General features: G+C 63.8%; 49 protein-coding genes and 1 tRNA gene. 14 read left to right on the top strand and 36 right to left on the bottom strand.

The window, feature by feature from the left end:
• Positions 1 to 187 precede the first annotated feature (187 nt).
• The 4 genes from GXY47_15910 to GXY47_15925 form a co-directional block, all read right to left on the bottom strand.
• The gene (locus tag GXY47_15910; GenBank protein NLV32628.1) at positions 188 to 1036 is read right to left on the bottom strand and encodes a hypothetical protein; all 849 of its coding nucleotides are present in this window, start codon (positions 1034 to 1036) and stop codon (positions 188 to 190) included.
• Positions 1037 to 1313: 277 nt separating this feature from the next.
• Positions 1314 to 2120: an SDR family oxidoreductase gene (locus GXY47_15915; GenBank protein NLV32629.1), complete on the bottom strand. Its 807-nt coding sequence runs from the start codon at positions 2118 to 2120 to the stop codon at positions 1314 to 1316.
• A 51-nt stretch (positions 2121 to 2171) separates the two neighbouring features.
• The gene (locus tag GXY47_15920; GenBank protein NLV32630.1) at positions 2172 to 2933 is read right to left on the bottom strand and encodes a DUF169 domain-containing protein; all 762 of its coding nucleotides are present in this window, start codon (positions 2931 to 2933) and stop codon (positions 2172 to 2174) included.
• A gap of 111 nt (positions 2934 to 3044) precedes the next feature.
• The gene (locus tag GXY47_15925) at positions 3045 to 3932 is read right to left on the bottom strand and encodes a LysR family transcriptional regulator (protein NLV32631.1); all 888 of its coding nucleotides are present in this window, start codon (positions 3930 to 3932) and stop codon (positions 3045 to 3047) included.
• Between the two features lie 286 nt (positions 3933 to 4218).
• Between GXY47_15925 and GXY47_15930 the strand changes: the two genes are divergently transcribed.
• Genes GXY47_15930 through GXY47_15940 form a run of 3 tightly spaced genes read left to right on the top strand, consistent with a single transcriptional unit; the run spans position 4219 to position 6649 of the window.
• Positions 4219 to 5073: an ABC transporter substrate-binding protein gene (locus tag GXY47_15930; protein NLV32632.1), complete on the top strand. Its 855-nt coding sequence runs from the start codon at positions 4219 to 4221 to the stop codon at positions 5071 to 5073.
• Entirely contained in the window at positions 5066 to 5827 is a 762-nt protein-coding gene (locus tag GXY47_15935) for a 4Fe-4S binding protein (GenBank protein ID NLV32633.1), read from the top strand. The genes GXY47_15930 and GXY47_15935 overlap by 8 nt, the downstream gene beginning before the upstream one ends.
• Entirely contained in the window at positions 5828 to 6649 is an 822-nt protein-coding gene (locus GXY47_15940) for a radical SAM protein (protein ID NLV32634.1), read from the top strand.
• 50 nt (positions 6650 to 6699) lie between these two features.
• Here the strand turns inward: GXY47_15940 and GXY47_15945 are convergent, their stop codons facing one another.
• The 3 genes from GXY47_15945 to asd all read right to left on the bottom strand — a co-directional run bounded on the left by GXY47_15945 (position 6700) and on the right by asd (position 9682).
• Complete coding sequence (locus GXY47_15945; GenBank protein NLV32635.1) at positions 6700 to 7191, bottom strand: 3-isopropylmalate dehydratase small subunit; 492 nt, start codon at positions 7189 to 7191, stop codon at positions 6700 to 6702.
• On the bottom strand, positions 7188 to 8474 hold the full coding sequence (gene leuC / locus GXY47_15950) for a 3-isopropylmalate dehydratase large subunit (GenBank protein ID NLV32636.1): 1287 nt from the start codon (positions 8472 to 8474) through the stop codon (positions 7188 to 7190). The genes GXY47_15945 and leuC overlap by 4 nt, the downstream gene beginning before the upstream one ends.
• Positions 8475 to 8566: 92 nt before the next feature.
• Positions 8567 to 9682 (bottom strand): aspartate-semialdehyde dehydrogenase, encoded by a 1116-nt coding sequence (gene asd / locus GXY47_15955; GenBank protein NLV32637.1) that lies wholly within the window; start codon positions 9680 to 9682, stop codon positions 8567 to 8569.
• Between the two features lie 159 nt (positions 9683 to 9841).
• Between asd and GXY47_15960 the strand changes: the two genes are divergently transcribed.
• The gene (locus GXY47_15960; protein ID NLV32638.1) at positions 9842 to 10480 is read left to right on the top strand and encodes a PilZ domain-containing protein; all 639 of its coding nucleotides are present in this window, start codon (positions 9842 to 9844) and stop codon (positions 10478 to 10480) included.
• Here the strand turns inward: GXY47_15960 and GXY47_15965 are convergent.
• Positions 10455 to 10919, bottom strand: coding sequence for a metallophosphoesterase family protein (locus GXY47_15965; protein NLV32639.1), 465 nt, complete (start codon positions 10917 to 10919; stop codon positions 10455 to 10457). The genes GXY47_15960 and GXY47_15965 overlap by 26 nt on opposite strands.
• 138 nt (positions 10920 to 11057) lie before the next feature.
• Here GXY47_15965 and GXY47_15970 point away from each other — a divergent pair, with 138 nt between their 5' ends.
• The 3 genes from GXY47_15970 to GXY47_15980 all read left to right on the top strand — a co-directional run bounded on the left by GXY47_15970 (position 11058) and on the right by GXY47_15980 (position 15594).
• A complete protein-coding gene (locus GXY47_15970) occupies positions 11058 to 13154 on the top strand; it encodes an FAD-dependent oxidoreductase (protein ID NLV32640.1) in 2097 nt (698 codons plus the stop codon).
• Positions 13155 to 13222: 68 nt separating this feature from the next.
• The gene (locus GXY47_15975) at positions 13223 to 14041 is read left to right on the top strand and encodes a nucleotidyltransferase family protein (protein NLV32641.1); all 819 of its coding nucleotides are present in this window, start codon (positions 13223 to 13225) and stop codon (positions 14039 to 14041) included.
• An 80-nt stretch (positions 14042 to 14121) separates the two neighbouring features.
• Entirely contained in the window at positions 14122 to 15594 is a 1473-nt protein-coding gene (locus GXY47_15980) for a hypothetical protein (GenBank protein ID NLV32642.1), read from the top strand.
• Between the two features lie 42 nt (positions 15595 to 15636).
• On the opposite strand, the gene GXY47_15985 is transcribed toward GXY47_15980, so the two are convergent.
• From GXY47_15985 to ispH, 12 genes are all read right to left on the bottom strand, one after another.
• Entirely contained in the window at positions 15637 to 16152 is a 516-nt protein-coding gene (locus GXY47_15985) for a hypothetical protein (protein NLV32643.1), read from the bottom strand.
• Between the two features lie 114 nt (positions 16153 to 16266).
• The gene (gcvH, locus tag GXY47_15990) at positions 16267 to 16653 is read right to left on the bottom strand and encodes a glycine cleavage system protein GcvH (protein NLV32644.1); all 387 of its coding nucleotides are present in this window, start codon (positions 16651 to 16653) and stop codon (positions 16267 to 16269) included.
• Between the two features lie 139 nt (positions 16654 to 16792).
• The gene (gene cyoE, locus GXY47_15995) at positions 16793 to 17695 is read right to left on the bottom strand and encodes a protoheme IX farnesyltransferase (protein ID NLV32645.1); all 903 of its coding nucleotides are present in this window, start codon (positions 17693 to 17695) and stop codon (positions 16793 to 16795) included.
• A 38-nt stretch (positions 17696 to 17733) separates the two neighbouring features.
• The gene (locus tag GXY47_16000; GenBank protein NLV32646.1) at positions 17734 to 19035 is read right to left on the bottom strand and encodes a DUF1015 domain-containing protein; all 1302 of its coding nucleotides are present in this window, start codon (positions 19033 to 19035) and stop codon (positions 17734 to 17736) included.
• A 54-nt stretch (positions 19036 to 19089) separates the two neighbouring features.
• Positions 19090 to 19986, bottom strand: coding sequence for a 4-hydroxy-tetrahydrodipicolinate synthase (locus tag GXY47_16005; GenBank protein ID NLV32647.1), 897 nt, complete (start codon positions 19984 to 19986; stop codon positions 19090 to 19092).
• A 40-nt stretch (positions 19987 to 20026) separates the two neighbouring features.
• On the bottom strand, positions 20027 to 20731 hold the full coding sequence (locus tag GXY47_16010; protein NLV32648.1) for a dihydrodipicolinate reductase: 705 nt from the start codon (positions 20729 to 20731) through the stop codon (positions 20027 to 20029).
• 37 nt (positions 20732 to 20768) lie between these two features.
• Positions 20769 to 22142, bottom strand: coding sequence for a lysine-sensitive aspartokinase 3 (gene lysC / locus GXY47_16015; GenBank protein ID NLV32649.1), 1374 nt, complete (start codon positions 22140 to 22142; stop codon positions 20769 to 20771).
• 164 nt (positions 22143 to 22306) lie between these two features.
• The gene (gene hpnD, locus GXY47_16020) at positions 22307 to 23191 is read right to left on the bottom strand and encodes a presqualene diphosphate synthase HpnD (GenBank protein NLV32650.1); all 885 of its coding nucleotides are present in this window, start codon (positions 23189 to 23191) and stop codon (positions 22307 to 22309) included.
• Positions 23192 to 23231: 40 nt separating this feature from the next.
• Positions 23232 to 24260 (bottom strand): zinc-binding dehydrogenase, encoded by a 1029-nt coding sequence (locus GXY47_16025; protein NLV32651.1) that lies wholly within the window; start codon positions 24258 to 24260, stop codon positions 23232 to 23234.
• Positions 24261 to 24289: 29 nt separating this feature from the next.
• The gene (locus GXY47_16030; protein ID NLV32652.1) at positions 24290 to 25375 is read right to left on the bottom strand and encodes an alcohol dehydrogenase catalytic domain-containing protein; all 1086 of its coding nucleotides are present in this window, start codon (positions 25373 to 25375) and stop codon (positions 24290 to 24292) included.
• A gap of 53 nt (positions 25376 to 25428) precedes the next feature.
• Positions 25429 to 26469, bottom strand: a complete 1041-nt coding sequence (locus GXY47_16035) for an NAD-dependent epimerase/dehydratase family protein (GenBank protein NLV32653.1) — start codon at positions 26467 to 26469, stop codon at positions 25429 to 25431.
• Positions 26470 to 26624: 155 nt separating this feature from the next.
• Positions 26625 to 27602, bottom strand: a complete 978-nt coding sequence (gene ispH / locus GXY47_16040) for a 4-hydroxy-3-methylbut-2-enyl diphosphate reductase (GenBank protein NLV32654.1) — start codon at positions 27600 to 27602, stop codon at positions 26625 to 26627.
• 92 nt (positions 27603 to 27694) lie between these two features.
• Here ispH and GXY47_16045 point away from each other — a divergent pair.
• Positions 27695 to 27769: transfer RNA gene (locus GXY47_16045), tRNA-Glu, on the top strand.
• A 53-nt stretch (positions 27770 to 27822) separates the two neighbouring features.
• Here GXY47_16045 and GXY47_16050 read toward each other — a convergent pair.
• Positions 27823 to 29883, bottom strand: coding sequence for a SpoIIE family protein phosphatase (locus GXY47_16050; protein NLV32655.1), 2061 nt, complete (start codon positions 29881 to 29883; stop codon positions 27823 to 27825).
• Between the two features lie 285 nt (positions 29884 to 30168).
• Between GXY47_16050 and sucC the strand changes: the two genes are divergently transcribed.
• From sucC to GXY47_16070, 4 genes are all read left to right on the top strand, one after another.
• Entirely contained in the window at positions 30169 to 31341 is a 1173-nt protein-coding gene (sucC, locus tag GXY47_16055; GenBank protein NLV32656.1) for an ADP-forming succinate--CoA ligase subunit beta, read from the top strand.
• Entirely contained in the window at positions 31338 to 32213 is an 876-nt protein-coding gene (gene sucD, locus GXY47_16060) for a succinate--CoA ligase subunit alpha (protein NLV32657.1), read from the top strand. The genes sucC and sucD overlap by 4 nt, the downstream gene beginning before the upstream one ends.
• 62 nt (positions 32214 to 32275) lie before the next feature.
• Complete coding sequence (locus GXY47_16065) at positions 32276 to 33358, top strand: Mrp/NBP35 family ATP-binding protein (GenBank protein NLV32658.1); 1083 nt, start codon at positions 32276 to 32278, stop codon at positions 33356 to 33358.
• Positions 33358 to 34317, top strand: coding sequence for a glycosyltransferase family 9 protein (locus GXY47_16070; protein ID NLV32659.1), 960 nt, complete (start codon positions 33358 to 33360; stop codon positions 34315 to 34317). Before GXY47_16065 ends, GXY47_16070 begins: the two co-directional genes overlap by 1 nt.
• Here the strand turns inward: GXY47_16070 and GXY47_16075 are convergent.
• Positions 34278 to 35249 carry a calcium/sodium antiporter gene (locus GXY47_16075; protein ID NLV32660.1) on the bottom strand — a complete coding sequence of 324 codons (972 nt, stop codon included), beginning with the start codon at positions 35247 to 35249 and terminating at the stop codon, positions 34278 to 34280. The two genes, GXY47_16070 and GXY47_16075, sit on opposite strands and share 40 nt — an antisense overlap.
• A 200-nt stretch (positions 35250 to 35449) precedes the next feature.
• On the opposite strand from GXY47_16075, the gene GXY47_16080 reads away from it, so the two are divergent.
• Positions 35450 to 37924 carry a transporter substrate-binding domain-containing protein gene (locus GXY47_16080; GenBank protein ID NLV32661.1) on the top strand — a complete coding sequence of 825 codons (2475 nt, stop codon included), beginning with the start codon at positions 35450 to 35452 and terminating at the stop codon, positions 37922 to 37924.
• A gap of 494 nt (positions 37925 to 38418) precedes the next feature.
• On the opposite strand, the gene GXY47_16085 is transcribed toward GXY47_16080, so the two are convergent.
• The 14 genes from GXY47_16085 to GXY47_16150 all read right to left on the bottom strand — a co-directional run bounded on the left by GXY47_16085 (position 38419) and on the right by GXY47_16150 (position 52051).
• The gene (locus tag GXY47_16085; protein NLV32662.1) at positions 38419 to 40803 is read right to left on the bottom strand and encodes a DEAD/DEAH box helicase family protein; all 2385 of its coding nucleotides are present in this window, start codon (positions 40801 to 40803) and stop codon (positions 38419 to 38421) included.
• Positions 40804 to 40996: 193 nt separating this feature from the next.
• Entirely contained in the window at positions 40997 to 41662 is a 666-nt protein-coding gene (locus GXY47_16090) for an RNA ligase family protein (GenBank protein NLV32663.1), read from the bottom strand.
• 44 nt (positions 41663 to 41706) lie between these two features.
• Complete coding sequence (locus GXY47_16095) at positions 41707 to 42237, bottom strand: hypothetical protein (GenBank protein NLV32664.1); 531 nt, start codon at positions 42235 to 42237, stop codon at positions 41707 to 41709.
• The gene (locus GXY47_16100) at positions 42234 to 43637 is read right to left on the bottom strand and encodes a DUF3696 domain-containing protein (protein ID NLV32665.1); all 1404 of its coding nucleotides are present in this window, start codon (positions 43635 to 43637) and stop codon (positions 42234 to 42236) included. Before GXY47_16100 ends, GXY47_16095 begins: the two co-directional genes overlap by 4 nt.
• A gap of 256 nt (positions 43638 to 43893) precedes the next feature.
• Entirely contained in the window at positions 43894 to 44520 is a 627-nt protein-coding gene (locus GXY47_16105; protein NLV32666.1) for a PIN domain-containing protein, read from the bottom strand.
• On the bottom strand, positions 44520 to 44870 hold the full coding sequence (locus GXY47_16110) for an STAS-like domain-containing protein (protein NLV32667.1): 351 nt from the start codon (positions 44868 to 44870) through the stop codon (positions 44520 to 44522). Before GXY47_16110 ends, GXY47_16105 begins: the two co-directional genes overlap by 1 nt.
• 25 nt (positions 44871 to 44895) lie before the next feature.
• On the bottom strand, positions 44896 to 45795 hold the full coding sequence (locus GXY47_16115) for a HAMP domain-containing histidine kinase (protein NLV32668.1): 900 nt from the start codon (positions 45793 to 45795) through the stop codon (positions 44896 to 44898).
• Positions 45796 to 45910: 115 nt separating this feature from the next.
• The gene (locus tag GXY47_16120; GenBank protein NLV32669.1) at positions 45911 to 46993 is read right to left on the bottom strand and encodes a hypothetical protein; all 1083 of its coding nucleotides are present in this window, start codon (positions 46991 to 46993) and stop codon (positions 45911 to 45913) included.
• Positions 46990 to 48519 (bottom strand): SAM-dependent DNA methyltransferase, encoded by a 1530-nt coding sequence (locus tag GXY47_16125; protein ID NLV32670.1) that lies wholly within the window; start codon positions 48517 to 48519, stop codon positions 46990 to 46992. The genes GXY47_16120 and GXY47_16125 overlap by 4 nt, the downstream gene beginning before the upstream one ends.
• 18 nt (positions 48520 to 48537) lie before the next feature.
• Complete coding sequence (locus tag GXY47_16130) at positions 48538 to 50883, bottom strand: DEAD/DEAH box helicase family protein (GenBank protein ID NLV32671.1); 2346 nt, start codon at positions 50881 to 50883, stop codon at positions 48538 to 48540.
• On the bottom strand, positions 50880 to 51104 hold the full coding sequence (locus tag GXY47_16135) for a helix-turn-helix transcriptional regulator (GenBank protein NLV32672.1): 225 nt from the start codon (positions 51102 to 51104) through the stop codon (positions 50880 to 50882). The genes GXY47_16130 and GXY47_16135 overlap by 4 nt, the downstream gene beginning before the upstream one ends.
• Complete coding sequence (locus GXY47_16140; protein NLV32673.1) at positions 51101 to 51430, bottom strand: hypothetical protein; 330 nt, start codon at positions 51428 to 51430, stop codon at positions 51101 to 51103. Before GXY47_16140 ends, GXY47_16135 begins: the two co-directional genes overlap by 4 nt.
• Positions 51427 to 51609, bottom strand: a complete 183-nt coding sequence (locus tag GXY47_16145; GenBank protein ID NLV32674.1) for a hypothetical protein — start codon at positions 51607 to 51609, stop codon at positions 51427 to 51429. Before GXY47_16145 ends, GXY47_16140 begins: the two co-directional genes overlap by 4 nt.
• 199 nt (positions 51610 to 51808) lie before the next feature.
• On the bottom strand, positions 51809 to 52051 hold the full coding sequence (locus tag GXY47_16150) for a GIY-YIG nuclease family protein (GenBank protein ID NLV32675.1): 243 nt from the start codon (positions 52049 to 52051) through the stop codon (positions 51809 to 51811).
• 1794 nt (positions 52052 to 53845) lie between these two features.
• Here GXY47_16150 and GXY47_16155 point away from each other — a divergent pair.
• Positions 53846 to 55045 carry a TolC family protein gene (locus GXY47_16155; protein ID NLV32676.1) on the top strand — a complete coding sequence of 400 codons (1200 nt, stop codon included), beginning with the start codon at positions 53846 to 53848 and terminating at the stop codon, positions 55043 to 55045.
• Positions 55046 to 55164 lie beyond the last annotated feature (119 nt).

Below are 55164 nucleotides of genomic sequence, written 5' to 3' on the forward strand. Positions count from 1 at the left end.
CCGTCGCAAAAGCAGTCTCGACTGCCGCCTGCTCTGCTTCACCGGAAAGGCAAAAGCTCTATAGGGTTTAATGCCCATTACTTGACAGGTCGTTCCATATCAGGAGTGCGCCCTGCCGGGCGCACCGCAAAAAAAAGGGCGCGCCGGCGCCGGCGCGCCCTTTCGCTTGTGCGATTCGGAGCCGAGGCTAGAAGCTGATCACCACGCCGAAGGAGAGCTTGACGTTGTTGAACCGGCTGGACGGGGCCTTATGGCTGTAATATTCCATGTAGTCCCGGCTGTAGTCGCCGTCTTCCTCTTCGCGGCCGACGAAGGCGGCGTCATAGGTGAGCTTGTCCCAGGTCGGGAGGTAATCCACCTGGATCAGGCGGATGGCCGCATGCTTGCCCGCCTTGACGTCGAGGCCGCCGCCCAGCGCCATGGCGAAGGACGTATCCCCCTCGATCTTCCCGCTGACCTTTCCGGTATACTCGTACCAGTCGGTCACGGTCCCGTCGTACCCATACTCGTAGCTGTAGTCGTAAGCCACGTCCAGGTCGTCCGCTTTGACCTTGGTGAAGCCGAAAAGGGCATGGGCGAAGGGGCGGACCTTCGAGTTGCCGCGGTAGCTGAACTCGGGGCCGACCATGCCGGTGTACCTGCGGTAATCGGCCTTCCCGGCCCAGGACTCCTCGCGGTCCTGCTGGTAATTATTGTATTCGTTGTAGTCGTAGTCGTAGGCGTAGCCGTAGTTGGCCGCGTTCTCGAGGTCCACCTTGCCTATGTGGGTGCTGAAGTTCCCCTTGATCCCCAGCCAGGAGTTGAGGTTGCGCGTCAGGGACACGTCGAAGCCGTGGACCATGCCGCCGTTGGTCCCTTCGTTGAGGCGGGCGAAATCCACGTCATAGTAGTAGTAATTCATGTTCTGACCGCCGCCGTCCATGTCGGCGTTCAGCACGGAGTACCCGCCGAAGACGTCCCATTTCGGGAAATCCTGGGCTGGGGCGGCGCCGGCAACCGCCGCCATCATCACCGCTGCCAGTAAAAGTTTTTTCATCGTTAGCTGTTCCTTTCCAGGTTGAGTTGTGTCGCGAAGTTGAATAGTTGAGTCGCTTCAGAATTATGTTTCCGCCAGAGTCCGCTTTCCGCTGGGGACGCCCCTGCTCCCGCCGGGCGACCCTCAAGGTTTACTTTTCGGCAGACGTCCGCGGAACAGCAGAAAAATCCTCCGCGAACGCAAAAAAAGCAGCTCCTGAACGGGGTTTCCCGTTCAGGCTGGTGAGAATATACAGGTGCCGCGGGCGGGCGGCAAGGGGGGTGTCATTTTTTTCGCCCTAACCTACGAGCAGGATGCCGCCGTCGTGCACGATGACGGTGCCGGTGATCTGGTTCCCCGCCGGGGAGGAGAGGAAGACGCAGAGAGCGCCGATCTCGATCGGTTCGGCGAAACGGTGCATCGGCATGTGGTTTTCGAACTTTTCCAGGGCGTCCGGGGGGAGGTCCTTGTCCAGGTCGGAGTGGGTCGGGCCGGGGGCGACGGCGTTGACCCGGATGCCGTGGTCGCCGAAGTCGAGGGCCATGTTGCGCGTGAACATGTCGAGGGCCGCCTTGGAGGCGTGGTAGGGGGGCATCGGGTGGGTCTTGGCCCCGCCGAGGGCCTGCCCCCCCACCGAGGAGATGTTGATGATGCTCCCCCCCCGCCCCGCGCGGATCATGTGCGGCGCCACCTCGTAGATCACGTAGGCGGGGCCGTTGAGGTTGGTGTTGATGACGCGGCGCCATTCCTCCAGGTCCCTGTCCTCGAGGAAATCACCGACGGTGGAGACCCCGGCGTTGTTGACCAGCACGTCGACGGCGGGAAAGCGCCGGAAGACCTCGGCCACGGCCCCCTTCACGCCCGGGAGGTCGCCCACGTCGCAGGGGACGCAGAAGCAGTCGGTCCCGTATTGCCGGAGGTCCGCGGCGGCCCGGTCCCCGCTTTCGCGGCTGCGGCAGAGGAGGGCCACGTTGGCCCCGCTTTCGGCGTAGGCCCGGCTGATTCCCAGCCCGATGCCCCGGTTGCCGCCGGTGACGATGACGTTGAGGCCCTTTACCGAAAAGGCGTCCTTCATGCTCGCGATGGGGGTCGTTTTGATCACCATGGTATTTCCTTTCCTGGTTCTTCGAAGTCCGGCCCGGCGGGGCCGGACGGTTCAGGCCCCGCCCGCCCGGCGCGACAGGTTGGACAGGATGCCCCCGAACTCCTCCAGGTAGGCGTCCCTGCTCCGGTGCGAGGGGAGGTGCCACGTCATGCTGCCGAGGTTGGCGGTGACCGTCGGGAGCCACTGGTGGGGGATCGTCACCAGGACCGTATCCGCGGGAAACAGTTCGCGCCCCTTCATCCCGTGCACGAATTCGGGGAGGAAGTAATTCACCCTGCCGCGCTGGAACGGATAGATGAGGGCCCACGCGCACCCCATGACCGGGGTGACGCGGGAAGCGTAGGGCTCCCCGGTGGAGTAGGTCATGGCGCGCAAGAGGATTTCGGCCTGGGGGGGGTCCGCGGCGAAGACCGTGACGTCGGGTTCGAAACCGGCCCGGTCCAGGCGGGAGAAGACCACGTAACGGACGACGCCCCGGTCGAACCGCGGCACGTGCCGGTACAGGGCGTAATTGGCCCGCGCCTCCTCGAACACCCCGAGGTGCTCCCCGATCTGCCCGCTTTCTGCGAACGGCTCCATCGCCTGCATCCCCAGCAGGATCCTCCCCACGCACGTTTCCTCGTGCCCGGGGCCGAAATAGAACGGCTCCGGCGCCCGCCCGGCCTCCCGCACCATCTCGCACAGCGAGAGGGTTTTTTCGGGCGCCAGCGGACGCACGTTTTCCGGCTGGAAATGCTGGAACTTGACGGCCACCGGGGAATGTTCGAAACGAAACTTCCCGTAAATGGACAGGTCGGTCTGCAGCGGCTTCATCGCACCCCCTCCCGGGATGGCTCCTTTCTAACATATCCGCCGTCGGCGACGCAAATGGAGGTTGATCCCGGGGGGCGCGGGGTTTTCGCCCGCGATCGCAGGGGGCGGAATCTATCGGGCGCCCGCCCGCCCGGACACGAGAAAATCGGCGAAGGTCGCGCACAGGGGGGAGTGGTGCCGAAGGCGGTGGGTGATGATATGGAAGGAACGGGTGACGGGCGATCCGCTGAATTTGATCTCCTTCAGGGTCTTGCGCCTGATTTCCTCGGCGGCCGGGAGCCTGGAGATGAAGGCCAGTCCCATCCCCTCCCGGACCGCGCGGATGAGTGCCTGGGAGGAGCCCAACTCGGCCACGACACGCAGCTCGCCCAGGGGAATATTCCTCTTCTTCAGATGCTCCTCCACCGCCGCCCTGGACCCCGACCCCGTCTCGCGCATCAGGAGCGGGAGCGACCGGAGATCTTTCGTTCCCCGCGCCTCGTACCCCGGCGCCGCCACGAGCACGAGTTCGTCGTCGAGGAACCGGCGCGTGCGCAGGTTCCTGTCCTTTGTGGGGGAGCCGATGATTCCCAGGTCGCATTCCCCCTCGAGCACGCTCCGGTGGATCTCCCCGGAATCCCCGATCCTGAGGGAGGGAAAGACCTCCGGATAGATCGCGACGAAACGCGCGAGGTGCCCCGGCAGGAGGTATTCCCCGGGGATGGTGCTCGCCGCGACCAGGAGCTTGCCGCTGACCCCGGCGCGAAGCCGTTCCATGGCATCGCGGACGCCCTCTTTCAGGCTCAGGATTTCCCGGGCGTAGCGATAGAGAATCTCCCCCTCCCGGGTCGGCGTGATGGACCTGCCGAGACGGTCCAGCAGCCGGGTGGAGAATTCTTCCTCCAGGGCTTTGATATGAAAGCTGATCGTCGGCTGGGTGAGGTGCAGCCTCTCGGCCGCCCGCGAGAAGCTTTTCCGTTCGACGACGGCGCAGAAGATTTCCAGGTATCGCAGTTCCACCGGGCTCCGCCCCTCCTATTTGACGGCGATCATAGCATCAATTTGACATATAGAAAAATTCTATGATATATAAGAGGGGATATTCTCGAGGACCGCAGGATCCTTTATGACATGCAGTTTCGGTTTTACCTGACAGGGCGCATAACTGACCGGACGGGTCAGGTCGAGCCTCGTGTCGGAATCGAATCCCTTCCCGCGACGTCTGTTTTCCTCGATCCAGGACATCGATTCGACCCCATGCCATTCATGCATGCGACGGGATTGTGCCCCAATGAAGAAAGACGATATGACTCATCAGCCCCTCCTGGGGCGCAGGAAGTTCCTGGCGGCCGCCGCCGGGGCGGCCGCGGGCGCCGCCGTGCCGCCCATAACGGCCGCCGGGGAGCGCTTTCGCCGGAGCACGCTCCAGGTCTGGTCCTGCGGCGGGCTGGCGGAGGCTTTCATCCCGGCCCACGCCCGGTACAAGGGGCTCACGGGAGTGGAGGCGGCCTATACCGGGGCTTTCGCCGCGGCCCTGGGGAAATCGCTGCTGGGAGGGGCGAGCACCGAGGTCTTTGCCGGCAGGGTGCTCGCCCTGAGCCAAAAGCTGCGGGAAACCGGCAACATGATCTATTTCCGGCCCCTCTGCTTCACCCGATATGTCCTGGTGACCCCCCGGGGCAACCCGGCGGGGATTTCGGATATTCACGATCTCGCCAGGCCCGCAGTCAGGGTCATCCTGGCTCCGGAGGCCTCCCCCCCGGGAGGGGAGGCGGTCAGCGGGCTGCTGAAAAGGGCGGGTGTTTTCGAGGGTGCCATGCAGAACGCCGTCATCAAGGGGAGCTGCGTGCAGCGGACCATGGAAGACCTCGTGAAGGGGAAGGGGGACGTGTCGGTGGTCGAACTCCGGCTCACGCGGATGCCGCCATTCAGGGGCAAGGCGGAGGTCCTTCCCATCCCCGAGGAGTTTTTCCCGCCGGGTCCCCTCACCTTCACCATCGGCGTCATGAAGGACGCCCGGGACCGGAAACTGGCCGACCACTATCTCGATTTCATCCTCTCCGACGAGGGACAGGGGTTTTTCGCGGCCGCCGGGTTCATCCCGGCCCGGTCGGTCGAGGGGGAGCGGCTGGTGGAAAAACTGGGGGTGAAGGATGCCTAGGGCCTTCACGCCCGCGGCCGGGCTCAAGGGATTTCGCCGCCTGGCCCAGCTGGGCTTTCTCGCGGTGCTGGGCCAATGGTCCTTTTACGGCATCTTCCGCTGCCCCTTCATCATCCCCTACGTGAGCTGCCAGAACTGCCCGGTGATCACGTGCCACGGGAGGCTGCTCCCGATGTTCTGGGGCTTCTGGATCCTGCTCCCGCTCTCCGTCGTCGCCTTCGGCCGGGCGTTCTGCGGCTGGGCCTGCCCCGGCGGATTGGTCAGCCAGCTGCTGGGCCGGGCGGCGCCCCTGAAGACGCGGACGCGAAACGCGTTTCTGCGGATCCTTCCCCGGGCCAAATACCTCGGCCTGGCCGCCGCCCTCGGCTCGTGGTGGTTTCTGGGGCAGTCCCGGGAAAACGTCCCGATCCGGACGGGGGAGTTTTTTTCGGCCGTCGCCCTGACTTTCGAGCACGCCAACCCGGCCTGGCTGTTCCGGACCTTCTTCGTCCTGGCGTTTCTCGCCCTGGGGCTCGTGCTGGCCGGCGCCTGGTGCCGCTTCGCCTGTCCCACGGGCGGGCTGCTGGAGCTCCTCAAGCCGTTCGCGATGCTGGGGGTGTTCAAGGATGAAAAATGCGATGACTGCGACCTGTGCCTGAAGGGGTGTGAAATGGGGACGCGCCCGGCCGAGGCCAACTGCACGAGCTGCGGCGACTGCCTGAACGCCTGCCCGCAGGACGCCATTCATTTCGGACATCCGCGGAGGAATTCCTGAATGTCTTCCGCCATGCCGCACCCGGGATGGGAACAGCACCCCTGTTTCTCGAGCGGAGCCCGAAGCCGGTTCGGGCGCATCCACCTGCCGGTGGCCCCGGGGTGCAATATCGAATGCGCCTACTGCCGGAGGGAGTACGACTGCGCCCACGAAAACCGTCCCGGGGTCACGAGCCGGGTGATCGGGCCCGGGGAGGCGCTCGAGAGGCTGGAAAGGGCCCTCGTGGACATGCCCGGCATCGCGGTAGCCGCGGTGGCGGGGCCCGGAGATCCCTTCTGTGAGCCGGAGCGGACGCTGGAGACGTTCGAACGGATCCGGGCGAGGAATGGGAAGATCGCCCTGTGCGTCTCGTCCAACGGATTGAACGTGAAGGACCACATCCCGCGCCTGAAGGAACTGGGGGTGGGTTTCGTGACGATCACGGTCAACGCCATCGACAGCGCGGTCGGCGCCCGGCTGCACCTTCGGGCGGCGCTGGGGGGGAGGGAATACCTGGGGCTCGAGGCGGCCGCACTGCTCCTGTCGCGGCAACTGGAGGCCGTGGCTCTCCTGAAGGAGGCGGGGATGGCCGTGAAGGTCAACTGCGTCGTCGTGCCGGGGATCAACGAGGACCACGCGGTGTTCGTGGCCGCAAGGATGGGGCGGATGGGGGTCGACCTCCTGAATTTCCTGCCTCTCCTTCCCGTCGCCGGCACGGCCCTGGAAGGTTGCTCCCCTCCCGGGGAAGCGGTCATGGGGAGGCTGCGGCATCGGGCCGGAAGGCACGTACCGCAGATGCGACACTGCACCCGCTGCCGTGCCGATGCCGCGGGAATGCTCTGAATTCGTGAAGGCGGACGGCCCGCGGACCGTCCGCCTTCAAGCGGGGGAGCCTATTTCATCATCCCCTTGCGCACGTACTCCATGAGGCCCCCCGCCGCGATCAGTTCCTGCATGAAGGCGGGGATCGGTTTGGCGGCGTATTCGCGCCCGAGGTCGAGGTTGGTGATCTTCCCGCTCGCGGCGTCCACCCTGAGGACGTGGCCGTTTTCGGCCTCGGCCGCGACGGCGCATTCCATGATGGTCAGCCCGATGTTGAAGGCGTTGCGGTAAAAGATGCGGGCGAAGCTTTCCGCCACCACGCACGCCACGCCGGCGGCCTTGATGGCGATCGGCGCGTGCTCGCGCGAGGACCCGCACCCGAAGTTCTTGCCGGCCACGATGATGTCCCCCGGTTTTACCCGGGCCGGAAACGCGGGGTCCGCGTCCTCCATGACGTGGGCCGCCAGTTCCTTGGGATCGCTCGTGTTCAGGTAGCGCGCGGGAATGATCTCGTCCGTGTTGACGTCGTCTCCGAATTTGTGAATTCTGCCCTTGATGATCACTTTTTCACCCCCACTTTCCAGTTGCTCCCCCGGACCTCTTTCGGCAGCGCCAGGCGCCCTTTGATCGCCGACGCGGCGGCGACGGCGGGCGAGGCGAGGTAGACCTCGCTCGCGGTGTGCCCCATGCGCCCCACGAAGTTGCGGTTGGTCGTGGCCACGGCCTTTTCCCCCTTCGCCAGGATGCCCATGTGGCCGCCCAGGCAGGGCCCGCAGGTCGGGGGGGAGATGACGCACCCGGCCGCCATGAAGATGTCCATCAGCCCCTCCTCGAGCGCCTGCCGGAAGACGAGGGGGGTGGCGGGCATGATGAGGGTCCGCACCCTGGGGCTCACCCTTTTGCCCTTCAGCAGCTTCGCCGCCTGGCGCAGGTCCTCGATCCGGCCGTTGGTGCACGACCCGATGACGGCCTGGTCGATGACGACGTTTCTGGCCCTGGATACCGGTACGACGTTCGAGGGGAGGTGGGGCAGGGCAACGACCGGCTCCATGCCGGTGACGTCGAACACCTCGACCCGCTCGTACTCCGCGCCGGGGTCCGACTGGTAGTAGCGCGGCTTGCGCTGCGCCCGCTTTTCGACATAGGCGCGGGTGGTGTCGTCGGGAGGGATGATGCCGGTCTTGGCGCCCGCCTCGATGGCCATGTTGCTCATGGTCAGCCTCCCCTCCATCGACAGGCGGTCGATCACCGGCCCCGTAATCTCCAGGGCCCGGTAGTTGGCCCCTTCCACCCCCAGGCGCCCGATCGCGGTCAGGATCAGGTCCTTGCCGGTCACGTCGGCGGGGAGGCGTCCCTTGAAGATCAGTTTGATGGTCGGCGGAACCTTGAACCAGGCCTTCCCGGTCAGCATCGCCGCGCCCAGGTCGGTCGAGCCCACCCCGGTGGAGAAGGCGCCGAGCGCCCCGTAGGTGCAGGTATGCGAGTCGGCCCCGATCATCAGGTCGCCCGGCACGACGACCCCCTGTTCGGGCAGAAGCGCGTGTTCGACCCCGACCTCCCCCTGGTCCCAGTAATAGACGAGTTTCTGCTCCCGCGCAAATTCACGCAGGATCCTGGCCTGTTCGGCCGACTGGATATCCTTGTTGGGGGTGAAATGATCGGGAACCAGGACCACCTTTCCGCGGTGGAACACCTTCGTGCCGCCGTTCTGATAAAAGGCCTGGATGGCCAGGGGCGCGGTGATGTCGTTGCCGAGGCAGAGGTCGAGCCTGGCCAGGACGATGTCGCCCGGGCTCACGCTTTTGACGCCCGCCGCGCGCGCCAGGATCTTTTCCCCCAGGGTCATGGGTCTGGGCATGCTTCATACTCCTTTCAATGGGTGGGCCGCCTTGCGCTGCGGCCGCAACAGGGTGCCATCCGTTCTGTGAAACGGGTGTGTCAACGCCCGAGGTGTCCGCGCAGGATGGCCAGCATCCTGTGCAGGGGTTCCGCCGCTCCCCACAGGAGCTGGTCCCCCACGGAGAAGGCGGTGAGAAATCGGTCCCCCATCGTCATCTTGCGGAGGCGTCCCACCGGCACCTCGAGGGTGCCCGAGACCGCCGCCGGGCTGAGGCGCCGGAGGGTGTCTTCCTTCGTGTTGGGGACCACGGTGACCCAGTCGTTGGCGCGCGCGATCCTGTCCTCGATCTCGTCGAGCGGGACGTCCTTTTTCAGCCTGATGGTGAACCCCTGGGAGTGGCAGCGCATGGCGCCCACCCGGACGCAGGCGCCGTCCACCGGGATCTCCCTCTCCGTGCCGAGGATCCGGTTGGTTTCGGCCATCCCCTTCCACTCTTCGCGCGTCTGGCCCCGCTCCACGGCGCGGTCGATCCACGGGATGAGGCTGGCGGCGAGCGGCGCGCCGAACTGCCTGACCGGCAGGTCGCCGGACCGGAGGACGCCGGTCACGGCGCGGTCGAGATCGAGCGCCGTGGCCGAAGGGTCCTCGAGCACCGGCCGGACCCCGGTCGCGATCGCCGCCATCTGCGCGACCAGTTCCTGCATATTCGCGGCTCCTGCCCCCGAGGCGGCCTGGTAGGTCATCGTCGACACCCACTCCACCAGGTCGGCCCTGAAGAGGCCGTCGAGCGCCATCAGCATCAGGCTGACCGTGCAGTTGCCCCCGACGTAGGTCCGGATTCCGGCGGCCAGGGCCTTGTCGATCACCGGGCGGTTGACCGGGTCCAGGACGATGCGCGCGTCGTCGGCCATGCGCAAGGTCGACGCCGCGTCGATCCAGTAACCGCGCCATCCGGAGGCGCGCAGCTGTTTATAGACGGCGGAGGTGTACTCCCCCCCCTGGCAGGTGACGACGGCATCGAGCCGCCCGAGGGCGCCCATGTCGTAAGCGTCTTCCAGGACCGTTTCCCCCTTCCCGGCATCGGGGCCGCGGCCGCCGATGTCGGAGGTGGAGAAGAAACTGGATTCGAGGCCGGAAAACCCCTCGGTGGCGCGCATGCGCTCCATGAGAACCGACCCGACCATGCCCCGCCATCCGATGAATCCGACTCTCACGCTTCCGTCCTCCCCCGGGCCCGCCGTCCGTCATGAGGGGCCACCGCCTTATATTAGCGTATCCGCGCCCCTCATCGCAGGGATAAAAATATTCCCGTTTCCGCCTCGTGCCGATATGATGGGGGGCGCCCCGGGAACATCGGACGGATCGGACCTGCCATGGATCAGCGTTTCGGAGAGATCGTAGAGAAAATCGACGGGCACCTCGGCCAGCACCCCAATATCTCCATACGGCTGCTGGCCGGGAAACTGGGCCTCGCCCCCGGGCGGATCGAGGAGGCGCTCGCCGCGGTCGAGGGGATCTCTTTCGAGCAGTTCCGGGAGGCGAAACGCCTCGAGCGGGCGTTCGAGCAGCTCGGCGCGCTGAGTCCCGCGGCTAACGGTCCCTACGATGTCGTCCGTGCGCGCCGCCGCCTGGCCATTCCCCGGGCCACGGTCCGTTACGGCTTCCCCTCTTTCTACCGGCGCCGCATCGGATATTCGCACCCCTGCCCGATGGTCGATCTGAGCCGTGACGGGATGGCCCTGCTGGCCGACAGCGCGGAAAGCCCCGGCCGGCGGGTGGCGCTCCTGCTGAAATTTCCGGGCGTGGAGCACGAGGCCTGCCTCGAGGGGCGGGTCGTCTACGCCGTGGCGACCGGGATCGCCGGGTACCGCTATCGCGTCGGCATCCGGTTTCTCCCTTTCGTGGCCGGCAAGGGGGGAAACGACCTCCGGGTGCTGGAGATCCTCGAGGAGATCGAGCGGCAATACGCCCCTCGGACGGGGGGGGCTAGAGCGACAGGAAGCTTTCCCTGATCCCGAGCTCTCCGAACTCCAGGATCCCGAGCGTGGCCGATCGGTTGAACCTCAGCGGGCCGGCGCTCCCGGGATTGAAGTAGAGCACGCCGTCGCGTTTGTCGGCGCCCGCCACGTGGGAGTGCCCGTGGATCACGGCCGCCAGGTCGGCGGCGCGGGGGTGCACGTCGAGGCGGGAAAGGTCGTGGAGGACGTAGAGGCAATTCCCGGCGACCTCCACGAGGGCGGTCTCGGGCAGGGGGCGCGCCCACGCCCCCCGGTCCACGTTGCCGCGGACGGCCGTCACGGGGGCGATCTTCCCGAGCCCCTCCAGCACCTCCGGAGCGCCGATGTCTCCGGCGTGGATGATGTGGGCGACGCCCGCGAGCGCCTCCAGCGCCTCCGGCCGGAGCACCCCGTGCGTGTCCGAAATGACCCCGATCCTGAGGCGGCGCTCCATTTTCCCCTTCCTCCCCCCTCATTCTGCCTGCGGCTGACCGGGAACTCAACAGGCTCGATTTCCGGTTCTCAAGAGGATTTCTGGAGATATAATGGGGCCTCTTTGAACCCGTAACCAGTGGATCGAAAGGTGACACGCATGAGCCATAGTCCCAGGTACGAAAAGCTCATGGAACCCGGCCGCATCGGGTCCGTGAAAACGAGAAACCGGATCATCAAATCGGGTGCCGGGATGCTGATGTGGCACGAGGACGACGTGCATATGCGTCCGGAGGTCCTCGCCTTTTACGAGGGGATCGCCCGGGGGGGCGTCGGGCTGCTGATCGTGGAGTCGCCCACCATCGACTACCCCCTGGGGGTGCGGTGGAAGGAACGGTACCGCATCGACGACGACCGTTACATCCAGGGGCTCGGCGAACTGGTGGAGGTGATCCACCGGCACGGTTGCCCCACCTTCATGCAGATGAACCATGACGGTCCCTGGCAGGCGAAGCTCCCGTTCGCCCCCGAGCCCTTTTTCGAGGGGGAGCCGATCGGCGCTTCCCCGGTGACGCTCGACGCGGAGAGTGACTTCCACAACCAGGCTCCCCACGCCCTCACCGTCGAGGAGATCGAACAGGTCGTCGACAAGTTCGCCAGCGCCGCGGTCCGGGCCCGCAAGGCGGGGTTTGACGGCGTGGACATCAACGCCGCCAGCAGCCACCTGCTGCACAATTTCTTCTCCCCGTACTGGAACCGCCGGGAGGACGCCTACGGCGGGAGCGTGGAAAACCGGGCCCGCTTCGCCATGGAGGTGATCCGTGAAATCAAGAAGCGCCTCGGGGGTGATTTCCCGGTCTCCATGATCCTGAACGGGATCGAAATCGGCCAGGCCGCCGGCGTGGACAACCGCCGCTGCCTCACCCACGAGGACAGCCGCGCCATCGCCCGGCTGCTCGAAGAGGCGGGGGCCGACGCCATCCAGGTCCGGAGCCACTGGCTCGGCTACCACGTGGGGGCCTATCTCCCCGACGCCCTCTTCTACCCGGAGCCCCCCGTCCCGGTCGAGTCCTTCCCCCCGGAGTACGAGACCGGCCGCAGGGGGATCGGCGCCAACATCCGGCTCGCCGCCGGGATCAAGGAGGTCGTCCGAATCCCGGTCACGGTGGTCGGCCGGCTCGACGCCGACCTCGGCGAACAGCTGCTGCGGGAGGGCAAGGTCGATTTCATCGCCATGACGAGGCGGTTGCTGGCCGACCCGGAATACCCGAACAAGGTGGCCGCCGGGAAGATGGACGACATCGCCCCCTGCACCGCCTGCGACAACTGCCTGGGGAGCCGCCGCTGCAGGATCAACGGCCTGCTGGGAACCCCCTACAACACCATCGAGCCGGCGGCCAGGAAGAAAAAGGTCCTGGTGATCGGGGGCGGTCCCGCCGGGATGTCGGCCGCCCGGGTCGCCGCGCTGCGCGGACACACGGTCATCCTTTACGAGAAGGCGTCGGCCCTCGGGGGACTGCTGCCGCTCGCATCCATGGTCAAGGGGTCGCATCCGGAGGACCTGTCGCTCCTCATCCGCTATTTCGGGCGGCAGCTGAAACAGCTTGGGGTGAAGGTGGTCCTGGGGCGGGAGGTGAACCTCGGCACGGTCGAGGCGATCAAGCCGGACGTCGTGTTCCTGGCGACGGGCGGGGAGTCCGTCGCCCCCGAGATACCCGGGGCGGACGGCTCCATCGTGCTCAGCGGGGCGGTGCTCCACCGGAGGCTGAAATTCTTCCTGAAGTTCTTCAAGCCGGAGACCCTTCGAAACCTTTCGCGGTTCTACATGCCGATGGGGAAGCGGGTGATCGTCGTCGGAGGAGCCATCCAGGGGTGCGAGCTGGCCGAGTTTCTGGCCAAGCGCGGCCGGGAGGTGACGATCGTGGAGACCAAGGACTCGATAGGCGAGGGGATGGTCGACGCGCTGCTCGGGCACCTGATGATCTGGTTTGCGAAGAAGGGGGTGAAGCTCCACTGCGGCGTGCGGGAGTACGTCGGGATCAGCGACCAGGGACTGACCCTGGTCACCCGCGAGGGGGAACGGCTCACTCTCGAGGCCGATACCATCGTATCCGCGCTGCCGCTCGGGCGGGTCGACGGGCTCCTCAAGGAGCTCGAGGAGAGGGTGCCCGAGGTGTATGCGATAGGAGACTGCAGGGAACCCCTCCTGATCGCGGACGCCATCGGCGCGGGGGTGCGCATAGCCCGCGAGGTATGATCTTCTTTGGACTCAACCCCGCCGCCCCGGGGTGCTATGATTAGGGGTCTTGTAGAGGGGGCAGGGGCATGCATCGAGTGGAAAAGGCGGTGATCATGGCGCGCGGGCTGGGGACGCGGATGCGTTCCGAGGACGGCTCCGCCCGGCTCGACCGGGGCCAGAGCTTGGTGGCCGCCGCCGGCGTCAAGGCCATGATCCCGATCGGGCGCCCCTTCCTGGATTACGTCCTGAGCGCGCTCGCGGACGCCGGCTACAGGCGCGTGTGCCTCGTCATCGGCCCCGAGCACGGGTTGATCCGGGATTATTACGAGGTCGAGTCGCCCCCCGGGAGGATCGGGGTCGATTTCGCAATCCAGGAAAAGCCCCTCGGAACGGCCGATGCCGTGCTGGCGGCCGAAAGCTTCGTCGGCGGGGACCTGTTCCTGCTCCTCAACTCGGACAACTACTACCCGCCGGAAACCCTCGCGGCCATGGGGCGCCTGGACCGCTCCGGGATCGCGCTTTTCGAGCGGGACGCCCTGGTGGCTTCCGGAAATATCCCCGAAGAGCGCGTGCTCAAATTCGCAGTCGCGAAGACCGGCCCCGACGGTTTTCTCGAGCGCATCATCGAGAAGCCGAGTGCGGACGCCGTCCGGGAGCTGGGACCTCCGGTCCTCGTCAGCATGAACTGCTGGGTCTTTTCCCCGGCCATTTTCGAAGCCTGCCGCAGCGTCAGGCCCTCGGCGCGGGGCGAACTGGAACTGACCGATGCGGTCCAGTTCGCCATGAAGGCGCTCGGGGAGCCGATCCGCGCGCTCACCTTCCGGGATTCGGTGCTGGACCTGTCCAGCCGTTCGGACATCGCCCCGGTGGCGGAGAAATTGAAGAGCATCCAACCCAATCCCTGACCCGCGATTGCGGCAGACGATCCCGGATGGCGGCCCCTGCAGCGGTTGCAGGCCCGCGGCCCGGGAACTGGAGAACGACCATGAATGCGTTAGAACACAAGCTCGGTGAACTCGCGGACAGAATTGTGGAGAACAACCTCTGGCGGCAGCGGGAATGCTGCAACCTCATCCCCTCCGAAAACACCCCGTCCCTCTTTGTCAAGCTTTGCGAGATCGGGGACCCCTCCGGACGGTACGCCGAACACAAGACGGCGCTCAAAAGGGAACTGGAGTCGCTGGCCGGGAGCGGCGCCCTCAAGGGGGACCAGGTGTACTACTACCAGGGGGCCGATTTCATCTACCGGATGGAGGAGCGCCTGAAGGCCGAATTCGCCGAGTTCATCGGTGCGACCGACGTCGAAACGCGCCCGGTGAGCGGCCAGATGGCCAACGAAATCGTCTTCAAGGGGCTGGTTAAATTCCTCTCGGCGAAGCCGGCCGGGTTCCCCTCCCTCGGCCCGACCGGACGGCTGCAGTGCGTCATGAACAACGACCTGAATTACGGCGGCCACCTGTCGGCGCAGCCTTACGGCGCCCTGTACAATTTCGCCGAGGACCACATCGTCAACTTTCCCGCCGATGCCCGCAACCCCTACCGGATCGACGTCGAGAAGATGCTGGACATGGTGGACCGGAACCGGCCGTCCCTCATCGTGTTCGGCAAGAGCATGTTTCTCCACCCCGAGCCGATCGGGCAGCTGAGGACCTTTCTCCAGACCGTGCCCGAATACCGGCCGCTGGTGATGTACGACGCCGCCCACGTCATGGGGATCCTCGGGGCGGAGTTCCAGGATCCGCTGGCCGAAGGCGCCCTGGTGGTGACCGGATCGACCCACAAGACTTTCTTCGGACCCCAGCGGGGCATCATCGCGGCGAGGATTCCCGAAGGATCCCCCTGGCGGAAGCTCTGGTCGGACATCGTCGCCCGCACCTTTCCCGGGTCCACGAGCAACCATCACCTGGGGACCCAACTCGCGATGCTGGCGGCGACCATGGAGATGAATGCGTTCAAGACCGAATACCAGGCCCAGGTCCTGTCCAACGCGCGGGCGTTCGCCTCGGCCTGTGCCGCCGAGGGTATCCCGGTCGAAGGGGAGGAATCGGAGGGGTACACGCACACGCACCAGGTGCTTCTGCGCGTCGAGCGTTTCGGGGACGCCAAGGAGATCGCTTCCCGGCTCGAGGCGAACAACGTGATCACCAACTACCAGGCCCTTCCCGGGGACGCCACCTTCTACCACCCCAGCGGCATCCGCACGGGGGTCCAGGAAATGACGCGGTTCGGGATGAAGGAGCCAGATTTCGGAGACCTCGCACGGCTCATGGCCGACATCATCGTGAGGAACAGGACGATGGCGGCCGAGGTCCGGGAATTTCGGGGCCGGTTCAGCACCATGGAGTACTGCCTGACGACGGAACAGACCCTCCGTATCGCGCCCGGAATTCTCGAGAGCGTTTTCCCCGGGCGGGGGGCGTTTCGCGGATTCGCCGGAGCCTTGAACAAACTGGGTTAGGGCCGCCCGCCGGGGAAGGGTGCCCCTCCCCGGCGGAAAGCCTCAGGAAAACCGGAGGCCGCTGGGAAAGATCGACCGGCACTGCACGCCCCAGACGCCGTCCAGGCAGGTCACGACCCAGAGGGCCTGGTAGGTGGCGTAGCGCGAGTCGTTGGCCTGGTGCATGCTGAACTGCAGCTCGAAATGGACCTTGTCCTCGCAGAACTGGCGCATCGTGCAGGAATCCAGGGTGCTGTAGGTCCATCCCTCGCCGGCCAGGGCCTGGAAATCGATCTGGAACGATTCGGGGTCCTGGAGGATGCTCACATCGCTCCCCGCGATCTGGATGTGCGGATAATGGAGCGTGCGGCGCCCACGCTCCAGGTCCCGCGCGTTGAGGGCGGAAAAGAAATCGTCCACCGGCCGGCGCGCATCCGCTTCGATTTCCGATTCCTTCATCCCGGCGGCGCTGATATAGCCCATCAGCAGCGACAGCCCCCCCAGCACGCCCAGGGAAACCTTGGCCGCTTTCCCCCAACCGGTTTTCTGCTTCGCGTCCTCTTCCGATGATTCGACCATACCCGGTCATGCTCCTTTTGACGTCGCAGCCATATTCTGTATCGGGACCCTCCCGGAGTCAATCCCGGGGTCGGGCCGGAGGCCGTCCCCGCCCTGTCGGGGCCGCGGCCGCTTTCAGGCGGACTGTTCCTGCAGGTATTCAGCGTATTCTTCGGCGTTGAGCAACCCGTGCAGCTCCTCCGGCCGGATGATGCGGATCTTGATCATCCATGCGTCCTGGTGCGGGGACTCGTTGAGGAGTTCGGGCTTTTCCGCCAGCAGGGCGTTCACCTCCACCACCTCCCCGGCAACGGGACAGAATATCTCCGACACCGCCTTGACCGATTCCACCGAACCGAAGGGGTCGCCCGCCTCGAAGGTGTCCCCCACCTCGGGAAGGTCTGCGAACACCACGTCCCCGAGCTCGTGCTGGGCGTATTCCGTTATCCCGATGGTCCCGATGTCTCCCTGGACGAGGATCCATTCGTGGTCTTTGCTGTAGGCATAATCTGCAGGGTACATTGATCCACCTCCTGTTGCTGGTTTGCCGCCGCCCGCTCCCTCCCGGGCCCGCGAAGGCCGCGCCTCCTCGGTCATGATTATAATGCCAAAAGAGGTTTTCGCGCCCGGGTATTCTGCGGCGGGGCGCTCCCCGCCGGGTTCAGCCAGCCGTTTTGTCGAGGGCCGCGAGGCCGAGAAGCAGGGGCAGGTAGAGGGTGGAGACCAGGAGGAGTCTTCGGGCCGAACCGGGTCCGGGCGAGCGGGCGAAGAGGACGGCGCGCGCCAGGAACCCGGCCCCCAGGACGAGGGCGCCCGCCAGGTACGCGGCACCCGTCAGCCCGGCTGCGGTGGGGAGGAGCGAGCAGAGGAGGAGGGCGGCGGCGGCCAGCCGCACCTGGCGCCCCGTCCTTCTGCCGTCCCGGTCGATGACCGAAAGGACCGGGATCCCCGCCCGGGCGTAATCGTCCCGGTGCAGCCAGCCTATGGCGTGGACATGGGGGAATTGCCAGAGAAACACGATCATGAACAGGATCCAGGCGCGTGCCGGGATGCCGCCGGCGGCTCCCGCCCACCCGATCAGGACGGGGAGCGCCCCCGAAACGGCGCCGGCGGGGACCGACCACGATGTCCTGGTTTTCAGGGGGGTATAGACCAGGAGGTAACAGGCGATCACGGCGAGCGCTACGAGGCCCGTGACGGCATTCACCATCAGGAACAGCTGGGTGAGTCCCGCCGCCGAAAGGAGGGATGCGATCCCGAACGCCCTGCGCGGTGAAAGCCGGCCCGAGGCCAGGAGGCGGTTCCGGGTGCGCCGCATCAGGGCATCCCGGCCCCGTTCCACGATCATGTTGAACGTGCCGGCGCCCGCCGCCAGGAGCCCGGCTCCGATCAGCGTGTGGAGCAGGGGGGCGAGCGGGACCGGTCCGGCCCGCCCGAGGTAAAAGCCGGAGAGGGTGGTGACCAGGACCAGGGACGTAAGCCGGGGCTTGGCGAGTTCGACGAGTTCGGATGCCCGGACGCGGGCGCGCGCTCCGGCCGCAGTCGTGCTCTCAGGAGATGGCATCCCGGGTGCGCCCCCTTACGCTGTCGGCGGCCGCCCCGTCATTTGCCGATCTTCATCTTCATGAAGAGCAGCCCCGTCAGGAGCTTGGGATAGAAATCGGTCGATTTCTGCGGCATGCGCCCGCCTTCGGAGGCGATGCGGTGCATGGCGGCGGCCGGGGTCGGGTTCAGGAAAAAAGCCGCCTGGTACTCTCCCTCGTCGACCTTGCGGACGCACTCGTCGAGGCCGCGCTCGTAATCGATATGCGACTGCGCCGCCAGCTTCTGCGGGTCGATTCCCAGGTGCCGTTCCAGGATCAGGGAGTGGAGGATGCTGACGTCCAGTTCGCGGAAGGCCGCCGGGAGCCGGCGCAGCGACCCGGCCTCCATCGCGGAGGGTTTCATCCGCAGCAGGTGGAACCCCGCCGCGCTGCCGGCGTAAAAGCCGAAGACATGGCCGTCCCGCCCCGCCCTCATCTTTTCCCGCAACTGCGCGGCCGACGCCGCCCTTTCCGGCTGGAAATGCTCCCCGAGGTTTTCCAGGAGGGAAGGGGCGTCGAATCCGGGGAGGTCGTGCAGCAGCCGGTGGGTGGCCAGGATCGTCACCCCCGAAGAGCTGTTGAAGCAGGTGACCATGCGCTTGTCGAAGGATTCCGTCCCCCCGGGCCGCCATCCTTTCCGCGCGCACTCCTCCATGTAATTGATCGAGGTCTCGAAACGGTGGTGCCCGTCGGCGATGAAAAGGTCCCGGGTCCTCATCGACTCGCGGATCTCATCGAGCGCCTGCGGGTCGGTGAGGACCCACAGGCGATGGACGGCGCCGTATTCGTCGGTGACTTCGATTTCGGGCTTCCTGCCGGAGACGGCGGCGTCCAGGATCCGGTCCACCGTGCGGGTCTCGTCGGCATAGAGCATGTAGATGAGGTCTTCGTTCCCCTCCAGGCTGCGCATCAGGTTGAGGCGGTCCTGTTTCGGAGCCGCCAGGGTGTGCTCGTGGGGGATGATGGCCGATTGCGACCGTCCGAGGTCCAGCAGGGCGATGAATCCGCGCTGCAGCCGCGGCTGTCCGTCGACGGCGTACTCCTGGTAATAGGCGTAGAATGCCGGCCGCCCGTCCTCGACGAGCACCCCCTCCTCGATCCACCGGCGGAAGGTGGCGCCGGCGTCCGGGTACCGGGTCTCGGGGTCCCCCTTCTTTTCGCGGTTCAGCGTGATGCGGACGACATTGTAGGGGGAGTCCCGGTAGTACCGGTCCTGCATCTCGGGCGTGGTTTTATCGTAGGGCTGGGCGACCACCCGGTCGAGATCTCCCACCACCCTCGTGTTGTAACGGTATGCGCGGAACGGGTAAACCAGAGCCATAAATCCTCTCAAGCGTAGGTGTTCATGCGGCCGCGCCCCGCGGGGCGTGACGAGTCACCCCCGGAGCAGCCCCAGGGACTCGAGCACCGCGGAGAGCCGCGCGCGGGCGCCTTCCGAGATCGGGCACAGGGGGAGCCGGTAGACCTCTTCTATTTTTCCCATCATGGCGAGGGCGGCCTTGACCGGGATCGGGTTCGATTCGACGAAATTGACCTTCATCAGCGGGTAGAGGGCGCGGTTGTGCCGCCGCGCCTGCTCCCAGTCCCCGTCGAGGCACTCCCTGGCCAGCCGCGACATCATGGCGGGCACCTCGTTGGAAGCCACGGAGATGATGCCGTGCCCTCCGGAGGCGATGAGGGGGAGGGTCATGGAATCGTCGCCCGAAAGGATGCGGAACCCCTCGGGCGCCCTCGCGCAGATTTCGCCGATCTGGGACATGTCCCCGCTCGCTTCCTTGACCCCGGCGATATTGGGAATCTCCGCCAGCCTCATCAGGGTATCGGGCAGGATGTTCGAACCCGTGCGGCCGGGCACGTTATAGACGATCACGGGAAGCGCGGTCGATTCCGCCAGCGCCCGGTAGTGCCGGTAAATGCCCTCCTGGGTCGGCTTGTTGTAGTAGGGGGAGACCGACAGGAGGGCGTCGGCCCCTATCCGTTCCAGTTCCGCCGCCATCGCGATCACTTTCGCGGTGTCGTTGCCGCCGGCCCCCGCCACGACGGGCACGCGCCCGCCCGCCGCCCGCACCGTCGTCTCCACGACCGCGAGGTGTTCCTCGTGCCCGAGGGTCGGGCTTTCGCCCGTCGTGCCGCAGGGCACGAGAAAGTGGACGCCCTCCCGGATCTGCCAGTCGACCAGCGCCGCCAGGGCGTGCTCGTCCACGCGGCCGTCGGACGAAAACGGCGTGACCAGGGCGGTGCCGCAGCCCTCGAGTGCTGTAAGATCGGCCATGATAGTTCCTCTCCGATTGGGGACCGCGGCGGTCGGGAGCCTAGGGCAGTCCCACGATTTCACGAAAGACCCGGCGAAAATCGTACATTCCCTTTTTCCCCGCGATCCAGCGCGCCGCCAGGAAAGCCCCTTCGGCAAAACCCTGGCGGCTGCGCGCGCGGTGCTCCAGCAGGAGGGTGTCCGCTTCGCTGTCGAACCCGACCACGTGGGTGCCCGGGATGGAGCCCGCACGGATGCTGGCGATGGCGAGATCCGGGTCTCCCAGGTGGGGCCGCATCAGCTCCAGGAGGTCGAGCGCGGTCCCGGAGGGCGCGTCCTTCTTCTCCCGGTGGTGCTCCTCCCGCATGAAGGGGTCGTACCGGGGGATCGCCCCGACCAGGCGCGACGCGTGGGCGACGATTTCAAAGAACAGGTTCATGCCGACCGAGAAGTTGGCGCCGTACACCAGCCCGATTCCCGAATCCGCGACGATGCGCTCCACCCGCTCGCGACCTGCCGTCCACCCGGTGGTGCCCACCACGATGGGGACCCCCGCGCGGGCGGCCGCCTCGATGTTGGCCATCACGGCTTCGGGCTGGCTGAATTCGACGGCGACGTCCACCCCTTTCATGGAATCGCGGGTGATGCCCCGGCCCCCGGGGTTGTCCCCGACGTCGAGCCGGGGGCCCACCGTGCATCCCTCCCGGACGGCGATCGCTTCCACCATCTTCCCCATTTTGCCGTAGCCGAGCAATGCGATTCTCATCTCGAGGCCCTCCCCGGGCCGCCGGCGGGCCGGCCCGTCACTCGAATATCCGTGGGTCGACCTTCTGGAAGAAGGCGTCGTGCAGTCCGCGCACCGCCTCCGGGAGCCGGTCGTCGTCGATGACGAAGGTGATGTTTATGGCCGAGGCCCCCTGGGAAATCATCTGGATCCGGATGTCCCGGAGGGCGCTGAAGGCGACGTGGGGCAGGCCGGGGACGTTTCTCACGTTGTCCCCGACGCAGCAGACGATCGACTTGGAGCCCTCGATGTTGACCTCGCCGATCCTTTTGAGATCCGTCACGATGTCCCACAGGTTCGAGGTGTCGTCGACGGTCAGCGACACCGACACCTCGCTGGTCGCCACCACGTCCACCGGCACCCTGTGCTGTTCGAAGATCTCGAAGATCTTCTTCAGGAAACCGTACGCCATCAGCATGCGGGTCGAGGTGACGTTGACGACCGTGATCCCGCTCTTGTAGGCGATGGCCTTGACCGGGTTGTCGCAGCAGGGAGCCTCGTCGGTGATCAGGGTGCCTTCATGGTCCGGCTTGGCGCTGTTGAGCACGTGAACCGGTATTTTCTTGCGGACGGCGGGGATGATGGTGGCCGGGTGCAGCACCTTGGCGCCGAAATAGGCGAGCTCCGCCGCCTCGTCGAAGGAGATGACCCTGATCCGGCGGGCGTGCTCGACCATGCGCGGGTCGGTGGTCATGATGCCGTCCACGTCCGTCCAGATCTGGATATCCTCGGCGTCGAGCGCCGCCCCCACGATGGCGGCCGTGAAGTCGGATCCGCCGCGTCCGATGGTGGTGGTGAGCCCCTCGCGGGTGCTCCCGATGAATCCCTGGAAAACGGGGATCCTGCCGCTCTGGAGCACCGGGCGGAAGCGCTCCACGATGGCGGCCTCGGTCAGGTCGAACAGGGGGGCCGCCCGGGTGAAATGGTCGTCGGTGATGATGCATTCCCGGGCGTCCATCAGTTCGGCCGGCAGCCCCTGGTCTTCGAGCAGGCGGGCGATGATGAGGGTGGACAGCCGTTCCCCGTAGCTGGCCATGGTGTCGGTGACGCGCGGCGTCAGCTCCCCCAGCGCCGCCAGGCCCCGGACCAGGTCTCTCATTTCCTTGAAGTAGGCCTGGATCGCTTCCCAGACCTGGTCTTCCGCGACGGCGATGCCGAGGTTCCGGGCCTCCCTGAGGTGCATGTCCCTGATTTTCGCCAACAGGTCCAGGGCTTCCGTTTTCCTGCCCCGCGCGGCCGTTCGGGCGACCTCGAGCAGGTGGTTGGTGGTCTTTCCCATTGCCGAGGAAACCACGACGGGTTGCCGGTCCCGCCGGGCCCGGATGATCCCGGCCAGGCGCAGAAGCGCCTCCGCGTCCTGAACTGAAGTGCCGCCGAATTTGCAGACTATCATGGTGTATCCCAGGAATCCTCGGGCCCCGCGCTGTCCTCTGTCGGGAGGGGGGCCGAGGGCGCCGTCGGGGCCCGCGTGACTGTTGAAACCCCAAGCCATTCAAAAGACCCGCATTTTCGCATAACGCGCCGGACGGGACAAGACCTTCTTGGGCGCCGCGGAAATCAAGCGCGCGGCAGGGCAAGCCCCACGCGGTTCGCCGCGCGCATGGCGATCGCCTTCAGGGCGACGGCGGTCTTTTCCCGCGGGGAGAGGCGTACGCGCTCCCCGAAGACGTCGAACCCCCGCGCGGCGATCCGCTCGAGGATGCGCTCGTAGATTTCGATCATCGCCCACAGGGCGGGCCGGCTGGAGACATCGACCAGCGGGATCAGTTCCCGCGCATGCCGGTAGAATTCCCGGGCCCGCTCGGTTTCGTGGCGCATCAGCGCGCGGAACCGGTCGTCCAGGACCCCGGCCGCGAGGTCCTCGGGGGCGTAGCGGAAACGCCGGAGATCCTCGAGCGGCAGGTAGATGCGCCCCCGCTGGGCGTCCTCCTTGACGTCCCTCAGGATATTGGTCAGCTGGAAAGCGATGCCGCAATGTTCGGCGAGTTTCTCGGCCCGTTCCCCGCTCGACCCGAAGATGCGGAGGCAGACCAGGCCGACGGCGGAGGCCACCCGGAAACAGTAGCGGTAGAGCTCTTCGAAGGTGTCGTACCGGCTGATCTCCAGGTCCATCTCCTCGCCGTCGATGATCCAGTGGAAATACTGCGCCGGGATCGAGAAATTCCGGAGCGTGTCGCGAAAGGCGGGGAGGATGGGGCTGGCCGAAGCGTCCCCCGGACAGGCGGCGTCCAATTGCCGCCGCCACCGGCGCAGCCGCTCCCGCTTGTCCCCGTTCGCGCCCTCCTCGTCGGAGATGTCGTCGCAGTGGCGCATGAAGGCGTAGACCGCGCAGAAGGCGAGCCTTTTCTCCGCGGGGAGGACGATGAAGGAGTAGTAGAAATTGCTTCGGCTGCGGGCGATGGCTTCCGCAGCCCGGTAGGATTCCCTCAATTCCGGTGTCATGCGCTTCTCCGGGGATCCCGGGTCCGCGGTCGGGGACCGCTCAGGGGATGATGGCTATTTTGAGATCCCCGTTCCGGTTCAGGAGCCGTTCCAGGACGCTGCCGAGGGCGGCCAGCTGCTCCTCGCCCGTGATCAGGCTGCGGGCGTTCACCCTTCCACGGTGGATGGCTTCCAGGGCTTCGCGGATGTGCCTCGGCGTGTGGTGAAAGTTGGCCTTGATGGTGATCTCGGAATAGTGGATCAGGGTGCTGTCCAGCGGGATGTGCGTGCCCGAGGGGCAGCCGCCGAACAGGTTGATGGTGCCCCCCCGGCGGACCATGCCCATCGCCTGCTGCCAGGTTTCCCTGATTCCCACCGCTTCGATGACGACATCGGCCCCGCGCTGGCCGGACGTGATCCTGCGCACCTGTTCCACCACGTTCGAGTGGGTGGAGTCCACGACGTGGTCCGCCCCCATGGCTCCGGCCATGGCCAGCTGGGTCTTGCGGTTTCCCAGGGCGATGACGCGTGCGCCCATCGATTTCAGGACCTGGACGAACATCAGGCCGATCGGGCCCACGCCGATGACGACGACGGTGTCCCCCTCCTCGATGCCGGTCTCCTCGGCCGCCCTGATGACGCAGGCCAGCGGTTCCACCAGCGCCGCTTCCTGGAAGCTGACGCTGTCGGGGAGGATCAGGAGGTTCTGGCGCACGATCGATTCGGGGATCTTGATGAATTCCGCGTAGGCGCCGTTGATGAACTGGAGGTTCTCGCAGAGGTTCGCCAGGTGCTTCTGGCAGAAGAAGCATTCGTTGCACGGGCCGGAGTTGGCGCTGACCACGCGCATGCCGGCGGAAAAGCTCTCGACCCCCTCTCCCACCTCCTCGACGACGCCCGCCAGCTCGTGGCCGAAAACGGCGGGGGGGACGATCATGCGCGCGTGGAACCCCTGGCGGTAGACCTTCAGGTCCGTTCCGCAGGTCAGCGCCGCCTTGATCCGGACCAGGACCTCGCCCTTCCCGATGCGGGGGACGGGGATCTGCTCGATGCGCACGTCCCGCTTCCCGTAGAGCACGGCGGCGGTCATTTTCTCCCTGCTTGCCTTTATCAATTCTCTCATGGTTGTATCACGACCTTTAGCGAATGGGCAGAGGGGTGTGATGCAAGCCGTATCCCCTCCTGGAGGAGTTCCAGGGGGAATCGGTGGCTGATCAGTCGGGCCACGTCGATAGTTCCTTCAAAAATCATCTGTGCCGCTTTCTCCTGGAGCTCCACCGAAGCGCTATAGCTGCCGATGAGCCTCTTCTCCTCCATGCAGATGCTCGAGGCGTCGACCGGGATCTTCTCGCCGGGCACGGTTTGCGCGAAAAGAAGGACGCGCCCCCCCCTGCGGACGATGCGCTGGGCATCGGCGACGGCTTCCGGGCTGGCCGCGGCCACGATGGCCAGGTCGGCCCCCCTGCCGTCCGTCAAGAGGGCGATCGTCCGGTCGACGTCGTCTCCGGCGGGATCGAGGGCGGCCTCCGCCCCCAGCTCCCGCGCAATCTGCAGCCGGGGCTCGAGGAAATCCAGCCCCACCACGCGGGCCCCCGCCGCGCGGGCGGCCTGCATCAGCAGGAGGCCTACCGGCCCCTGTCCGTAAACCGCCACCACCTCCCCCGGCTCGACGCACGCGGTTTCCAGCGCCTTCAGGCAGGTGTTGAGGGGCTCGAGGAAACTGGCCTCGTCGAAACTGACGGAATCGGGAATCCGCACGGTTCCTCCGGCCACGATCCAGTCCATGACCCGGACATACTCGGCGAACCCGCCCCCTGCGGGTTCAAAGCCGGCGGTGGTGCCGGTGCGCCGGTAAGACTCGCATTGCGAAAAGAGCTTCTTCTCGCAGAAAAAACAGTTCCCGCAGGGAATATGGTGGTGGGTCGCCACCCGGTCCCCGACTCGAAATCCCGTCACGGCCGAACCGACCCGGGCCACGACGCCGGCGATCTCGTGCCCGAATATGCGCGGCGGGGGCACCAGCCCGTAGGCGATCTTTTTCAGATCCGTGCCGCAGACGCCGCAGGCCCGCACCTGCACCAGGATCTCTCCGTCCAGGATGTCCGGGACCGGAACCCTTTCCACGGAGAGCTCCCCGGGACCGCGGTAGACGGCGGCCCGCATCTCCTGGCCGTTGCTCGGAAACTGCCGGTCTTGGGACTTCATCGCCTTCTGTCGTATGCCTCAGCTGTCCCGGCCCGCCGTGGCGGACCCGGACGTCAAATGGTGTCGGGCCCCAGTCTCGATGCGCGACCCTGGGCGGAGTCCGGCCGCCAGTCGTAACGGAAATAGTCGACGGCTTCGCGGAGCGCCCTCTCTGCCGGCCGCGGGCTGTAGCCCAGCTCTTTGCGCGCCTTTTCGCCGCTGATGTACATTTTGTAACGGGCCATCCTCACCCCCTCGAGCGGGATCGAAGGCTCCCGGCGCAGAAGGGTCCCGGAGACGAAATTGTCCAGGGTCCCGGCCATGAGGGCGACGGTCCAGGGGATCCGGAAGCGGGGGGCCCGCCTCCCGCAGATCTTGGCCAGGGCGTCGAGGATTTCCTCCAGGCTCCAGTTTTCGCCTCCCAGGATGTAGCGCTCCCCGACCCGGCCACGGGTCTCGGCCAGCAGATGTCCCTCGGCCACATCTTCGACAGCCACCAGGTTCAGCCCCGTTTCCACGTAGGCGGGGAGCCTTCCCCTGAGAAAATCCAGGATGATCTTCCCGGTCGGCGTCGGCTTGATGTCCCCCGCGCCGATGGGGGTGGTCGGGTTGACGATCACGACCGGGAGCCCGGAGGTGGCGAATTCCCGGGCCACCTGCTCGGCCATGAACTTGGAACGCTTGTAGTGGCCGATCATGTCGTCGAGCTTGACCGGGGTGTCCTCGTCGGCGGGGATGCCGTCCCTCTGCATGCCGATCGTTCCCACCGAACTGGTGTAGACGACCTTCTCCACCCCGGCTTCACAGCAGGCCGACAGGAGATTGCGGGTGCCGCCCACGTTGTTGTCGTAGATTTCCTGGGGGTTGCGGGCCCACAGGCGGTAATCGGCGGCGACGTGGTAGACGCGGCTGCAGCCCCGGATGCACCGGAGCAGCGACATGGAGTCCTTCAGGTCGCCGATGACGATTTCGCATCCGAACGCCTCGATGTCCGACTTGGGGCTGGAGTTGCGCGCCAGGACCCTCACCCGGTCCCCCCGGAGCAGAAGCCTGCGCACGACATGGCTTCCAATGAAGCCGGTTGCGCCCGTCACAAAGGTGATTTCTTCATTCATGGAGCCGCATACCCGAAGAAGGCTATCCCCGTCCTTTCCGCCGTTGCCGCCGCAGCTTGGTGGATGTCTTCCCCTCAAACGAAACGATAAACAGGAAACTATAGCCCATGTGCTTCATTTTTCCAACATGGGACATCCCCCGGGCGGATTTTTCCTCATTCCCCAGGGCGGCGGGGAGGATGGGCCGCGGCGGCCTCGGCCAGCTCCGGGGGGAGCGAGAACTGGACATTCTCCATGACGCCGCCACCGGGTTCGATGTGGGGGTACCCCAGGGCGTTCAGGTAGTCCACCACCCTTTCGACCAGGTCCTCCGGGGCGGAGGCGCCGGCCGTCAACCCTATGGTCTCCACGTCCCGGATCCAGGAAAGCTGGATGTCCTCGATGTCATCGATAAGGTGGGCGGGCACCCCGGCGCTCTGGGCCACCTCCACCAGGCGGCGCGAGTTGGAGCTGTTGGCCGATCCCACCACCAGGATCAATTCCGCCCTTTTCGTCAGCTCCAGCACCGCCGCCTGGCGGTTCTGGGTCGCATAACAGATATCCTCGGAATTCGGGGCCTTGATGCGGGGGAACCGCCGCCGCAGTTTCTCCACGATTCTCCGGGTGTCGTTGATGCTCAGGGTGGTCTGGGTGAGGTAAACGATCTTGGCGGGATCCGCGACATTCAGCCTCTCTATGTCCCCCTCCGGGTCCAGCACGGTGATATTGTCGGGGGCTTCGCCCAGGGTGCCGATGACCTCGTCGTGGTCGGAATGACCGATGAGAACGATCGCGTAGCCGTCCCGGGCGTATTTCACGGCTTCCTTGTGCACCTTGGTCACGAGCGGGCAGGTGGCGTCGATGACCTTCAGCCGGCGGGCTTCCGCCTCGGCCCAGACCTCGGGGGGGACGCCGTGGGCGCTGAAGATGACGCGGCTCCCGGCGGGCACTTCCCCCAGTTCATTGACGAAGAGGACGCCTTTTTCGTGGAGCCCGTTGACCACGAACTTGTTATGTACGATCTCACGGCGGACGTACAGCGGCTGCCCGTAGGCTTCCAGCGCGAGCTTCACGATATCGATGGCGCGGACCACCCCCGCGCAGAACCCGCGCGGAAAAGCCAGGACCACCTTCCTGTCGCCTGTTCCGTTCATTCACCGATTATACCCCAGCGCCCGGCGATGCGGGACCCCATTTGGCGAGTTGACGCGCGCCGCTGTTTTTTGGTAGTATGCCTGCCGGTTACGGCGCTATCGTCTAGGGGTTAGGACGGGTGGTTCTCAGCCATCAAACCGGGGTTCGATTCCCCGTAGCGCTACCAATCACCTCTCCCCTCAGGTGATCCTCAGCCATCCCATTCCCGAAGCGGGGAATTCACGGCCGGGGGCCCGGACCCCGGAATTCGAGAACCAACAGGGTGATGTCGTCGGCCTGCGGGACCCCCTCGGAGTAGTCCAGCACCGCCGCCTGGGTCAGCGCCAGCATTTCGGGGGCCGGGAGCCGCGCGTGGGAGCGCAGGACCGAAATGAGGCGGTCGAGCCCGAATTCCTTCCCGGAAGCGCCCAGGGCGTCGACGGCGCCGTCGGTGAAAAGGACGAGACGGTCCCCCGGCCCGAACCGCGCGCAGGAGGACCGGTACTGCTCGCCCGCGAAGAGGCCGAGGACCATCCCCCCGGCGGTCAGCTGCTCCAGGGAACCGTCACGGCGGAGGAGAATGGGGGGGTTGTGCCCGGCGTTGACGTAACGGCAGCTGCCGTCGGGGCTCAGGACCCCGAAAAAGGAGGTCACGAAACGGCTGCCGTCCCCCCTGAGGGCAAGGGTGCGGTTGATGGAGGCGACGATGCTCTCCAGGGGGGCGTCGAAATGCCCCTGCGCCGAAAAGAGCCCCTGCACCAGGGAAGCGAGCAGGGCGGCCGAAATCCCCTTCCCGGCCACATCCCCGAGGGTAAAGCCCAACCGGTCCCCGTCCAGGTCGAAATAGTCGAAGTAATCCCCCCCGATTTCGTAGCAGGGGAGGCTCCAGCCGCAGGCCAGGACGAACCCCCGGTCCCGGACGGGGGGCGGCAGCAGGGTCTGCTGGATCTCCCGGGCGCGTGCCAGCTGCTCCTCCATCCGGCGCTTGTCCTCGAGGTCCTTGTAGAGTTTCGCGTTGTAGATCGCCATGGCCGCTTCCATCGCCAGCGTTTCGAGCGCGCCCACCCGGGTGCTCGTCAGCCGCGCGCCGACGCTCGCACTGTCCAGGTAGAGGACGCCGATGATTTCGGCGCACCGGGACCCGGAGGGGTTCGCCTCGTCGTGCAGGGGGACATAGCGGAGCGGGACGCACGAGATGCTGTGCAGCCCGATCTGGCGCGTGCTCTCGTGCCATTCGGCGCCCGTACCGTGATCCAGGTCCTTGACGAAGATGGGGCGGCCGGTTCGGTGGACCTCCTCGGGGATCCTCCTGCTGGTCTGAAAACACGATCCGTCCAGCGAATGCTTGTGGCGGCTCCGGGCGCATCGGAACTGGAGCGAACCGTCAAGCTCCCGGAGCATGATGAAACCGCGCTCCGCCCCGGTGAGCTCGATCGCCGTGTCCACGACGAGCGCCAGGAGGTCGTCCAGGACCGCAATGGAGCTCAGGGTCCGGAAAGCGGCGAAGAGTTTCCCGATGTCCCTGAAGCCGCTCATGGACATCCCCGCCACCCTTCCCGGGTCGCTCCCGCCCAGGAGCGACCCCAGGATGTCGGCGGTGCGAAAGGTGAAACTGAGGCCCTGCGCCCCCCCGAACTGGACCTCGTCCCCGTCGGCCAGAAGGGTCTCTTTTATGCGCACGCCGTTGACGCAGGTCCCCAGCTTGCTGTCGAGGTCGCGCAGGAGGTACCCGTCGCCCTGCGCCACCACCTCGGCGTGGGACCTGGAAATGCTTCCGTGGTCGAGTACCAGGTGGTTGCGGGAACTGCGCCCGATGGTGAACCGCGGGGGGGGGACGGAGACCCAGCGCTCCTCCCCGGTCTCGTCCAGGTAAAAGAAGCGCCCCTTGGGGAGAGAAAGGGGCGTACCGGCGCGGGGAGAAAGCCGCTGGGCGCATCGGCGGAGGCTGGCGTCGAGAGCCTCCGGGGTCAGGGGGGGGAAGAGGATATCGGCCGCCCCCGCGCGCCAGATATCCAGGATCGACCCTCCGTCGGCACGATCGCATACCAGCACTACGGGTGGGAAGGGGGACGGGCCCGCGAGCCTGGTGATCATCGCCGCCCCGCTGCGGCCGTCCCGGGAACGCAGGTAGACCAGGTCGACGCCCCCGGGATTCAGCTTTTCGACGGCTTCGTCCACATTCAGGGCGGCGGCCACTCCGTGGCCCGAGCGGGAAAAGTGGTCGGAACAGAGGCTCAGTTCGGCGGGATCGAGCCCCACCAGCAGAAGAGAGCAGGGTTTTTCCATGGTCTGTTCCTCCATGGATGTCACCCCCGGCGCGGGTCGTGCGGCAAATCAACGGGAACGGTCGAGGCTCTCCGGTTTCGGGAGAGGCGAGGATCCAATAGGGAAATTCTAACGGATCCCCGCCCCCGATGAAAGGCCCGTTTGAGGCCCCGGGAGGCGGGGAAGGTTTTCATTGAACCCCCAGGTCCTTCGCCATACAATGGGCCGATTGTCGGATGTGCCCGAGGATTCCGGCAATTGTTTGCATAAACAAAGGATCCCGCCAGGCCCCAACGGGCTTTGCGGGGGACGGGAGGTCCGGTGAACGTTCACGAATATCAGGCCAAGGAAATACTGGCGCGGTTCGGCGTGCCGGTCCCGCGGGGGGAGGCTGCCTCGAATCCTTACCAGGCCTACGAGATCGCGGCGCGCTTGGGCGGCAGGGTGGCGGTCAAGGCGCAGATCCATGCGGGCGGCAGGGGCAAGGGGGGAGGGATCCGGCTGGCGGACACCCCGTCGGAGGCCGAGGAGATCGCCGGCGGGATGATCGGCGCCGCCCTGGTGACCCGGCAGACCGGGAGCGGCGGGCGCATCGTGCGGCGGGTGCTCGTCGAGGAGGCGCTTTCGATCCGGAAGGAATTCTATATCGGAATCCTCGTCGACCGGGAGACCCGGCGCCCCGTCATCGTGGCCTCCCCGGCGGGCGGGATGGATATCGAGAAGGTCGCCGCGGAAACGCCCGAGCGGATCTTCCGGGAGCCTGTCGATCCCCGTGTCGGGCTGCAGCCCTACTCCTTGAGAAAACTCGCCTTCCGCCTGGGGCTGGAGGACGGTCTGCTGCCGGCGGCCACCCGCGTCATCGCCGCGCTCTACCGCGTGTTCGAGCAGCTCGACGCCTCGCTGGTGGAAATCAACCCGCTGCTGGTGACCGGGTCGGACGAGGTGTACGCCCTGGACGCCAAGATCGTCCTCGACGACAACGCGCTCTACCGCCACCCGGAACTCCGGGCCCTGCGCGATTTCGGCGAGGAGGACCCCCTGGAGATCCGGGCCTCCCGCCTGGGAATCAACTATATCCGCCTCGACGGCAATATCGGGTGCATGGTCAACGGGGCCGGCCTGGCCATGGCGACGATGGACATCATCAAGATCGCCGGGGGGAGCCCCGCCAATTTTCTGGATGTCGGCGGCGGGGCGACGGCGGAGCAGATCCGCAGCGCCTTCCGGATCCTGCTTTCCGACGAAAAGGTCAAGGTTGTCCTGCTCAACATCTTCGGCGGGATCGTGCGCTGCGACATCGTGGCGCACGGGGTCATCGGGGCCGTCCGCGATGCCGGGGTGAAGGTCCCCGTAGTCGTCCGGCTCGAGGGGACCAACGTGGACGAGGGGCGGCGCCTGCTCCTCGACTCCGAATTCGAGTTTACGGTTGCCGACGGGATGAGGGACGCGGCGGAAAAAGCGGTCGCAGTGGCGCGACGGAAGGGGGTCCAGTGACGATACTGATCGACGGCGGTACGCGTCTGGCCATCCAGGGAATCACCGGCCGTGAAGGCTCCTTCCACGCGCGGCAGTGCGTCGAGTACGGCACGAACGTCGTCGCGGGGGTCACCCCCGGCAAGGGGGGCACCCTGCTCGACGGCATCCCCGTTTTTCACACCGTCGAGGAGGCGGTGGCGAAGGAAGGGGTGACGGCGACGCTGATTTTCGTCCCCGCCGCGCACGGGGCCGACGCTATCCTGGAGGCGGCCGCGGCGGGCGTCCGCCTGGTCATCTGCATCACCGAGGGGATCCCGACCCAGGACATGGCCCGGGTCATGGGGCTGGTGGAGGGCTCGGCCACGCGCCTCGTCGGGCCCAACTGCCCCGGCGTGATCTCGCCCGGGAAATGCAAGGCGGGGATCATGCCGGGCCGGATTTTCCGGGAAGGGCACGTGGGTGTCATTTCCCGCAGCGGGACGCTGACCTACGAGGCGGTGCATCAGCTGTCGATGCGGGGTATCGGGCAGTCCACCTGCATCGGCATCGGGGGGGACCCCGTCATCGGAACCCGCTTCGTCGATGCGCTCGAGCTGTTCGAGCGGGACCCCGACACGCACGCCGTCGTGATGGTGGGGGAAATCGGGGGGACGGCGGAGGAGGAGGCTGCACGGTATATCCGGGAAAACATGACAAAGCCCGTCGTCGGTTTCATCGCGGGCCGGACGGCCCCTCCGGGAAGACGGATGGGGCATGCGGGCGCGATCATTTCCGGGGGGAAGGGGACCGCGGCCGAAAAGATGGAAGCGCTCGAGCGTTCGGGCGTGCGCGTGGTGTCGAGCCCCGCCGATATCGGCGAGGCGATGGAGGGGATCCTCGACCCGAGTTGACCCTTTCGGCCGGGGTCCGCCGGTCGATCCAACCCTACACATTATTTCAAAAGGATTTTGATATGTCGAATGATGCAGCGCCCCGTGAGCAGGATATCCTGGATGCTCTCAGAAAGGTCGAGGATCCGGACCTCCACAAGGACATCGTCACCCTGAATTTCATCAAGAACCTCGAGATCGAGGCCGGCACCGTGTCCTTTACGATCGAGCTCACCACCCCCGCCTGCCCGGTCAAGAAGGAGATGGAGCAGTGGGCGCGCGAGGCGGTGCTCGCGGTTCCCGGGGTGAGCGACGTGCGGATCACCATGTCGGCGGCCGTGACGCGGGGGACCGCGGGGGAGGGGAAACAGTCGGTCCCCGGCGTCAGGAACATCGTCGCCGTGGGGAGCGGCAAGGGAGGGGTCGGCAAGTCCACCGTGACCGTGAACATCGCCGTGGCGCTGGCACAGACGGGGGCCGCGGTCGGGATCCTCGACGCGGACATCTACGGGCCGAACGTCCCCCTGATGATGGGGATCGACGGGAGGCCCCGGGCGGTCGGGGACCGCATCCAGACGCTGTCGAACTACGGCGTGCGGGTGATGTCGATGGGCTTTCTGACCGACCGTGACGACCAGCCCCTGATCTGGCGCGGGCCGATGCTGCACGGCGTGATCCAGCAGTTCATCCGCCAGGTGGACTGGGGGGGGCTGGACTACCTCCTCGTCGACCTCCCCCCGGGAACGGGCGACGTCCAGCTCAGCCTGACCCAAACCGTACCCCTGATGGGGGCCGTGATCGTCAGCACGCCGCAGGACGTGGCGCTGCAGGACGCGCGCAAGGCGATTGCGATGTTCCGCCAGGTGAACGTGGAGATCCTGGGGATCGTGGAGAACATGTCCTATTTCCAGTGCCCCAAATGCGGCGAGCGGACCCCCATCTTCAGCCATGGCGGCGGGTCGGCCACGGCCTCCCGATACGGGGTCCCCTTTCTCGGCGAGGTGCCGCTCGACGTCTCGCTGCGCGAAGGGGGGGACGCGGGCAGGCCGGTGACGGCCCTGGCCCCCGATTCGGCCGTCGGCGAAGCCTTCCGGCGGATCGCCGAGCACGTGGCCGCGCAGGTGAGCATCGCCAACTCCCGCAACGTCGGGGTCGTCATCGAGTAGTGCGCACCCTTGTCCTTCACCCCGGCGCCCTGGGGGACGTCCTTTTGGCGCTCCCGGCGCTGGGGGCCCTCGGCCGGGCGGAGCCCGGGGCGGAGATCACCCTGGCGTGCGGCCCGGCGCTGCCCGCCCCCATGCTGGCGGGGTTCGCGGACAGGGTCCTCCCCCTTTCCGCGTTCCCGCTCCACCGCCTCCACGGCCCCGATCCTCCGACGGAGCCGGACATCCGCCTGTGGGAGAGCTACGACCGGGTCGTCTCCTGGACCGGGGCCGCCAACGACCTTTTCGTCCGCAACCTGCGCGGGATCCACCCCGGCGCGATCGTCGCCCCCTGGCGCCCGGCGCCGGGCGAGGCGCGCCACGTCTCGCGCATCTTCATCGATTCCCTGGGCCTCGGGCCGGAGCCGGCCGGAGGCCGAACGGCCGTGCGGATCCACCCTGACAGCGCCTCCCTGGAAGAAGGGGGGCGGTGGCTCCGGGAGCAGGGGTGGGAGGGGAAGAGGGCGCTCGCGATGCTGCACCCCGGGGCGGGGTCGTCCGGGAAGCGCTGGCCCCCCGAAAATTTCACCGCATTGGCCCGCCGCCTGGCGGGTCGGAACGACCTCGAGCTCATCCTCATGGAGGGCCCGGCGGAGGAGGGGCTCGCGCGGCAGATGGCCGAAGCGGTCCCGGGGTCGCTGCCGTGCGAGGGACTGCCGCTCGGGCCCCTGGCGGGAGTCCTCGGGCATTGCCGGTTTTTCATCGGGAACGATTCGGGGGTGACCCATCTCGCCGCCGCGCTGGGGGTTCCGACCGTCACCCTTTTCGGGCCCACCGCGCCCGAACAGTGGGCCCCCCTCGGGGAGAGCGTGACGGTCCTCCGGGACGGGGCGGGCCGCCTGGCAGGCATCACCGTCGACGCCGTCCTCGAGGCGATGAGGAATCAGCCGGCGAAGGCGCCCTGGAGCAGCCAGATATTGTAGGCGACGTAGGCGACCAGGAGCAGGCTCCCCTCCCAGCGATTGATGCGGCGCGGGCTCCAGAACCCGTACCCCATGACGAAGAGCGACACGGTCAGGACCGACATCGCCAGGATGTCGCGGGAGAAGACCTCGGGCGCGGCCGCGACGGGGTGGATCGCCCCGGCGATGCCGACCACGGCCAGGGTGTTGAACAGGTTCGACCCGATGACGTTGCCGAGGGCGATGTCGTGTTCGTTGCGGCGGGCGGCGGCGAGCGACGACGCCAGTTCCGGCAGGGAAGTGCCCACGGCCACGATGGTGAGGCCGATGACGAGATCGCTGATCCCGAAGCCGCGAGCGACCTCCACGGCCCCCCAGACCAGCGCCCGGGAACTGACGATCAGCACCGCGAGGCCCACGAGGAGGCGCAGCGCCGCGCGCCGCGGGGGGAGGGGACGGATCTGGAGCTCCCTTTCCATTTCGCTCCCGAAGTCGTCGGTCTTCCGCTGCAGCCCCTCCCGGATCGACCAGGCCATCAGGGCGCCGAAGACCAGGAGCAGCCCGGCCGCGTCCAGCCTGGTGATCCGCCCGTCCCACGCCTGCCAGGCCGCGAGTCCCGTGACGGCGGCCAGGACCGGCAGCTCGCGCCGCAGGACGCTCGAGTGGACGGCGATGGGGCTGACGAGGGCCGTCAGCCCGAGAATGAGGGCGATGTTGGCGATGTTGGAGCCGTAGGCGTTCCCGAGCGCGATCCCGGGGTTCCCCTCGATCGAGGCGATGGCCGACACCACCATCTCCGGCGCCGAGGTGCCGAATCCCACGATCACCATCCCGATCAAAAGCGCCGGCAGCCCGAAGTGGCGCGCCAGCGCGGCCGCCCCGTCCACGAACCAGTCCGCGCTCCAGATCAGGAGCGCGAGCCCCGCAACGATGGCCAAAGACGCTATCAGCATATCTCCCCGGAATCAAAAAACCCCATCATACCCCAATCCGCCCCGGCTTTCATGCGCGGACCGGGACGCCAACCCCGGGACCGGCTATTCGGGATTTCCGTCCGGGCGCCTTTTATGATAAAAGCTATCGCAATGCGCCGCAGTCGCGGGACTCGATGGCGTGACATCCGGCCGTCCGCCGGAACGGGTGACTCATGGAAATGAAGCGAATCCTCCTGCTGATGGCGGTGTTTGTGCTGGCGGCCGGAGGCGCCGGAATCTGCCGGGGCCAGGCGGGCCGCGCCACGGAGCGCGGGGCCAGGCCGGCGAGCACGGGGGGGGAAGAAGCCGGGAAGCGACGGGTGCGTTTCGGCGTCTACGAGAACCGGCCGAAGATCTACACCGATGACGCGGGAAAGGGCGCGGGCATCTTCGGCGAAGTCCTCGAGGCGATAGCGCGGCAGGAAGGGTGGAACCTCGTTGCGATCCGCTGCGACTGGGACCGGTGCCTCGACGAGCTGCGGGACGGGCGCATCGACCTCATGCCCGACGTCGCCATCTCGGACGAGCGGGAGAGGGAGTTTGACTTCCACAGCGAGGAGGTCCTCAGCAGCTGGTCGACCCTTTACGCCCGCAAGGGCGCCCGGATCCGAAGCATTCCCGACCTGGACGGCCGGCGCATCGCCGTGCTCTCCGGCTCCGTCCAGAAGACGGCGCTCGAACGGCTGCTGAAAGGTTTCGGATTCCAGGCCGAGTTCATCGAGGCGGATTCGTTCGCCGAGGCGTACCGCCTGACGAGCGGGGGAAGCGCCGACGCGGTCGCGTCGAACCAGTATTTCGGCGACTATTATCACGGGCGGTACCGGCTGGAAAAGACTCCGATCGTTTTCCACCCGGTGTCGCTCTACTACGCCGCCCGCGCCGGGGCGGGCGGCAACCTGCTCGAGGCGATCGACCGGAACCTGCGGAGGATGAAGGCAGAGCCCCGGTCGGCCTACTACCGGGCTCTCGAGCGCTGGATGGAGCGGCCTCCCCGGGTCGTCGTTCCCCGGTACCTCTTCTGGATCGTGGGGGGGATCGCCGCCCTCCTGGCGGCGGCGCTCGCGTTGCTGCTGCTCTTCCGCCGGCAGCTGCGCCTCCGGACGCGGCACCTGGCCGAGAGCAACGATAAACTGCGCGACAGCGAGGCCAAGTTCCGGGATCTCTTCCATAACCATTCGGCGGTGAAGCTCCTCATCGATCCCTCCGACGGCGCCATCGTCGAAGCCAACCGGGCGGCCGAGCGGTTTTACGGGTGGACCGCCGCCCAGCTCTGCGGAATGAGGATCGGGGAGATCAGCACCCTCTCCCCCGAACAGATCCGGGAGGAAATGGACCGGTTCCGGGATAGGGAGCGGGCGCATTTCGAGTCCCGCCACCGGCTGGCCGACGGGTCGATCCGGGATGTCGCCGTCTTCGGCAGCGGCATCGAGATCCGGGGAAGGAGGCTGCTCCACACAATCGTCCACGACATCACCGAGCGCCGCCGGCTCGAAAGCCACCTCCGCCAGGCCCAGAAGATGGAGGCGGTCGGCCGCCTGGCGGGAGGGGTGGCGCACGACTACAACAACATGCTCGGCGTGATCCTGGGGTACGCGGAGATGGGCATGGAGCAGGTGGAACCGGGCGGCCCGCCGGAGGAATGCTTCGGCGAAATCCTGAAGGCGGCGGGTCATTCCGCTGAGATCACCCGGCAGCTGCTGGCCTTCGCCCGGGTCCAGACCGTGAGCCCCAAAAGCCTGGACCTCGACGGCGCGGTGGAATCAAGCCTCAACATGCTGCGGCGCCTGATCGGGGAGCAGATCGAGTTGGAGTGGGTTCCGGCCGCGGGGCTCTGGCCGGTCAGGATCGATCCGGGGCAGCTGAGCCAGGTCCTGGTCAACCTCTGCGTCAACGCGCGCGACGCCATCGCCGATGTCGGGCGGATCGTCATCCAAACGGAAAACGCCGTTGTCGACCAAACCCTTGCCGACGGGAACGAAGGCATGCGGGCGGGCGAGTATGTCCTCCTGTCGGTCAGCGACGACGGCTGCGGCATGGACGCCGAAACGCTCGAACATCTTTTCGAGCCCTTCTTCTCCACCAAGGAGCTGGGCAGGGGATTGGGGCTGGGCTTGGCCACCGTCTACGGCATCGTCAAGCAGAACGGCGGGTACCTTCACGTCCAGAGCGATAAGGGGAAGGGGACGACGCTGAGGGTCTATTTCCCCCGGCACGCTGCGGCGCCCGATGCGCAACTGCCCGGGGAGCCGGTGGAGACCCCCGCGGGGCGGGGCGAAACCCTGCTCCTGGTCGAGGACGACGCTTCGGTCCGTGGGATGGCCCGCCGCATGCTCGAAAAGCTCGGTTACAGGGTGCTCGAGGCGGCTTCGCCCGCCGAGGCGACGGCGACGGCCGACGCCCAAGCCGGCGCCATCGACCTCGTGATCACCGACGTGGTGATGCCCGCGATGAACGGCCGCGACCTGGCCCGGGCGCTGCGGGCCCGTCATGCCGGCCTCAGGGTCCTCTTCATGTCCGGCCACTCCGCCGAGGCCGTCCCGGGCGCCCCCGAGGCCCCGCCCTCCCCGTTTCTGCAAAAGCCCTTTTCGATGAAGGACCTGGCCGCCGGGGTTCGATCGGCGCTGGCCGCTCCCGAAGGCGCCTGGACAGTCTGACCGGATGCCCACTGATTCTTTCGGCTTCCGGTTCGCCGCCCGGGGCCACTTTGCGATATCGCGCGGGGTTCCCCCTGCGTTGACGTTGCCGAACGAGTAGACCGACCAGGAGGTGAATAACGGGCCTATCGTATGGCGTAGCTGGCCACCTCCTGCTTGTCGCGGGAGCCAAACGACTTGATCTCAGGATTCGAGAGCAACCGCTCCACCTTCTGGCCGGACAGCCTGCCGCCTTTGATCCGGGTGGCGCAATGTGAGCCAGGAGCTCCTGGACTCATCAATCATGGCGGTGGGGCTGGGGATCACTGGGGTGATTCGGATAGTCTCGGTTTGCAGCATGAACCAATATTGCGCCCATTTACACCCAATCGAACCGCACAATCCCGGCTTCGTCACCACCCGACTCGTGCCGGTCCGGCGGCCCCGATCGGAAATGGAGCGGCGAACTTGAAGAGGCCGGCTGTCCTGTTTCATGTTGGTACCTTTTCGTAAAATCACGGCATCGGTCGGATGTCATACCCCATAGCCCGGTAGCCGCGCTGGCGCTTATCCCACATGCGGGCAAGCTGGGGGTGATCGGGTTCGACGTAGTCGTATACCCGCACATCCCGCTTATCGGTATGCTCACGGTGCAGGCGTCCGGCGTATTGCTGCAAGGTTCCTTTCCATGAAATCGGCATGGCCAGCACCAAAGTATCGAGGGGCGGATGGTCGAAACCTTCACCGATCAGGCGGCCAGTGGCCAGCAAGACCCTGGGTGCCGCCTTGTCCAATGCCTCCAGTTCGGCGAATATGGCTGTCCGCTGCTTCCTCGGCAGACGGCCATGCAGGATGAAGCAGTGTTCTGCCCCCATTTCCATCGCATCCCGCAGCAGTGCCAGATGATCTGTTCGCTCGGTGAGCACCAGTACCTTCCGCCCTTCCCGGTAGGCGGCCAGCACATCCGCGGCGATGCGCCGGTTGCGGATCGCATCGCCCGCGAGGATGCGGAACACACCCTGGATCGGCGAATCCGGGGGGATTTCCGGCGCGGGCAGCGCTTTCGGCCACACCTCCAGCCTGGAGGGGGCGGTTTCGGATCGATCGGCAATGTGGCGGATCGGTCCGCACTGCATGAAGATGATCGGCTGATGACCGTCGCGCCGTATTGGGGTGGCGGTCAAACCCACCACAAACTTTCCCCTCGCCTGCTTGAGTATCCGCTCGAACGAAAACGCCGACAGGTGGTGGCATTCGTCGACGATGACCTGTCCGTACTGATCCAGCAATTCGCCCAGATCCTCCCGCCGGGAGAGCGACTGCATGACAGCGATGTCGATCCTGCCGGACGGCTTTTTCCTGCCGCCGCCGATCACGCCCAGTCCGCCCTTGGGGATTTCCAGGAACCCGGTCAATCGTTCCCGCCACTGGCGCAGCAGCTCGGTACGATGCACCAGCACCAGGGTGCTCACTTTACGCCGGGCAATCAGGGCTGCGGCTGCGATCGTCTTGCCAAAGGCCGTCGGGGCGCTGAGGACACCAATGTCATGCTTGAGCATCTCGCGAACCGCCGCTTTCTGGTCCTGGCGCAAGGAGCCGGTGAATCTGACTGCCACTTTTCGTCCGGGCAAGCGCTCGTCCAGCAGATCTGGACGGATGTCGTTCTCCTGCAACAGGTCGAGTACGGCATCGAGGCAGCCACGGGGCAGACCGATATGCCGCGCGTAGTTGTCGGCGCAGCCGATGATGCGCGGCTTGTTCCACACCGGCAGGCGCATGGCCTGGGCCCGGTAAAACTCCGGATTCTGGAAGGCGGCGAGCCGGATCAGGCGGTTGACCAACGGTTGCGGCAGATCGGCCTTGGCTATGAAAACCTGGTTGGCCAGTACCAGGGCTAGCGACCGCGGCAGCGGACCGGCAATCCGGACGGGTATAGGTGATGGCCGCTGCCATGGCTTGCTGTCGTCCTCATCGGCTGCAAAGGCTACATCCAGGGGGTGGTGACCTCTGCTGGCCCGCAGGATGGTGTCTTCCAGATCCCGTCGGGACAGCGCGCGGATGGATGCCAGAAAGGCCCACTGGTCTGGATAAGGTTGCAACCCCTCATCGACGAACACGCTGCGCCCCGATTCCCTCGGCTGTTTCTGCAAGGGGAGCGCGATCAGGTTGCCGAAGCCCCCCTTGGCTATGGTGTCCTGGTTGGGAAACAGGCGGTCATAGCTGGCCAGGGACAATTGCCGGGTCCGGTCGCAGGTATGACTGATCAGTGCGGTCCCAAGCTGCCGGGCTTCACGGGCCGGGACCGGATCGACAAAAAAGATCCAGGCATGTGCTCCATTGCCGGAGCGGGAAATTTCCAGCGCCGCCGGAATGCCGAGTTCCCGGCAGGATTGCATGTAGGCCCCGGCGTCCTCCCGCCAGTCGGCTCCATCGAAGTCCACCGCGAGAAAATGGCAGTTGTTATCGCGGAGGAGCGGGTAGACGCCGATGGTTTGTTTCCCTGCCAGGTGGTCATAGATCACTTGATCGGTCACCGGCAGCAACCGGCGCTGGTGGCAGTCGCCGCATTTCACCCGGGGTTTATGACAAACGCCAGGTTTCCACTCGTTACCGCAGGCCGGGGAATAGCCTGAGGTGCCCTTGGCCGACTCCCAGCGCTGGGGGTAGACGTCCTCCCGTCCCCGGAACAGCCGGCGGAACAGGGCGATTTTATCGTCAATGCTGAAATGGATTGGACCTGGAGCCGGTTCCGCCATGGCGGGAACGGGGGAAGGAGCGGTCGGTTCTTCCCAATCCATGCCGTGCTGGGTCAGTAATTCCCTGAGGCGGGTGATCTCCTCGCGTAGCCGCCGGAGTTCGTCCTTTTCATTCAGGCTCTTGTCACTCTTCGGTAAATCCATACTCCGCCATCAGCATGTCGTTGGGGAACCATGGTTTCCAAGTCACCCCCCATGTCACCCCCCAAGTCAGCCCCCAGGATGTCGCAGCTTTTGTCATAGCTCTGTCATAGCTCAGTGTGGCAAGTCATGTCGCGAGTTTGTCGAAAGCTCACGCCCCAATCTGTCGCACCACAATATGGCCAAGCGTACTGCATCAAGATAAGCTCCGTCGATTATTCGAGAGATTCGTTCCTGTCTTTAGACGGTTCGGCTTGATGGCGGAACTCGACCAATGTTGTTCAACTGCCTGTATAAATGTGGGGCGAACAAGTTTGGCTCGATGTTCAAGCCAGTGACCGTGATCAATTCGCAAATAAATCCCTTCAGCAGGCTGATTGGTCAGTTTTGATTGCGATAAGAGTCCTCGAATCTCGGGATAGTTAAACCGACCGCGCGCAATGCATGGTATTTTGATAATTTGCATTTCATCTAAGAGCCGATCCCGGCGCGCCGTGGCCAGAAAGCGACCTGCCTCCCGGTCATAAATATCAAAGGCGAGAAACCAGTCCGGCAGACGATCGTAAAAAACTGAGTGCCGGGCATAGCACCACTCGCCAAACAGGATGTATCGGTCAGAGAGATGCTCGAAAAGCGCATCGGTGTGGAACGCCAGCCATTCGCCAAGTTTTTTCCACTGTCCTGAGCCGGGCAGATGCAAATAGGCCCCCCTGTTCTGGGCGCGGATATTCCCATCGGCATCAAACGAGAGCCCCAGGTTTGCTCCGTCCACTTTTTCTTCTATGGTCACCTCATGCGTCAGGAATTCATCACGTTCTGATTCTGTCAGAACCTTATCACCCCTGATGTTAACCCCCGGCATGGTCGCCAGATGAGGTGTTGAGGGAAATTTGAAAAAATCGTCTTTCACGGCTCCATCTTCTCGAGATATTTGCCTTCAACATACCCAGGGCAAAGGAACTGGACGGTAATCCCAACCTCAGCCAGGGCATCCTTCCATCCCCACCATTTGCTGTCGGTAGCCTGCAATATCGGCGGTTTGTCCACATGGGCGTTGGCCACAGCGACAAACTTGCGGTCTGATTTGTCGAAATCGTTCAGGGCGTCATGCGTGGGGAATTCTTGGTATGAATCGCCATTTATGGTGATAGTCACTCTGCTGCAATACTCTGGGTTATACCGGTGATCGTTCACCCACTTCATGAAGGCATCGCCCATACCCGGCTGTCCCTTCATGGAAAGCTGCTGCCGGTATTCATCGAAAATTTCGTCTCCCGCATCGATGATCAGGCCACGTTTATTTATGACGTGCTCAACCACCTTAATGCATGCCAGCACACAGGCGTCGGATACGTCAGAGTCCGGGTCCGGCTGGGTGGCGAGATTGGCCGTCTTCGGCACATTTGTATCCACCAGACATTTCTTCGGCAGGATCATGCGGAGGCCTCCGTCTTTACGGCTTTTTGCATCCTCTTCTCCATGGCGGCCTTGGCCTGCTCGGTTATGTCGCCCATTTCATCGCCAAAGAAGTTCTCCGGCCAATTCTGAATGTTACCGAAGATATCGATTTTCAAAGGCTCCAGGGTTGCGGGTGTCTTGGTGATATTGGCGAAATAGGCTGATACTTTTTCTTGCGGGACCGCATCTTCGGCGATACGGCGCTGCAGGCGGCGCAGAAAATGCTCCGAGTGGGTCTCGATAACCAGTTGAATGTTCCTGTCTGCCCCGTCTTCCCGTGAGTTGATAACATCGATCATTACATCGGCCAGCGCCGACTGCGCATTCGGATGCAGGTGGATCTCCGGCTGTTCCATGAGGATGATCGACCCGGAGGGAGCGTAAAAACACTGCACAAGAACCGGAAGAACCTGTGATATGCCGAAACCGACGTCCGGGAGATCGACCCAGTCTCTTGATCCCTTGGTGCGAACCTTGACCTCGTACTCCTGCCGCTGCTCCGATATCGGGTTGACCTTGAATTCCTCGATCAGTCCCATTTCCTTGAGCTTGAGGGCAATGATCTCCTCAAAAGGTTTGGCTGGCCGTTTGTAACGCAGACTGATCTTCCGAGTTCGTGCCGCAAGAATCGCCGCGACGGTATTTTCCCCCGCATAGCCGACACTCTCAGGCTCCATCCCGGTCCATGAATACAGACGCTCCGCCTTGGTGCGCAGAGGTCCAAGATAACAGAGAGATCGGTACAGCTTTTCATGGCGCAGGTTAAACTCCTGAACGAAGTCCGCGTTCTGGTGATAGGCGACCACCTCATCAGGGAAGCCGTAAAACCGGACCGGAGCACCGGGATACCAGACCCGTCCCTGCTTGCGTTTCAGTGTGTAATTGGTCGCTTCCACCTTGTACTCGGACTTGACGTCGGATTTTCGCTCCATGCCGATGGACAGTCGGGATTCATCCTTTTCAAGCAACTCATATTTCAGTTGATCAAGCGCCAGGGTGTACTGGTCTTTATCCCCTAAGCCGACTTCGGCGTGAAAGGAGAGGTTGTCGCCGGAAAAGGTCTGACCGGTCAGCGGGTCTTTGAACTTCAGTATTTCTGGCAAGGACCAGCGATAGTCAAAGGTGATCTTATTTTTCGGATCGCGATGAAAGACCATCTCCTGGTAGGAGCCGAGCTGAACGGCCGAGTTCTTGCCACCCGGATAGAACACCGCTTTTCTGTCTGGTGACTCCGCAGTCTGCTTCAGCATCATCAGGAACTGGCCGATGCTGGACTTGCCCGAACTGTTAGCGCCAAAAAACAGGGAAATGGAAGCCATGCGAATGGTGCCGGTATCCTTCCAGCCCTTAAAGTTTTGTATTCGTAATTGTTTCAGCATAATTCCTCTCTCCTGTCTCTATTGCCACTCCGTCCACGGCGTCCGGTGCCTTCCATGGCCGTTCGGCCTGGTCCAGAGTCAACCGGGTGCCCTCGATGTGGGTGGTGCGCCTTCCGAATCAGCGCCTGTTCGCCTAGCTCACGCACCCAGTCGGCGGAGCTCTGTGCCGCCTCCAGAAAACCGCGCGCCCGTTCGATTGGGGTGATCGCCTGGGTCATGCGGTTGGTTATGGTGAACTGGGGCTGGAATGAGGAGGTCATCTAATGATCAACCTCCCTTGGGCGCGGGCCGCCTGGATAACATTTCGGTTGGCAGTAAAAACCTGAATGCCGGGAACGGTGGCGAAATCGCCATCATCGGTGATAACCTGCACCACGCCATGGCTTCGCATGGATTCGAGAATGAACAGATCGTAGCCGTCGACCTTTTCAGTTTGCAGCCGATTCAGAGCGGCGGTGGCCGTAGGAGAATCGATGGTGACGGTCAACGGTTCTGCAAGACTGGCTACCTGCGCCCAGGCAGCTTGAATTTCAGTGATTACGCGAGTCCGTTGAGCGGCGAAGTTATGCCGATACTCCTTGGCCTTGATGCTGGTCCCGGTGCTCGCCTCATGGATTTCCCGCTCGGTCTTTTCGATGGTGTGGGAAAGCTCAGCGAGCGACAGGCCGCAGCAGCACACCTTGCCGTTGCCCGCGACGGCGCCCTGTACAAAAGCTGCGTACTGGGCCATCAAGGCCGCTCGCCAGTCTGGCTCGCCATGTCCGGCGTTCGAATAGGTCATCCAGAGCCAGACATTGGAATCAACAAGAAAATAATCCGAGCTTTTCGGGGTCGTGTGTCCGATATCAAACACATCCGCCTGCACGGCATATTGCACGCTCATCAGTCCATCTCCTCAAGAATCCTGGCCAGCGTGTCGTCAACCGCCTTCTTGGTGGCCGGATCGCGGTGATAGGCCTCGGCGTTCTTCAAAACCAGATCGAGGGTCAGCCTCTGGGATTCGGACGGATTCTCAAAAGCAAGCAGCCGGTCCAGTTGTTGCCGGTCAAAATATTTGAACAACGGGCCGATGGCGTTGTTGAGGAACAGGGAAAGGAGCGTCTTCACCCCGGCAAGGTTGATGGTGACAGTCTCGCGCGCCAGCAGGCGCGGTTCGATTTCGGCCAGTAGTTTCTGGCCCTGTTCGGCGGTGATGCAGCGCTCGCCGATGAATTGATCAAGTTTTATATTCATAACCAGCTCCATTCACCTCGCCGTGTCACTCTAGGGGAGCTTCCCCAGCCAGGAAGTAATGTTTTTCGTCGCAGACCAGTTTGATATGAAAAACCGTACCCTCAAAAGTAGGGGTAAACGAGTCGTAGATTTCCCGATCCGCTGTAATCTTGGCAAAACCATCATTGCTGAAAACCTGCATGGTTCCCCGGTTTACCCTGATAAAGGACTTGAGCAGATCAAGCCCCACCCCGCGGCTGGTCGAGTCGGGTTTGGTGGTGTGCATTTTTTGAAATGCCCACTTCAAACAGTCGCCGGCCTTGAGCTTTTCGGCAGGCAGATCGGGTCGAATCTTTTTCAGATAACCACGCACGTTGGCCGGAATGCCCATGCCGAAATCGACTAGGGTCAAATGCAGTTCATTCAACTGCGGGAAATACTGACCGCAGGAGAAAACACCGATCTGGGATTCCGAATGCTCGAAGGCATTGACATAGAGCTCCAGCACCCGCTCGACAATGGCGTTCTTCAGCGCCTCGCTGACATGGGTATGCACCCAGCCCTTGCCGAGCCAGTTATTCGACAGGTAGTCAGCGACTTCATCGGGATGAAACTCCCGATCTTCCCGGTAGGGTATCGAAGTGCCATTCCAGGGCGAGGCGGCATCCCCAAAGGCGCAAGCGAAGCCGTTTTGCCGAATGGTGGTTCTGACCCACGAATTGTACAGCGTGCCCCAGTCGAAAATGACCGATCCCTTGCGTGACTCGACCAATCGTGCCAGGCCGCCGAGAAAGGCGACGGCGTTCGGCCGCAGGAAGCTACAGCGGGAAAAGTCGAAGCGAATATCCTCGAAGTAGTCATTCGCCTCGCTCCAGATCCCGAACAACCGCGCGAAATCGTACGGCCTATCGTTCAGGGTTGGAATCTGGATCACCTTCTGTGCCATGCCTACAGTTCCCCCCGGAACGCCTTGGCAAGCAGGGCGGACTGGAATTGCTCTAGCTCTTGTGCTGTCTCTCTTTGTAGTAATTCCAACTCCGCCAGTCTCTCTTGGAAGATTGTCAGTTCATCAATGACAGCTTTCTGCTTCTCGGTGTCTGGTATTGGTATGTGAGGTTGCTCCAGGCTGGCGTTTCAAGTTTCTTGGTTCCATGGCCAGCCGTTTCGACCATGCCCTGCAAAATATCATTGGCCCCCCAAAGCATATGGGCGAGGTAATCGGCCGCAATTCCCTTTGCTGGCACAATGGCTTTCATGTCCTGGTTGATTGCGCAAGGCACTTCGGAAACAGCAACAGGAACATAGCGGGCCAATATCATTCCACGGACGACAAAGAACACAGATCCAGCTGGAATAAGTTTTGCGGAAGATTCCGAAATCGCTGTTTCGGTGATCTGCTCGGAGGAAGCAGTGATGCGAAAGGTTTTCATCTCCTTGGGGGCAACCCACGGGATATCTCCATGCCAGTAATCATCCCGCTTCTTTGATGGTGTGCCCCCTCCCATTACCTTGCCGCACTTGCCAAGCGGCTTTACTGGGAAGTCTGACAGAAGTGATTGATATATATTCCGTCTTATATGGAAAAACTGAGTGGCGATTTGAGCCACCGCCTCCTGCCGCAGTTTTCGGGCCTCTTCGGCGCGGCGGCTTAGCTCCTCGATCCGCGCCACGATCCGGCGTTGTTCGTCGATGGGAGGGATGGGGATTTTGTATGATTTTAGATCAGGAGTTCGTATACGAGGCATCTTAGCCCCATCCATCTTTGTTCTGGAGTATTCAATAAATTGTGGGCTTCGAAGACATAAAGCCAACCATTCTCTCGACAAACTATCTTCTTTAGGCCTTAAGGGAAGAATGTCAGTGGAGCAAATACCTTCCTTGTCTGGCAAAACAACTTTGTTTAGGTATGGCCTAAGTTTCCCAAATAAGACATGTGAGGAATCAAAGCGGAACTTGCCACTCAGGATGGTTGCACCTTGAACAGACTGAAGATTTACTAACCGACCTGTCCCGGATTCGACGTTTTCAAGAGCAATATAATTAAACTGGGTTTCGGGCGATTCACTTGGCAGCACTTGTTTCGTATCAATATCGATACGTTCGACCAAAGAAACTCGTTCCCAGTTGGCATGCAAGCCACTCATTCCCCATTCCCTCCGGCCAGCAATTCCTGCATCTCGCTGATCAGCCCGAGAATCCGCTCTTCCTTGGCGGCGACCGAGGCCAGAATCTCCTCCGGCTCAGCGTGCTCGACCGTCTCCGCCTCGATCAGGCCGAGACCAGAAAGGGTCATGTTGTAACCGTTGTCGATGATCCGCTTCGCCGGAACCAGCCAGGCGCGGCCTTCTTCGGTTTTCCGTTTCGGCCACATGGCGAGCAGGTCGGGAAAGTCATTTCGGTACTGGCTGCCGAACTTGCGGGCTTTGGAAAGGGACGAGCCGTCGCCGTCCACCTTGAAGAACCAGACGTTCTCGGTGGCCCTGCCGGTGTTCCGGAAGATGAAGAAACAGGTGGGGTTGGGTGTGTAGGGCTCGAACATCCCTTTGGGCAGGATCACCACCGCCTGCAGATCGAACTCGCGCAGCAGCCGCTCCTTGACGGTGACGTGGCTTCCGGTATCGCCAAAAAGGATGCCGTTGGGGAAGATAATCCCGGCGGTGCCGCCGGGCCGCAGGCTGCGAAGGGCATGGGCCAGAAAGAGGACGTATTTGTCGCCCTTTTCGATGCGCAGCGAGCGCTTGGCATCGCCCCGCGATCCGGAGAAGGGCGGATTTTCGAGGATGTAGTCGAACTCGATTTCGTCCCATTTGTCCTCGCCGCCGCAGATGGAGTCGCGCTGGACCATGGGGCAGCGGTCGAAGCCGTGGAGCATGGCGTTCATGGCGGCCATGCGCAGGATGTCCTGATCGCCGTCGAAGCCGTAAAAGGCCCCGGTCTGCAGGAAATCCCACTGGGCGCGGCTGAGCTTGTCGCCGATGCCGATCTTTCGCACTCCGCCGTCGGGCGACGCCTTTTCGTGAACGAATTCCGGGCTGGTGTTGGCCAGCAGCATGTGCTCGTAGGCGGCGATCAGAAAACCGCCGGAGCCGCAGGCCGGGTCGCAGACGGTGCCGCCGATCTTGGGATCGACCATCTGGGTCAGCACCCGAATCAGGTGGCGCGGGGTGCGGAACTGGGCCGCCTTTTTCTGCCCGCCCAGTTCGCTGGCTAGGTATTCGAAGAGATCGCCCTTGACGTCGGCATCCATGCCGAGAAAGGAGATGGGCGCGATGATGTCCACCGCCCGCCGCAGGGTCGCCCCGTTGGGGATAACGATGGCGGCGTTGCGGAAAATTGCCCGCGCCCCCTGGGAGAGCTCCGGGTGCCTGGCCAGCAGCGGCAGGGTGTCGCGCAGGGTGCGCAGCATGGCCTCATTGTCCGGATTGGAGGTAAGCACACTCCAGCGCAGGGGGTCGAAATCGAATTCCTCATTCCCTTCCTTGAACGTGCCGAACAAGGTGCGGTAGTTGCCGTTGCGGGCCTCCTGCTGTTCGTGGTCCATCTCCTCCAGCATCTTCAGAAAGAGCAGGTAGGAGATCTGGGTGACATAGGTGATGGGGTTGGTGACGTTGTTGTCCCACATCACCTTGCAGAGGGATTTGAGGGTGTTTTGCAGTTGACCGCTGTCCATCAGGAATCCTTATCTTTATTACGCCACAAGAAGGGCGTTCAGTTCGTCGACCATTTCCAGGAGCTGTTCCTTGCCGAAAAGCTGTTCCATACGGGTCAATCCGCCCCAGAGGGAGAACGGCGGCTGGCTGAAGAGACGCATGGTGATCTCCTCGCCGGTCATAACCCGCGCCTTGAGCAGTCGAAGCATCTGAGCCTGGGCCGGGTTGATGCTGCTGGAGTGTTCGGAGACCCAGGCATTGAAGGCTTTCTCGATGCGCTCGTCCCGGGTGAGGAACCGATCAAGCCCCAGGGCCACACGGATGAAATCGGTGAGTGAGCCGGTGGGCTGCTCGAAGGCCCGGCGCAGTGTCTCTTCGTTGAAATAGTGCCGGGGCGAGTTGAGACGGCGAGCGAGCGCCTCCCATTCCTCGTCGGCCAGTTCCTCGCCACGAAAGATCTTTTCCACCGCCGGATCGGTGCGCTTGAGCTCGACCACCTTCTTTTCCCATTCCTCGCGGTAGGTCTTGCGATCCATGGCCAGCCCTTCCGGACCAACCAGAATGATCTCGCGGGAGCGGATTTCGTCGTCGAGCGAACCCTCGGCAATGGTGAGAAACTCGCGATGACCGCCCTCGGGATAGGTGGTGCCAGTTTCCGGCTGCGGCACGTCGCCTTCTTCAATCTCGCCGGTTTCGGCCGGGCGCGAACCGGGAGAGACGCCGACCAGCTTCGGTTTGTCGTACCGCTCGCCGGGGTCGTTGAACCGCTTCGAGTTGCCGACAAAGTCGTAGATGATGAATTCTTCCTTGCCGATCTTCGGGCACAGGCGGCTGCCGCGTCCACGCATCTGAGCGTATTTGATAGGCGACTTGGTCGGCCGCAGCATGATCAGGTTTTCGATGTTCTTCTGATCGTAACCAGTGTCGAGCATGTCCACGGATACGGCGACCAGCGGCAACGGGTCGTATTTGAATTCATCGATAATCGGCTTGGGGTTACCGTTGTTGGTGTAGCAGGTGATCTTCTTGGCGAAGCTCTGCCGCACCTCGGACGGCGAACGGTTGATCTGCCCGGCGATGCGCAGACAGTCTTCATCGGAAAGCAGCTTGTTGAATAAGCGTACAAGGATCGACGCCTGTTTTTCCGACACCGCAAAGACTATGGTCTTGCGCGGCCTGACCCTGGCCCGTTCGGCGTCAGCGGCGTAGTATTCCTGCAGGATGGTCTTGAGTCGGTCCTCGGATTCCACGTCGCGGCCCCAGGCACCGGGCTTGATCTCTTCGTCCTCCCACTCGGCCCCTTCGAAGGTCAAAACGCTTTCGGCGTGATAGACGCGATACTTGGTGAGATACCCATCGTTGATGCCGCGCTGGATGCCGTACTCAAAGGTAGGGCGGCCTTCTTTCTTGGCTGCGTCCCAACAATCAAAAAAGATGTAGGTGTTGCGAACCAGACGGCGCTCGTGTTCGCTGATAAAGTGCAATTCTCCGGGGTTGGGGGTAGCGGTCAGGCCGACGTGTATGGCGTCGAAGTGACCGAGCGTGGCCCGGTGAGTATTGTAGATGGAACGGTGGCATTCGTCGGTGACCACCAGGTCGAAATACCCATGGCCGAAACCGTTACCGCCAAGTTGGGTAGCAATGGTGTCCAGGGTGCCGACAACGATCTGCCCTTCCAGGCTGCGCTTGCCGCCGTAAAGGATGACCGTCGGCCAGTCGCGCAGGTATTCGTCGAAGGTTTCCTTGGCCTGTTTGGCCAATTCGATGCGGTCGACCAGAAAGAGCACGCGGGAGATGATGGCTGTTTGCAGCCAGCGCTTCATCAGCATGGCGATGGTCAGGGTCTTGCCCGTACCGGTGGCCATTTCAAAGAGCATGCGTCGCCGACCGGCGATGAGCGCGTCATCCGCTTTTTGCAGACATTCAAGCTGGTAAGGACGTGCTTCGACCTCCTCACCCTTGAAATCGAAACGGTGCGGCAGGGGTTGCAGTGAGAGGCTCAGCCGGATGTCTCCCTTACGGTGGACCTTGATATTGGCCCTCCGTTCGAGATCGGCCTGGCTGGGGAAACCCATCACCGGCCGGGCATCGCCATCGGTGTAATCCCAGAAATAGTGTTCCTGGCCATTGCTCAGGATGACAAAAGGCGCTTTCAGCGTCAGGGCATACGCCTTGGCCTGCTCCTTGGCAGTGTATGGATCGACGGCAAAACGCTTGGCCTCGAGAACTGCAAGCGGACGGCTCCGGGTATCCTTCAAGAGGTAATCGGCACGGCCGTCGGCGGCAGCTTCCTCCGTGGAGACCTGCGCTTTGTTGGTGATGCACCAACCTGCCTGCTCAAGCAGCCTGTCAATCACAATGCGGGCATCAGCTTCTGTATTCATAGTTCCTTCCCCTCAACGAGAAAGCCATCCTTTCTTTTCTGTTTGCAAAACTGCTCGAATTGCCGCTGAGCCAGCTTCGACGGCACGGTCTTGCCGTTCTCCCACCGGTTGACCGTGGCGAAGCTGACCCCGAGGGCGTGGGCCAGTTCCTCCTGGGAGAGCGCCAGCAGCCGCCGGACCTCCTTGACCGTTTCCGGGAAGTTTTCGGGTTGGCGGATCATGGCCATGGGATATCTCCTGCTGATTGGACGAGGCGCAGCAGGCCGGGCGCGACGTTCCACTGGTGGCCGTCGTCGGTGGCGACGCTGATGGTCTTCTTGTTGAGGCGCAGCACCATGCCTTCGAGCATCCGGCCGTCCGGGGCCTGGAAGCCGACCCGGTCGCCCCTGGTGAAGCTCGTCATCAGCGTGGTGGCGCGGGCCTGGGAGATGAGCTTGAGCCGCTCGACGATCAGACGGTTGAGAAAAAGGAGATCGTCTTCGTTCAATCGCTTGATCGCCTCGACGGCGGAAACGCGATCGACGATCTTGACGCTGCCGGGTTTCATGACTTTTCCTCGGGTTTGAACACCATGAGCAGCGGCCGCAATTCGGGCACGTCGTCACGGGTGATGCTCCTCGGAGCATGGTCGTCGTCGGCGGTCCTGGCCGCGAACTCCTCCCGGGCCGGGCAGGTGAGTTCCCGAAGTTCCAGGACCAGATTCGACCTTCGCTGGTGACGATCCAACAGATTTCTCCTTGGAGATGCCGCTGGTGGGGCGACGATATCATTCATAACAGTTGATGTAACACATGATATAGCATGGATGGGACGGCAGATGTCAAGCAGGATTGTGTTTCAACCTTCGCTGAAGATTCAGCGTTCGCCAAAGCTTCAGCCTTCGCTAAAGCTCCGGCTGACAAGACTTGCAGTCTGGTGGCGGCTTTTACCACAGGCGCTTGTTGGCAAACGCCCGGCCGGATCCTGTTTTCAAGTACTGTTCGAAAGCAGTAGCGCGCCGATCGTCGTCAAAACGAATAGCGGTGACAATGCGCCACGGCGGATATTTGGAGGTATGAGGAGAACCGCCCTGATTGTGGGTGACCAGACGTTGCCGGAGGTTTTTCGTCGAACCGACATAGCGTTGTTCGGGATGGGAGAGACTCTGGAGCAGGTAGACGTATCTCATCTTTGTGAACCCGTTCGGGGCCTGCCTGGGACTACAGATAATCTAATGAAGCGAGGGGGAATTGAGCCAACAAAAGAGGGGGTCGGTCACATCATACTGGGGGGGGGGCCTCCTTCGTCCGCCTGCGCTGACGCTCCGGCGAACTACGGCGGCCCGCCTGCGCTGAAGCTCCGGCGGACTACGTCAAGGCTCCGGCCTGCCGGCCGAAGCCTTGATATGCGCATTTCATCATTTTCTAAAGTCCGGTTGGGCCTGCGTGGGGATTCGGATTCTCTAATGAAACAAGGGTAAGTTGGGCCAAGATGATGGGAGAGTAGGTCACATCATACTGGGGGCCCTCCTTCGTCCGCCTGCGCTGATGCTCCGGCGGACTACGGCGGCCCGCCTGCGCTGAAGCTCCGGCGGACTACGTCAAGGCTCCGGCCTGCCGGCCGAAGCCTTGGCGAAGGCTGGTGGAGGACTGGGAGTCCTGGCTCGACCAACCATCCTTGGCGAGAATATGGGCCAAATCGTTCCCTGTCTATGACTTGTGGTCGGCCAAGAATGACTTCTCTCCAAAGGCGAGAGAGGAAGCAAAATTGACTCGGATTTCCTTTTTCGCTCCAGCCTACTTCTCCAACGCCATAGCAAACCCTGGATTGAATGTTGGATTCCCGTCGATCACCGGATAGACGAAAGGATTGCGCAGATCACTCGAGTTGTCTCCAGCATGTACTCGCGTGAGTCGTGGGAATGGCCTTGAATCCAAAGACGCGGCTCCCGGCCCAGGGTCAGCTCGTTCACATCGCATACGGACAATCGATTTGGAGGGCTGGATCGGAGACGGAGACCAACGGAAAAACCGGGTTGGGCTTAACACGGGCGCTTGCCTTGGACGGGAATAAGGAATATCAAAGATTTGTTTTCAGATGAAGATCTAGGGTAATATCGCAACTGTGTCCGAGGAAGGGTTGAAAGACAAACTGAAATGATACGACCCAAACGTACGATTATGATGGCGCTGGTGGCGCTGTTGGTAGCAGGTGGGCTGGGAAATGCCCACGGGGTGGTGTTGTGCTTGGCGGCTGACGGCCACGTTGAGATCGAGTCGGAGCCGGAAAAGTGTTGCTCGGGCCTCCTCTCGGCAAGGAGCGGCTCAAGAGAACTTGCAGCGCGAGAGCTAGTAGATGCCCCCGGCAACTCTTCTCATTGTGGACCCTGCGTTGACATACCCATCGGGATTGGTGATCCCACAATACAGAAGAACCTGATTCTTCAGAACTCGCCATCCCCTGTGAAGCCTCTGGCGGCCGTGGCTTCGGGCTACACTTTCGGTCCTTCAGAGGCTTCTTTGGGGCAGAGCGCACCAACCGTGCGACGCGCCGATGATGGAACGCTATCTTCTCTCAGGACGACCGTCCTTCTAATCTGATTCCCCTCCTGTTTCTTCAGTCCCTTTTCCATGCCCGAATTGTGTCCGTGCTCATACCATGCGAGGACACGGCAATTACAGGAGGAAAGTACCATGTCAACCCTCATCAATCGCGATTCCCGCGCGACTTTCGCAGTGTTGGTCACGGGCCTATTGCTAGTTGGCGGGATCGGCTGCGCCACCACAGACACCGAGACTGCCAAGTCTAAGCGAGTCAATCCTATCGTCGAGCAAGCGAAGGCGCATGGCCACACGCCTTGGCGATACAGAGGATTTCGAGGACGTAGAAGCATGCGTCCTCGCTACAAGGCACAGAAGCCTATATTCCCCTGCAAGCAGTGCGACGGAGGAATTGACGTGGTAAGCAAAGAGGTTGACGGCCAATGATTACTGTCTTTCAATTAACGTACAGGGCATCTCAGTATTGCCTAGGTGTCGCTCTTTTGTTGGCGTTTGCAGCTAACGGGAGTGCTCAAGAATTGGCCCCTTCCGCGTCGACAGAGGCGAGCGAAAGAGCCAGCAAGGACAATCCAGCCGACGGGACGGAGTTGGGCGCCCTAACCCTGCCCGACGCCCTATCGTTGGCCCTTCGGGAGAGCCCGATTCTAGCCGCCTTCACATGGGATATTCGGGCTGCAGATGCAATGGTCCAGCAGGCTGGCCTGAGACCAAACCCAGAACTCTCGGTAGTAATTGAGGAGGTGCGTTGGACTTCGGGGCCTTCCGAGAAGACGCGATCAACCACTATCTCCGGTGCTCTTGAACCCGGGACCCTAACCATTCCGGGGATGAACGGGCAACCATCGATAGATCTGCCTGTGATCCGAGCCAACCCTGCGTCGGGATGGGAATGGGAGAAGGTGCAGGGGGCTCGTTCCGGCTTCAGTGAGTCCGAGTTGACCATCAGCATCGCGCAACCGATTCAGCTCGGGAAGAAGCGCGCAAAGCGCGTCGCGGTTGCTGAACGGGAAAAGGAACTGGTCCTCTGGGATTACCAGGCGGCACGGGCCGACGTCCTGGCTCAAACGGCCTCGGACTTCGTTGAGGTGCTCGCCGCCCAGGAGCACGTGGCCCTAGATAGGGAACTGGTCGAGCTGGCCGAAGAGATTGTTCGAACGTTTTCACTCCGCGTAAAGGCAGGCCAGGTATCTCCGCTGGAGCTGTCTCGGGCGGAAGTAGCGCTTGCCACTACTCGCGCCACTCTTGAAGAAAGCCTTACGGGGCTTGAAGCGGCGCGTGCGGTCCTTGCTTCGAACTGGGGAAGCAAACGCGCTACGTTCGCGCGAGCCGTCGGGCGATTGGACGAAACTAGCCCTGTGCCCGGGATCGAAGAATTGGAAGCCAGAGTGAATCGAAATCCAGATATGGCACGCTGGTCTTCTGAATTGGCGGCTCGCAGGGCGGACTTCACGCTTGAGCGGGCTCAGCGCATTCCGGACCTTACGGTCGAGCTTGGGTTCCGCAGCGCGGGCCTGGCCGACCGCAAGGCAACACAGTACGGGTTCGGTTCTGCCGGCGACTTCGGCTTCACGCGAAGTGAGACCGGATACAGCGCCGACAGAGATAACAGTCTGGTTTGTTAGCAGGCTTTTGAAAGGGAGCCATTTTCAGGAGGTTAATCGGGAGCCATTTTCACGGCAGACAGACTGATCCCATACTCTCTGCTTTATTTCATCGCAAGATTTTCCTTCCGCAATCAACG

The sequence above is a fragment of the Acidobacteriota bacterium genome (assembly GCA_012729555.1).
Taxonomy (GTDB): Bacteria; Acidobacteriota; UBA6911; order UBA6911; family UBA6911; genus UBA6911.

Excerpts from the sequence above, each read along its gene's own strand:
- GXY47_15910 (NLV32628.1), bottom strand. The coding sequence starts at position 1,036 with ATGAAAAAACTTTTACTGGCAGCGGTGATGATGGCGGCGGTTGCCGGC.
- GXY47_15915 (NLV32629.1), bottom strand. The coding sequence starts at position 2,120 with ATGGTGATCAAAACGACCCCCATCGCGAGCATGAAGGACGCCTTTTCG.
- GXY47_15920 (NLV32630.1), bottom strand. The coding sequence starts at position 2,933 with ATGAAGCCGCTGCAGACCGACCTGTCCATTTACGGGAAGTTTCGTTTC.
- GXY47_15930 (NLV32632.1), top strand. The coding sequence starts at position 4,219 with ATGACTCATCAGCCCCTCCTGGGGCGCAGGAAGTTCCTGGCGGCCGCC.
- GXY47_15935 (NLV32633.1), top strand. The coding sequence starts at position 5,066 with ATGCCTAGGGCCTTCACGCCCGCGGCCGGGCTCAAGGGATTTCGCCGC.
- GXY47_15940 (NLV32634.1), top strand. The coding sequence starts at position 5,828 with ATGTCTTCCGCCATGCCGCACCCGGGATGGGAACAGCACCCCTGTTTC.
- leuC (NLV32636.1), bottom strand. The coding sequence starts at position 8,474 with ATGACCCTGGGGGAAAAGATCCTGGCGCGCGCGGCGGGCGTCAAAAGC.
- GXY47_15960 (NLV32638.1), top strand. The coding sequence starts at position 9,842 with ATGGATCAGCGTTTCGGAGAGATCGTAGAGAAAATCGACGGGCACCTC.
- GXY47_15965 (NLV32639.1), bottom strand. The coding sequence starts at position 10,919 with ATGGAGCGCCGCCTCAGGATCGGGGTCATTTCGGACACGCACGGGGTG.
- GXY47_15970 (NLV32640.1), top strand. The coding sequence starts at position 11,058 with ATGAGCCATAGTCCCAGGTACGAAAAGCTCATGGAACCCGGCCGCATC.
- GXY47_15975 (NLV32641.1), top strand. The coding sequence starts at position 13,223 with ATGCATCGAGTGGAAAAGGCGGTGATCATGGCGCGCGGGCTGGGGACG.
- GXY47_15980 (NLV32642.1), top strand. The coding sequence starts at position 14,122 with ATGAATGCGTTAGAACACAAGCTCGGTGAACTCGCGGACAGAATTGTG.
- GXY47_15985 (NLV32643.1), bottom strand. The coding sequence starts at position 16,152 with ATGGTCGAATCATCGGAAGAGGACGCGAAGCAGAAAACCGGTTGGGGG.
- gcvH (NLV32644.1), bottom strand. The coding sequence starts at position 16,653 with ATGTACCCTGCAGATTATGCCTACAGCAAAGACCACGAATGGATCCTC.
- cyoE (NLV32645.1), bottom strand. The coding sequence starts at position 17,695 with ATGCCATCTCCTGAGAGCACGACTGCGGCCGGAGCGCGCGCCCGCGTC.
- GXY47_16000 (NLV32646.1), bottom strand. The coding sequence starts at position 19,035 with ATGGCTCTGGTTTACCCGTTCCGCGCATACCGTTACAACACGAGGGTG.
- GXY47_16005 (NLV32647.1), bottom strand. The coding sequence starts at position 19,986 with ATGGCCGATCTTACAGCACTCGAGGGCTGCGGCACCGCCCTGGTCACG.
- GXY47_16010 (NLV32648.1), bottom strand. The coding sequence starts at position 20,731 with ATGAGAATCGCATTGCTCGGCTACGGCAAAATGGGGAAGATGGTGGAA.
- lysC (NLV32649.1), bottom strand. The coding sequence starts at position 22,142 with ATGATAGTCTGCAAATTCGGCGGCACTTCAGTTCAGGACGCGGAGGCG.
- hpnD (NLV32650.1), bottom strand. The coding sequence starts at position 23,191 with ATGACACCGGAATTGAGGGAATCCTACCGGGCTGCGGAAGCCATCGCC.
- GXY47_16025 (NLV32651.1), bottom strand. The coding sequence starts at position 24,260 with ATGACCGCCGCCGTGCTCTACGGGAAGCGGGACGTGCGCATCGAGCAG.
- GXY47_16030 (NLV32652.1), bottom strand. The coding sequence starts at position 25,375 with ATGAAGTCCCAAGACCGGCAGTTTCCGAGCAACGGCCAGGAGATGCGG.
- GXY47_16035 (NLV32653.1), bottom strand. The coding sequence starts at position 26,469 with ATGAATGAAGAAATCACCTTTGTGACGGGCGCAACCGGCTTCATTGGA.
- ispH (NLV32654.1), bottom strand. The coding sequence starts at position 27,602 with ATGAACGGAACAGGCGACAGGAAGGTGGTCCTGGCTTTTCCGCGCGGG.
- GXY47_16050 (NLV32655.1), bottom strand. The coding sequence starts at position 29,883 with ATGGAGGAACAGACCATGGAAAAACCCTGCTCTCTTCTGCTGGTGGGG.
- GXY47_16065 (NLV32658.1), top strand. The coding sequence starts at position 32,276 with ATGTCGAATGATGCAGCGCCCCGTGAGCAGGATATCCTGGATGCTCTC.
- GXY47_16075 (NLV32660.1), bottom strand. The coding sequence starts at position 35,249 with ATGCTGATAGCGTCTTTGGCCATCGTTGCGGGGCTCGCGCTCCTGATC.
- GXY47_16080 (NLV32661.1), top strand. The coding sequence starts at position 35,450 with ATGAAGCGAATCCTCCTGCTGATGGCGGTGTTTGTGCTGGCGGCCGGA.
- GXY47_16085 (NLV32662.1), bottom strand. The coding sequence starts at position 40,803 with ATGGATTTACCGAAGAGTGACAAGAGCCTGAATGAAAAGGACGAACTC.
- GXY47_16090 (NLV32663.1), bottom strand. The coding sequence starts at position 41,662 with ATGCCGGGGGTTAACATCAGGGGTGATAAGGTTCTGACAGAATCAGAA.
- GXY47_16095 (NLV32664.1), bottom strand. The coding sequence starts at position 42,237 with ATGATCCTGCCGAAGAAATGTCTGGTGGATACAAATGTGCCGAAGACG.
- GXY47_16100 (NLV32665.1), bottom strand. The coding sequence starts at position 43,637 with ATGCTGAAACAATTACGAATACAAAACTTTAAGGGCTGGAAGGATACC.
- GXY47_16105 (NLV32666.1), bottom strand. The coding sequence starts at position 44,520 with ATGAGCGTGCAATATGCCGTGCAGGCGGATGTGTTTGATATCGGACAC.
- GXY47_16110 (NLV32667.1), bottom strand. The coding sequence starts at position 44,870 with ATGAATATAAAACTTGATCAATTCATCGGCGAGCGCTGCATCACCGCC.
- GXY47_16115 (NLV32668.1), bottom strand. The coding sequence starts at position 45,795 with ATGGCACAGAAGGTGATCCAGATTCCAACCCTGAACGATAGGCCGTAC.
- GXY47_16120 (NLV32669.1), bottom strand. The coding sequence starts at position 46,993 with ATGAGTGGCTTGCATGCCAACTGGGAACGAGTTTCTTTGGTCGAACGT.
- GXY47_16125 (NLV32670.1), bottom strand. The coding sequence starts at position 48,519 with ATGGACAGCGGTCAACTGCAAAACACCCTCAAATCCCTCTGCAAGGTG.
- GXY47_16130 (NLV32671.1), bottom strand. The coding sequence starts at position 50,883 with ATGAATACAGAAGCTGATGCCCGCATTGTGATTGACAGGCTGCTTGAG.
- GXY47_16135 (NLV32672.1), bottom strand. The coding sequence starts at position 51,104 with ATGATCCGCCAACCCGAAAACTTCCCGGAAACGGTCAAGGAGGTCCGG.
- GXY47_16140 (NLV32673.1), bottom strand. The coding sequence starts at position 51,430 with ATGAAACCCGGCAGCGTCAAGATCGTCGATCGCGTTTCCGCCGTCGAG.
- GXY47_16150 (NLV32675.1), bottom strand. The coding sequence starts at position 52,051 with ATGAGATACGTCTACCTGCTCCAGAGTCTCTCCCATCCCGAACAACGC.
- GXY47_16155 (NLV32676.1), top strand. The coding sequence starts at position 53,846 with ATGATTACTGTCTTTCAATTAACGTACAGGGCATCTCAGTATTGCCTA.